At 68.7% G+C, this 56,101-nt stretch carries 54 protein-coding genes (2 of these 54 only partly in view); 25 read left to right on the top strand and 29 right to left on the bottom strand.

Annotated features, from left to right (window positions below; translation table 11 throughout):
- Positions 1-1,474 carry the 5' portion of a phosphomethylpyrimidine synthase ThiC gene (gene thiC / locus ACZ5NH_RS16730; protein WP_468775875.1) on the bottom strand. Its footprint begins 329 nt before the window's first position, so the window shows 1,474 of its 1,803 coding nt (coding positions 1-1,474); its start codon is at positions 1,472-1,474; the stop codon falls past the left edge of the window.
- A 241-nt stretch (positions 1,475-1,715) separates the two neighbouring features.
- On the opposite strand from thiC, the gene ACZ5NH_RS16725 reads away from it, so the two are divergent.
- Positions 1,716-3,221, top strand: a complete 1,506-nt coding sequence (locus ACZ5NH_RS16725; protein ID WP_468775873.1) for a YibE/F family protein — start codon at positions 1,716-1,718, stop codon at positions 3,219-3,221.
- A 130-nt stretch (positions 3,222-3,351) separates the two neighbouring features.
- Here the strand turns inward: ACZ5NH_RS16725 and ACZ5NH_RS16720 are convergent, their stop codons facing one another.
- The 4 genes from ACZ5NH_RS16720 to ACZ5NH_RS16705 form a co-directional block, all read right to left on the bottom strand.
- Positions 3,352-3,789: an SsgA family sporulation/cell division regulator gene (locus ACZ5NH_RS16720; RefSeq protein WP_388622680.1), complete on the bottom strand. Its 438-nt coding sequence runs from the start codon at positions 3,787-3,789 to the stop codon at positions 3,352-3,354.
- Between the two features lie 100 nt (positions 3,790-3,889).
- A complete protein-coding gene (locus ACZ5NH_RS16715) occupies positions 3,890-4,831 on the bottom strand; it encodes an IclR family transcriptional regulator (RefSeq protein ID WP_468775871.1) in 942 nt (313 codons plus the stop codon).
- A gap of 218 nt (positions 4,832-5,049) precedes the next feature.
- On the bottom strand, positions 5,050-5,262 hold the full coding sequence (locus ACZ5NH_RS16710; RefSeq protein ID WP_451004878.1) for a DUF5326 family protein: 213 nt from the start codon (positions 5,260-5,262) through the stop codon (positions 5,050-5,052).
- A gap of 165 nt (positions 5,263-5,427) precedes the next feature.
- Entirely contained in the window at positions 5,428-5,745 is a 318-nt protein-coding gene (locus tag ACZ5NH_RS16705) for a cupin domain-containing protein (RefSeq protein WP_388622686.1), read from the bottom strand.
- A gap of 57 nt (positions 5,746-5,802) precedes the next feature.
- On the opposite strand from ACZ5NH_RS16705, the gene ACZ5NH_RS16700 reads away from it, so the two are divergent.
- The 5 genes from ACZ5NH_RS16700 (at position 5,803) to ACZ5NH_RS16680 (ending at position 9,516) form a co-directional block, all read left to right on the top strand.
- Positions 5,803-6,180: a phage holin family protein gene (locus ACZ5NH_RS16700; RefSeq protein ID WP_468775869.1), complete on the top strand. Its 378-nt coding sequence runs from the start codon at positions 5,803-5,805 to the stop codon at positions 6,178-6,180.
- A 7-nt stretch (positions 6,181-6,187) separates the two neighbouring features.
- Positions 6,188-6,679, top strand: a complete 492-nt coding sequence (locus tag ACZ5NH_RS16695) for a low molecular weight protein-tyrosine-phosphatase (protein WP_468775867.1) — start codon at positions 6,188-6,190, stop codon at positions 6,677-6,679.
- Positions 6,676-7,824 (top strand): cystathionine gamma-lyase, encoded by a 1,149-nt coding sequence (locus ACZ5NH_RS16690; RefSeq protein WP_468775865.1) that lies wholly within the window; start codon positions 6,676-6,678, stop codon positions 7,822-7,824. The genes ACZ5NH_RS16695 and ACZ5NH_RS16690 overlap by 4 nt, the downstream gene beginning before the upstream one ends.
- A 215-nt stretch (positions 7,825-8,039) precedes the next feature.
- Positions 8,040-8,945 (top strand): LysR family transcriptional regulator, encoded by a 906-nt coding sequence (locus ACZ5NH_RS16685; RefSeq protein WP_450985987.1) that lies wholly within the window; start codon positions 8,040-8,042, stop codon positions 8,943-8,945.
- An 88-nt stretch (positions 8,946-9,033) separates the two neighbouring features.
- On the top strand, positions 9,034-9,516 hold the full coding sequence (locus ACZ5NH_RS16680; protein WP_388622699.1) for an NUDIX domain-containing protein: 483 nt from the start codon (positions 9,034-9,036) through the stop codon (positions 9,514-9,516).
- A gap of 5 nt (positions 9,517-9,521) precedes the next feature.
- Here the strand turns inward: ACZ5NH_RS16680 and ACZ5NH_RS16675 are convergent, their stop codons facing one another.
- Positions 9,522-10,781 carry a globin domain-containing protein gene (locus ACZ5NH_RS16675; RefSeq protein WP_468775862.1) on the bottom strand — a complete coding sequence of 420 codons (1,260 nt, stop codon included), beginning with the start codon at positions 10,779-10,781 and terminating at the stop codon, positions 9,522-9,524.
- A 326-nt stretch (positions 10,782-11,107) separates the two neighbouring features.
- Positions 11,108-11,740 (bottom strand): HAD family hydrolase, encoded by a 633-nt coding sequence (locus tag ACZ5NH_RS16670; protein ID WP_468775860.1) that lies wholly within the window; start codon positions 11,738-11,740, stop codon positions 11,108-11,110.
- Positions 11,741-11,891: 151 nt separating this feature from the next.
- On the opposite strand from ACZ5NH_RS16670, the gene ACZ5NH_RS16665 reads away from it, so the two are divergent.
- The gene (locus tag ACZ5NH_RS16665; protein ID WP_468775858.1) at positions 11,892-12,758 is read left to right on the top strand and encodes a GNAT family N-acetyltransferase; all 867 of its coding nucleotides are present in this window, start codon (positions 11,892-11,894) and stop codon (positions 12,756-12,758) included.
- A gap of 72 nt (positions 12,759-12,830) precedes the next feature.
- On the opposite strand, the gene ACZ5NH_RS16660 is transcribed toward ACZ5NH_RS16665, so the two are convergent.
- Together ACZ5NH_RS16660 and ACZ5NH_RS16655 are read right to left on the bottom strand one after the other, a co-directional pair.
- Positions 12,831-13,250: a GlcG/HbpS family heme-binding protein gene (locus tag ACZ5NH_RS16660; RefSeq protein WP_468362653.1), complete on the bottom strand. Its 420-nt coding sequence runs from the start codon at positions 13,248-13,250 to the stop codon at positions 12,831-12,833.
- A gap of 112 nt (positions 13,251-13,362) precedes the next feature.
- The gene (locus tag ACZ5NH_RS16655; RefSeq protein WP_468775855.1) at positions 13,363-14,571 is read right to left on the bottom strand and encodes an MFS transporter; all 1,209 of its coding nucleotides are present in this window, start codon (positions 14,569-14,571) and stop codon (positions 13,363-13,365) included.
- Positions 14,572-14,714: 143 nt separating this feature from the next.
- Here ACZ5NH_RS16655 and ACZ5NH_RS16650 point away from each other — a divergent pair, with 143 nt between their 5' ends.
- A complete protein-coding gene (locus tag ACZ5NH_RS16650; RefSeq protein WP_388622714.1) occupies positions 14,715-15,173 on the top strand; it encodes a MarR family winged helix-turn-helix transcriptional regulator in 459 nt (152 codons plus the stop codon).
- A 9-nt stretch (positions 15,174-15,182) separates the two neighbouring features.
- A complete protein-coding gene (locus ACZ5NH_RS16645) occupies positions 15,183-15,635 on the top strand; it encodes a GNAT family N-acetyltransferase (protein WP_468775853.1) in 453 nt (150 codons plus the stop codon).
- Between the two features lie 69 nt (positions 15,636-15,704).
- On the opposite strand, the gene ACZ5NH_RS16640 is transcribed toward ACZ5NH_RS16645, so the two are convergent.
- From ACZ5NH_RS16640 to ACZ5NH_RS16620, 5 genes are all read right to left on the bottom strand, one after another.
- Positions 15,705-17,090 (bottom strand): serine hydrolase domain-containing protein, encoded by a 1,386-nt coding sequence (locus ACZ5NH_RS16640; protein ID WP_468775851.1) that lies wholly within the window; start codon positions 17,088-17,090, stop codon positions 15,705-15,707.
- Positions 17,087-17,287, bottom strand: coding sequence for a hypothetical protein (locus tag ACZ5NH_RS16635; protein ID WP_468775849.1), 201 nt, complete (start codon positions 17,285-17,287; stop codon positions 17,087-17,089). Before ACZ5NH_RS16635 ends, ACZ5NH_RS16640 begins: the two co-directional genes overlap by 4 nt.
- 209 nt (positions 17,288-17,496) lie before the next feature.
- A complete protein-coding gene (locus ACZ5NH_RS16630; protein ID WP_468775847.1) occupies positions 17,497-18,642 on the bottom strand; it encodes an RNA polymerase sigma factor in 1,146 nt (381 codons plus the stop codon).
- An 8-nt stretch (positions 18,643-18,650) separates the two neighbouring features.
- Complete coding sequence (locus tag ACZ5NH_RS16625; RefSeq protein WP_468775845.1) at positions 18,651-19,058, bottom strand: YciI family protein; 408 nt, start codon at positions 19,056-19,058, stop codon at positions 18,651-18,653.
- A 174-nt stretch (positions 19,059-19,232) separates the two neighbouring features.
- Positions 19,233-19,943 (bottom strand): TetR/AcrR family transcriptional regulator, encoded by a 711-nt coding sequence (locus ACZ5NH_RS16620; RefSeq protein ID WP_468775843.1) that lies wholly within the window; start codon positions 19,941-19,943, stop codon positions 19,233-19,235.
- 71 nt (positions 19,944-20,014) lie between these two features.
- Here ACZ5NH_RS16620 and ACZ5NH_RS16615 point away from each other — a divergent pair, with 71 nt between their 5' ends.
- Positions 20,015-21,130 (top strand): FAD-dependent oxidoreductase, encoded by a 1,116-nt coding sequence (locus tag ACZ5NH_RS16615; RefSeq protein ID WP_468775841.1) that lies wholly within the window; start codon positions 20,015-20,017, stop codon positions 21,128-21,130.
- A 17-nt stretch (positions 21,131-21,147) separates the two neighbouring features.
- Here ACZ5NH_RS16615 and dnaB read toward each other — a convergent pair whose 3' ends face one another.
- The gene (gene dnaB / locus ACZ5NH_RS16610; protein WP_365582234.1) at positions 21,148-22,626 is read right to left on the bottom strand and encodes a replicative DNA helicase; all 1,479 of its coding nucleotides are present in this window, start codon (positions 22,624-22,626) and stop codon (positions 21,148-21,150) included.
- 481 nt (positions 22,627-23,107) lie between these two features.
- On the opposite strand from dnaB, the gene ACZ5NH_RS16605 reads away from it, so the two are divergent.
- The gene (locus ACZ5NH_RS16605) at positions 23,108-24,445 is read left to right on the top strand and encodes an MATE family efflux transporter (RefSeq protein ID WP_468775839.1); all 1,338 of its coding nucleotides are present in this window, start codon (positions 23,108-23,110) and stop codon (positions 24,443-24,445) included.
- A 164-nt stretch (positions 24,446-24,609) separates the two neighbouring features.
- Here ACZ5NH_RS16605 and rplI read toward each other — a convergent pair whose 3' ends face one another.
- The 4 genes from rplI to rpsF form a co-directional block, all read right to left on the bottom strand.
- Positions 24,610-25,056 carry a 50S ribosomal protein L9 gene (gene rplI, locus ACZ5NH_RS16600; RefSeq protein WP_189984877.1) on the bottom strand — a complete coding sequence of 149 codons (447 nt, stop codon included), beginning with the start codon at positions 25,054-25,056 and terminating at the stop codon, positions 24,610-24,612.
- A gap of 18 nt (positions 25,057-25,074) precedes the next feature.
- Positions 25,075-25,311: a 30S ribosomal protein S18 gene (gene rpsR / locus ACZ5NH_RS16595; RefSeq protein WP_003949403.1), complete on the bottom strand. Its 237-nt coding sequence runs from the start codon at positions 25,309-25,311 to the stop codon at positions 25,075-25,077.
- A 78-nt stretch (positions 25,312-25,389) separates the two neighbouring features.
- On the bottom strand, positions 25,390-25,974 hold the full coding sequence (locus tag ACZ5NH_RS16590; RefSeq protein ID WP_468775837.1) for a single-stranded DNA-binding protein: 585 nt from the start codon (positions 25,972-25,974) through the stop codon (positions 25,390-25,392).
- Between the two features lie 78 nt (positions 25,975-26,052).
- On the bottom strand, positions 26,053-26,343 hold the full coding sequence (gene rpsF, locus ACZ5NH_RS16585; RefSeq protein WP_351601015.1) for a 30S ribosomal protein S6: 291 nt from the start codon (positions 26,341-26,343) through the stop codon (positions 26,053-26,055).
- A 272-nt stretch (positions 26,344-26,615) separates the two neighbouring features.
- Here rpsF and ACZ5NH_RS16580 point away from each other — a divergent pair, with 272 nt between their 5' ends.
- The 3 genes from ACZ5NH_RS16580 to ACZ5NH_RS16570 all read left to right on the top strand — a co-directional run bounded on the left by ACZ5NH_RS16580 (position 26,616) and on the right by ACZ5NH_RS16570 (position 29,267).
- Positions 26,616-26,927 carry a hypothetical protein gene (locus ACZ5NH_RS16580; RefSeq protein WP_388622743.1) on the top strand — a complete coding sequence of 104 codons (312 nt, stop codon included), beginning with the start codon at positions 26,616-26,618 and terminating at the stop codon, positions 26,925-26,927.
- A gap of 103 nt (positions 26,928-27,030) precedes the next feature.
- A complete protein-coding gene (gene femX, locus ACZ5NH_RS16575) occupies positions 27,031-28,152 on the top strand; it encodes a peptidoglycan bridge formation glycyltransferase FemX (protein WP_388622746.1) in 1,122 nt (373 codons plus the stop codon).
- Positions 28,153-28,235: 83 nt separating this feature from the next.
- Positions 28,236-29,267, top strand: coding sequence for an alanine racemase (locus ACZ5NH_RS16570; protein ID WP_388622749.1), 1,032 nt, complete (start codon positions 28,236-28,238; stop codon positions 29,265-29,267).
- 81 nt (positions 29,268-29,348) lie between these two features.
- On the opposite strand, the gene ACZ5NH_RS16565 is transcribed toward ACZ5NH_RS16570, so the two are convergent.
- Both ACZ5NH_RS16565 and ACZ5NH_RS16560 read right to left on the bottom strand, forming a co-directional pair.
- Positions 29,349-30,893, bottom strand: a complete 1,545-nt coding sequence (locus tag ACZ5NH_RS16565; RefSeq protein ID WP_388622751.1) for a glycosyltransferase family 87 protein — start codon at positions 30,891-30,893, stop codon at positions 29,349-29,351.
- A 161-nt stretch (positions 30,894-31,054) separates the two neighbouring features.
- Complete coding sequence (locus tag ACZ5NH_RS16560; RefSeq protein WP_468775834.1) at positions 31,055-33,763, bottom strand: transglycosylase domain-containing protein; 2,709 nt, start codon at positions 33,761-33,763, stop codon at positions 31,055-31,057.
- Positions 33,764-34,158: 395 nt separating this feature from the next.
- Between ACZ5NH_RS16560 and ACZ5NH_RS16555 the strand changes: the two genes are divergently transcribed.
- From ACZ5NH_RS16555 to ACZ5NH_RS16540, 4 genes are all read left to right on the top strand, one after another.
- Positions 34,159-34,836: a PadR family transcriptional regulator gene (locus tag ACZ5NH_RS16555; RefSeq protein WP_468775832.1), complete on the top strand. Its 678-nt coding sequence runs from the start codon at positions 34,159-34,161 to the stop codon at positions 34,834-34,836.
- A gap of 43 nt (positions 34,837-34,879) precedes the next feature.
- On the top strand, positions 34,880-35,962 hold the full coding sequence (locus ACZ5NH_RS16550; RefSeq protein WP_388622759.1) for an inositol-3-phosphate synthase: 1,083 nt from the start codon (positions 34,880-34,882) through the stop codon (positions 35,960-35,962).
- Positions 35,963-36,111: 149 nt separating this feature from the next.
- Positions 36,112-37,374 carry an MFS transporter gene (locus ACZ5NH_RS16545; protein ID WP_468775830.1) on the top strand — a complete coding sequence of 421 codons (1,263 nt, stop codon included), beginning with the start codon at positions 36,112-36,114 and terminating at the stop codon, positions 37,372-37,374.
- A 316-nt stretch (positions 37,375-37,690) separates the two neighbouring features.
- Entirely contained in the window at positions 37,691-37,993 is a 303-nt protein-coding gene (locus tag ACZ5NH_RS16540) for an LppU/SCO3897 family protein (protein WP_468775828.1), read from the top strand.
- Between the two features lie 109 nt (positions 37,994-38,102).
- On the opposite strand, the gene ACZ5NH_RS16535 is transcribed toward ACZ5NH_RS16540, so the two are convergent.
- Positions 38,103-39,569: a CCA tRNA nucleotidyltransferase gene (locus ACZ5NH_RS16535; RefSeq protein ID WP_468775827.1), complete on the bottom strand. Its 1,467-nt coding sequence runs from the start codon at positions 39,567-39,569 to the stop codon at positions 38,103-38,105.
- 275 nt (positions 39,570-39,844) lie between these two features.
- Between ACZ5NH_RS16535 and ACZ5NH_RS16530 the strand changes: the two genes are divergently transcribed.
- The 7 genes from ACZ5NH_RS16530 to trxA all read left to right on the top strand — a co-directional run bounded on the left by ACZ5NH_RS16530 (position 39,845) and on the right by trxA (position 49,643).
- Positions 39,845-42,226 carry a DUF6049 family protein gene (locus ACZ5NH_RS16530; RefSeq protein ID WP_468775825.1) on the top strand — a complete coding sequence of 794 codons (2,382 nt, stop codon included), beginning with the start codon at positions 39,845-39,847 and terminating at the stop codon, positions 42,224-42,226.
- Between the two features lie 45 nt (positions 42,227-42,271).
- Positions 42,272-44,638 (top strand): murein biosynthesis integral membrane protein MurJ, encoded by a 2,367-nt coding sequence (gene murJ / locus ACZ5NH_RS16525; RefSeq protein WP_468775823.1) that lies wholly within the window; start codon positions 42,272-42,274, stop codon positions 44,636-44,638.
- A 118-nt stretch (positions 44,639-44,756) separates the two neighbouring features.
- The gene (locus ACZ5NH_RS16520) at positions 44,757-46,454 is read left to right on the top strand and encodes a protein kinase family protein (RefSeq protein ID WP_468775821.1); all 1,698 of its coding nucleotides are present in this window, start codon (positions 44,757-44,759) and stop codon (positions 46,452-46,454) included.
- A 22-nt stretch (positions 46,455-46,476) separates the two neighbouring features.
- Entirely contained in the window at positions 46,477-47,202 is a 726-nt protein-coding gene (gene sigM / locus ACZ5NH_RS16515; protein WP_468775819.1) for an RNA polymerase sigma factor SigM, read from the top strand.
- Complete coding sequence (locus ACZ5NH_RS16510; protein WP_468775817.1) at positions 47,199-48,125, top strand: hypothetical protein; 927 nt, start codon at positions 47,199-47,201, stop codon at positions 48,123-48,125. Before sigM ends, ACZ5NH_RS16510 begins: the two co-directional genes overlap by 4 nt.
- Before the next feature lie 164 nt (positions 48,126-48,289).
- On the top strand, positions 48,290-49,261 hold the full coding sequence (gene trxB / locus ACZ5NH_RS16505; protein WP_468775815.1) for a thioredoxin-disulfide reductase: 972 nt from the start codon (positions 48,290-48,292) through the stop codon (positions 49,259-49,261).
- 49 nt (positions 49,262-49,310) lie between these two features.
- On the top strand, positions 49,311-49,643 hold the full coding sequence (gene trxA, locus ACZ5NH_RS16500) for a thioredoxin (RefSeq protein WP_388622784.1): 333 nt from the start codon (positions 49,311-49,313) through the stop codon (positions 49,641-49,643).
- Positions 49,644-49,746: 103 nt separating this feature from the next.
- On the opposite strand, the gene ACZ5NH_RS16495 is transcribed toward trxA, so the two are convergent.
- The 7 genes from ACZ5NH_RS16495 to yidD form a co-directional block, all read right to left on the bottom strand.
- A complete protein-coding gene (locus tag ACZ5NH_RS16495) occupies positions 49,747-50,364 on the bottom strand; it encodes a GNAT family N-acetyltransferase (RefSeq protein ID WP_451554851.1) in 618 nt (205 codons plus the stop codon).
- Positions 50,365-50,685: 321 nt separating this feature from the next.
- On the bottom strand, positions 50,686-51,789 hold the full coding sequence (locus tag ACZ5NH_RS16490; protein WP_468775812.1) for a ParB/RepB/Spo0J family partition protein: 1,104 nt from the start codon (positions 51,787-51,789) through the stop codon (positions 50,686-50,688).
- Positions 51,786-52,859, bottom strand: coding sequence for a ParA family protein (locus tag ACZ5NH_RS16485; protein ID WP_468776192.1), 1,074 nt, complete (start codon positions 52,857-52,859; stop codon positions 51,786-51,788). The genes ACZ5NH_RS16490 and ACZ5NH_RS16485 overlap by 4 nt, the downstream gene beginning before the upstream one ends.
- A 365-nt stretch (positions 52,860-53,224) precedes the next feature.
- Positions 53,225-53,941: a 16S rRNA (guanine(527)-N(7))-methyltransferase RsmG gene (gene rsmG, locus ACZ5NH_RS16480; protein ID WP_388622792.1), complete on the bottom strand. Its 717-nt coding sequence runs from the start codon at positions 53,939-53,941 to the stop codon at positions 53,225-53,227.
- Between the two features lie 117 nt (positions 53,942-54,058).
- Complete coding sequence (locus ACZ5NH_RS16475) at positions 54,059-54,571, bottom strand: Jag family protein (protein WP_468775810.1); 513 nt, start codon at positions 54,569-54,571, stop codon at positions 54,059-54,061.
- Between the two features lie 15 nt (positions 54,572-54,586).
- The gene (gene yidC / locus ACZ5NH_RS16470; protein WP_388622798.1) at positions 54,587-55,861 is read right to left on the bottom strand and encodes a membrane protein insertase YidC; all 1,275 of its coding nucleotides are present in this window, start codon (positions 55,859-55,861) and stop codon (positions 54,587-54,589) included.
- 3 nt (positions 55,862-55,864) lie between these two features.
- Positions 55,865-56,101 carry the 3' portion of a membrane protein insertion efficiency factor YidD gene (gene yidD, locus ACZ5NH_RS16465; protein WP_468775807.1) on the bottom strand. The gene runs 129 nt beyond the window's last position, so the window shows 237 of its 366 coding nt (coding positions 130-366); the start codon falls outside the window, past its right edge — the gene reads right to left on this strand; the stop codon is at positions 55,865-55,867.

Raw genomic sequence — 56,101 nt, 5'->3', positions numbered from 1 at the left:
GCCCCTTGGCCAGGTCGGCCGCATGCGCGGCGATCTTGTAGGTGATGACGCCGGTCTTGACGTCGTCACGGTTGGGCAGGCCCAGGTGCTCCTTGGGCGTGACGTAGCAGAGCATCGCGGTGCCCCACCAGGCGATCATCGCGGCGCCGATGCCGGAGGTGATGTGGTCGTACGCCGGCGCGATGTCCGTGGTCAGCGGGCCGAGCGTATAGAACGGAGCTTCATCGCAGATCTCCTGCTGAAGGTCGATGTTCTCCTTGATCTTGTGCATCGGGACGTGCCCCGGGCCCTCGATCATCGTCTGTACGTTGAAACGCCTGGCGATCCGGTTGAGTTCCCCGAGCGTCCTCAACTCCGCGAACTGTGCCTCGTCGTTGGCGTCCGCGATCGACCCCGGCCGGAGGCCGTCGCCCAGCGAGTACGTGACGTCGTAGGCGGCGAGGATCTCGCAGAGTTCCTCGAAGTTCTCGTACAGGAACGACTCGTTGTGGTGCGCCAGGCACCACGCGGCCATGATCGATCCGCCGCGCGAGACGATTCCCGTCTTGCGGTTGGCGGTGAGCGGCACGTACGGCAGCCGGACGCCCGCGTGGACGGTCATGTAGTCCACGCCCTGCTCGGCCTGCTCGATGACCGTGTCCTTGTAGATCTCCCAGGTCAGTTCCTCGGCCTTGCCGTCGACCTTCTCCAGGGCCTGGTAGAGCGGCACCGTGCCGATGGGGACCGGGGAGTTGCGCAGCACCCACTCGCGCGTGGTGTGGATGTTGCGGCCGGTGGACAGGTCCATGACCGTGTCGGCGCCCCAGCGGGTCGCCCAGGTCATCTTCTCCACCTCCTCCTCGATGGAGGAGGTCACCGCCGAGTTGCCGATGTTGGCGTTGACCTTCACCAGGAACCGCTTGCCGATGATCATCGGCTCGATCTCCGGGTGGTTGACGTTGGCCGGCAGCACCGCCCGACCCGCCGCGATCTCCTCGCGGACCACCTCCGGGGAAACGTTCTCCCGGATGGCCACGTACTCCATCTCCGGGGTGATCTCACCCCGGCGGGCGTAGGCGAGCTGGGTCACGGCCTCGCCGCCGCGGCCCCGGCGCGGCTGGCGCGGCCGTCCGGGAAAGACCGCATCCAGGTTGCGCAGCCCCCCGCGCGGCGAGGTGTGCTTGATCCCGTCGTCCTCGGGACGGACGGGACGGCCCGCGTACTCCTCGGTGTCACCTCGGGCGATGATCCAGTTCTCCCGCAACGGCGGCAGGCCCCTGCGGACATCGGTGTCGACGAGCGGATCGGTGTACGGGCCCGATGTGTCGTACAGCGTGACCGACTGCCCGTTGGTGAGGTGCACCTGACGGACCGGCACGCGCAGGTCGGGGCGCGAACCCTCGATGTACGCCTTGTGCCATCCGGTGGACTTCCCGGCCTCCTGGGACTTCTCGTCCTGGACGGAGGCAGGCGTGCGTGCGTCCTTGTTGGTCATGAGACCTACTCCCTACGCCGGCATTACCCGGTAACAGGTTCGGCGGTCGACGCAGCGGTTTCCGTCTGGCGGCATTCCGTGCGGAACATCACTTGTTCCACGTGAAACATCGCGTGTACGGAGGTCAGCGCCCTCTCAGCCCGGTGCTCCGAGCTCCCGCGTGTGCAAAGGTGCCTCCACGCTAGCGTCATATGTGGCGCGGTGAACAGTGGGCCCCTGTCGTTGTTGCGATGATCGGGCGGTGACCAGGATGCAGCAGTACCCATATCGGCCGCCCGAGCCGCACCGCTCACCGGGCTCAGGGCAGGGTGACGACCACGCCCCCGAGCAAGAGGGCAGCCGGGACGACGGCCGTGGTCATGGCCACCGGCAGGCACACGGTCACGGCCACAGGCAGAGCCATGGGCACGACCGTGAGCACGACCACGGGCAGGACCATGGCCATGGGCACGGTCACAGCCACAGCCATGGGCCCGCCGCTCCGGTCTCCAAGCACCTGCGCAAGGTCATCGCCGCAATCCTGGTCCCCTTCACCGTGGCGGTCGTCGTCGGCCTGGTGGTGCTCTGGCCCGGGGGAGCCCCGCCCCATAAACGCAGCGGCGTCGGCTTCGACCGGGAGACCCAGCAGGCCACGGTCACCAAGGTCGTCGAGGTGAGCTGCAAGTCGGTGAACGCCGCCGGTGGCGCCCTCACCGGTGACGCCTCCACCGCCTCGGGTACCTCGGCGGATCAGGGGGCGAAGGGAAGCTGCAAGAAGGCGACCGTCCGTGTCGACACCGGTAAGGACCGGGGCCGTACGTTCATCGAGATCGTGCAGCCGGACCAGAGCCGGCAGCTGCACCAGGGCGAGCAGGTGGTGGCCGCCTACGAGCCCTCGGCGCCGAAGAACCTGCAGTACTCGGTGACCGATGTGAACCGGAAGTTCCCGATGACGCTGCTCGCGGGGATCTTCGCGCTCGCCGTCGTGGTGGTCGGCAGGCTGCGTGGCGTGATGGCACTCGTCGCACTGGCCGTGAGCTTCCTGGTGCTGACCCAGTTCATCCTGCCCGCGATCCTCCAGGGTTCGAACCCGCTGCTCGTGGCGGTCGTCGGGGCGAGCACCATCATGCTGCTCGCCCTGTACATGTGCCACGGCCTGTCGGCCCGCACCTCGGTGGCGGTGCTCGGCACCCTTGCCTCGCTGCTGCTGATCGGCTTCCTCGGCTCGCAGTTCATCGGCTGGGCCGAACTCACCGGCAACACGGACGACAGCACCGGCCTGATCCACGGTCTGTATCCGTCGATCGACATGAGCGGTCTGCTGCTGGCCGGTGTCATCATCGGCTCGCTCGGCGTCCTGGACGACGTGACCGTGACGCAGACGTCGGCCGTCTGGGAGCTACACGAGGCCAACCCGACGATGGGCTGGCGCGGGCTATACCGGGCCGGCATCCGGATCGGCCGCGACCACATCGCCTCCGTGGTCAACACCCTCGTCCTCGCCTACGCCGGTGCCGCGCTCCCGTTGCTGCTTCTGTTCTCGATCGCGCAGAGCAGCGTCGGGACCGTGGCCAACAGCGAGTTGGTGGCCGAGGAGATCGTGCGCACGTTGGTGGGCTCGATCGGTCTGGTCGCCTCGGTCCCGGTCACCACCGCGCTCGCCGCCCTCGTGGTCTCGGCCGACCGCCCCGGCCCGAACATCCCGGCACAGGCAGGGACACAGCCCCTCCCGGCACGCGGCGGCAGGGGACGCCGCCGGAAGCGGTAGGTCCGCCGGGCCGTCATGCGGGACCGGCGCGCTGGGGCGCGCGGGACCGCCCTCTCACCCCCACGCAGAAGCGTTCCTGCACGCCTCCGTGCGGCGCTGCGGAGCATCCGGCGCCCCGTGCCGTAACGCTTCAGCCGGCGCTCTGTTCCTCGGCCAGGATGCGGTCCAGGGCCTCTTCCAGATGCGCATCGAAGTCGGCCAGCGCGCCCTCCTGGCCGAGCGGCACGAGCTTGTCCGTGCGGTCGAGGAAGGCCACGAGCGGCGGCGCGGAGGAGCGGAACAGCGCCTGATCGCCACCGACCTGAAGCCTGATCAGTACCTCGCCCAGCACCTCGGGGTCGACGGGAGCGATGTGCACATCCCCTTCCCCGCACGGCCGGCCGACGCCGTCGATCAGCAGCTCGCGTCCGAACGCCCAGGTCACCGGGGCGTCACCGGGCAGATGGAAGGTGAGCCGCACGGCATAGGGATCACTGGTCTCGTAGCGCAACTCCACGGGGATGCGGAAGGAGAGCTCCTCCGACACGAGAAAGCTCATCATGACTTCTGCCTGTACGGACTCGCGCATCGTCTACCCCGTCATATGGACGTCGACTGGCCGGGATTGATCCCTGTAACCGTGGTCAAATCTTGCTGAACGTACACAGCAGATCACAAGGAGTAAGTTTTCACATACTGATAGAGAGAGTGAGCGTCCCCAGATGCCGCCCGATCTCCGTCTGCAGCCGGCGCGCCGCGGGCAGCAGCCGGTCGGCCTGGTGGACGGGCAGCGACATGGCCATCGTGGCCACGGTGGTGCCGACCGTGATCGGGACCGCCGCGCACACCGTCCCGAGCGCGTACTCCTGACGCTCCACGACCGGCTCCATGCGCGGCATCCGGGCCAGCCGCCGCAACAGGGCGTCGTTGTCGCGGACCGTGTACGGCGTGATGGACTGCACGGGGTAGCGCGCGAGATGGTCACGGCGGGCGTCCTCGTCCAGCTGGGAGAGCAGACACTGCCCGATGGCGTGCGCGTGGCCGGTCTCGCGGAAGTCGGCCCATTCCTCGACCGCCGGCGCCTCAGGGGAGTCGGAGACGCACATGACGTCGATATCGCCGTCCTGGTACATCGCGTAGTACACCGGCACACCGATGGAATCGCGCCAGTGCGCGAGCGTGTCCGCCACCGCGCTGCGACGTTTCTGCTGGGCTCCGCTGCTGCCCAGCCGTTCGGCCGCCTCGCCGAGGAAGAACAGCCCCTTCTCACGCCGGAGATAGCCCTCGTGCACCAGGGTGCGCAGCAGGTGGTACGTCGTCGGGAGGGCGAGGCCGGTCTCGCGGGCCAGTTGTTTGGCGGGGGCGCCGTACATATGCGCTGCTACGGACTCCAGCAGACGCATGGCGCGCTGGACGGATCCGATGAGCGTCGCGGCGGCCGGGGACCCGTGGGCGTCCCTGGGGTGCGGTGGGCCAGGGGCGCCGGCGGGGCGCGGTGGCCCGGAGACGTCGGTGGGGTGCGGTTGTTCGGGGACCGCGATGGAAGGCGGCCGCTGGGTGGGCGGGGCGCAGGAACGCGGTGGGTCGGGGGGTGCGTGCGGTACTGCCGGTGCGGTGTCAACCGTGGCCAAGGGTCACTCCGGGAGCGGGAGGGGCAGCCCGTGCCGGGGAGAGCACGGAGGGGTCTGCGCCGTCCGCGGGGCCGGACCCCGCGGGATCTCCGGACTCTAATCCTGCGCCGCCGCATACTGACGGCCGCACGGGGAAACTTCCCTCGCCCGAGGGAAGCCACGGGTTCACCTTGCCGGGAGCCGGTGATCCCGTTGCCGCACACCAGACCCCGGGCCGGTCACCAGTCGCCGCGCGACGAGGAGTTCGACATGAACTTGCGCACGACGTAGATGAGTCCGCCGACCAGGGCGACGAAGACCAGCGCCTTGAACAGCAGGCCGATCACGATCCCGACCACGGTCGCTATCAGGCTGCCGAAGACGACCAGGGCGATGACCGGCACCGCGACCCACTTCACCCACCACGGCAGTCCCGCGAAAATCTCTCGCATCGCCCTCGTCCTTTGCCTTCTCGTACGTCCGAGTGCTCGTACGCGCTTGTCACGTACGGCCTTGATGTTCTGCACTCGATGCTAGGGCCGACAAGGGGGTCCGCGGGGGCCTCGCGCCCCTTGTCCTCCCCTGACCCGTCCCCTAGGGAACCCCGGGGTCCGGTCTCACGCCTCGGGCGGAGAGAAGACGACGAGAACCCTGAGGTCCTCGCTGATGTGGTGGAACTTGTGCGCGACCCCGGCCGGCACGTACACCACGCTGCCCCGCGCCACCTCGGTCGTCTCCAGTCCCACCGTGATGGACGCCCGGCCGCTGACGACGAAGTACACCTCGTCCTGCTTGTGCGGCGTCTGCGGGTCGTGCTCACCTGCATTGAGGGCGTACAGGCCGACGGACATGTTCCGCTCCCGCAGGAACTGAAGGTAGGCCCCCTCGTTGGCGGCGCGCTCCGCCTCCAGTTCGTCCAGCCGGAATGCCTTCATCGCCGCTGTCGCCCTCGCCTCTGCTCTGTTCCGATCCGGTCTGCCACGATCAGACACATGAAGAATTTCGTAGTCAAGACGATCGCCAACGCGGGCGCCCTGGCGGTTGCCGTGTGGCTGTTGGACAAGATCACTCTGACGGGTGACAGCACGGCCAAGAAGGCCGGCACGCTGATCGTCGTCGCCCTGATCTTCGGCCTGGTGAACTGGCTGGTCAAGCCGCTCGTGAAGGTGCTCACCTTCCCGCTGTTCATCCTGACCCTGGGCCTGATCACCCTGGTCGTGAACGCGCTGATGCTGCTGCTGACCTCCTGGGTCTGCGGCAAGCTCGACCTGAGCTTCCACGTAGAGGGCTTCTGGACGGCCGTCATCGGCGGCCTGATCGTCTCCGTCGTCTCCTGGGCGCTGCACGTCGTCCTGCCCGACGAGGACTGAGCGCACCATGACCTACCGCGTCTGCTTCGTGTGCACCGGCAACATTTGCCGCTCCCCGATGGCCGAGTCCGTCTTCCGCGCGCGCGTGGCTCGGGCCGGCCTCGAGGACCGGGTGGCGGTCGACAGCGCCGGCACCGGCGGCTGGCACGAGGGCGAGCCCGCCGACCCGCGGACCGTCTCGATCCTCGAGGAGCACGCCTATGACAGCGATCACGTCGCGCGCCAGTTCCAGTCGTCGTGGTTCTCCCGCCTCGACCTGGTGATCGCCCTCGACGCCGGTCATCTCAAGGCCCTGCGCCGCCTCGCGCCGACGGAGGAGGACGCGCGCAAGGTCCGCCTGCTGCGTTCGTACGATCCCGCCGCCGGTGACGACCTGGACGTGCCGGATCCGTACTACGGACACCGCGACGGCTTCGAGGAGTGCCTTGAAATGGTGGAGGCGGCGAGCGTCGGTCTGCTCGCCGCCGTTCGCGAGCAGCTGGAAGGACGGGCCGCATGAGCGACACCCCCGAGGACCCGGGCCGTACCGGCGACGGCACGCGCGCGGTGCGCGCCGGACTGCCCGAACCGGTCAAGCACGAGCCGACCCTGCCCGGACCGGTGTTCGCGGCACATTTCCATCTGCCCGGTGAGGCGACGGGCCCGTATCTGTACGGCCGTGACGAGAACCCGACCTGGACGCTGCTGGAGCGGGCCATCGGCGAGCTGGAGGCGCCCGGGCGGGACGACATCGAGACGCTGGTCTTCGCCTCCGGCATGGCGGCGATCTCCTCCGTGCTGTTCTCCCAGCTGCGCGCCGGGGACGCGGTCGTGCTGCCCTCCGACGGCTATCAGGTGCTTCCGCTGGTCCGCGCCCAGCTGGAGGCGTACGGCGTCGAGGTGCGCACCGCCCCCACCGGCGGCGATGCCCAGTTGGAGGTGCTCGAGGGCGCCCGACTGCTGTGGATCGAGTCACCGTCGAACCCGGGGCTCGACGTGTGCGACATCCGCCGGCTGGCGGCGGCGGCCCATGCGCAGGGCACCCTGGTGGCCGTCGACAACACCCTCGCCACCCCGCTCGGGCAGCGCCCGCTGGAGCTGGGCGCCGACTTCTCCGTGGCCAGCGGCACCAAGCAGCTCACCGGCCACGGTGACGTGCTGCTGGGCTATGTCGTCGGCCACGATGCGGAGGCCATGGCCGCCGTACGGCGCTGGCGCAAGATCGTCGGCGCGATCTCCGGCCCCATGGAGGCCTGGCTCGCGCACCGGTCCATCGCCACGCTCCAGCTGCGCGTCGACCGGCAGAACGCCACCGCCCTCGCGGTCGCCGAGGCGCTGAAGCAGCGGCCCGAGGTGTCCGGTCTGCGCTATCCCGGACTGCCCGACGACCCCTCGCACAAGAACGCCGCGCAGCAGATGCGCCGCTACGGCTGCGTGGTCTCCTTCACGCTGCCCACGCGCGCGCGTGCCGAGCGTTTCCTCGATGCCCTGCGCCTGGTGGAGGACGCCACGAGCTTCGGCGGGGTGCGTTCCACGGCCGAGCGCCGTCGCCGCTGGGGCGGGGACGCGGTACCGGAAGGCTTCATCCGTATGTCCGTCGGCGCCGAGGACCCCGAGGACCTGATCGCCGACCTGCTGCGGGCCCTGGACGAGTCCGCCGAGTGAGCCGGTGGCCGTCCGGCCGACGGCTCACGACGGTCCGAGCCTCCCCCCTCGTGGCTCGGACCGTCTTCGGTTCCTGCGCGCGAAGAACCGCGCGAACAAGGCTAGTTGACTCTCCGTCAGTGTCCAATCACGCTAACGACAGAGACCTATCGACTTATTTATAGTTAGGGCCTGCCTAGGGGGCCACAGGAGGCAGGGATAGGGGAGGGCACACCATGGACCTGGCCTTGTTGCGCACCTTCGTCACTGTGCACCGGGCTGGTTCCTTCACTCGCGCCGCCGCTCTGCTCGGCCTCTCCCAGCCGGCCGTCACCTCGCAGATCCGCACGCTGGAACGGCAGCTCGGCAAGCCTCTCTTCCTCCGCCAGGCGCGCGGGGTGACCCCGACGACCATCGGCGACGAACTCGCACACAAGGCCGCTCCCCATCTCGATGCCCTGGTGGAGATAGCCGAGAGCGGCCTGGACGACGAGTCCTCACTCAGAACCCTGCACCTCGCCGGCCCGCCCGAGTTCACCGCCGAACGCGCCCTGCCGGCCCTGACGGAGCTGACCGGCGACGACGGCCAGGGATTCGCGCTCCGCGCCTCCTTCGGCACGGCGGAGGAAACACTGGAGGGGCTGGCCTCCGGACACCATGATCTGGCCATCAGTACGGCCCGTCCGCGCGGCGCCCTGCTGACCGCGACTCCGCTGTGCGACGAGGAACACGTACTGGTCGCCGCGCCTCGCTGGGTCGAGCGGATCGGTGCGGAGGCGCTGCGGCTGAAGGGGGCGCCCGCGCTGGAGGATCTCCCCGTCGTCGAGGTCCACGAGTCGCTGCCCTTCGTCTCACGCTACTGGGCCTCCGTCTTCGATTCCCGTCCGGCCGCCTCGGGCACGGTCATCGTCCCGGATCTACGCGCGGTGCTCGCATGCACCATCGCCGGTGCGGGGCTCGCCGTGCTTCCCCGCTATCTGTGTGCCGCGGCCCTCGACGACGGCACGATCGCGACGCTGCACGATCCCGCGGTGCCGCCGCTGCGCACGTATTTCCTGGTGGTGCGCACCGGCACCCTCGCCATGCCCCATATCGCGCGGGCCCACGAGTGGCTTCAGCGGGCGGCCACGACCTGGTGCTGAGGCCCTCCGGCACAGCACCCACGCGCTGCGATCGCATGGTGACTCTTTGCGATGTTTCACGTGGAACCAGCCGGGCCACATTTCTCCCATGACCGTCCGACCCGTGGTCAAGCGCACCGCCCGTGCCGTTCTCCTCGACGGTGACGACCTGATCCTGATCAAGCGCACCAAGCCTGGCGTCGATCCCTACTGGGTCACTCCCGGTGGCGGGGTCGAGCCCGGGGACCCGACCGTCGTGGATGCCCTGCACCGGGAGGTGTCAGAGGAACTCGGCGCCAAGATCACCGACGTGGTTCCGTGCTTCGTGGACACCGTCGAGCACATCGGTGAGGACGGCGGCGCGACCGGTGTGAAGGTGCAGCACTTCTTCGTCTGCCGGCTGGATTCCATGGACCCGGCGCTGCGGCACGGCCCCGAAGTGGACGAGCCGGCCGGCGAGTACGAGATCGTCCGCGTCCCGTTCACCCGCGTCGGCATCGCCTCCGTCCACCTGGTCCCGCTGTCGCTGCGCCACTATCTGGACGGCAACATCGAGGGGGTGCGCGCCATGCACGCTCCCGACCTCGGTTAGCGCGCTCAGTTCCCGACGACGAGCAGCTCCTCCACCGAGTCATGCCGTATGCGGCTCGATGGAACACCGATGTCCCGGAGCGTGTCGATGCTGCTGCGGACCATTCCGGGCGGGCCCGAGAGATAGGCGTCGTATTCGTTCCAGGGGCCATAGTCGCGCAGGGCATCGGGGAGCTGGATGTGGGCCCGCTGGTCGATGACCGCCCGGACCGACAGCCAGGGATGGCTCTGTTGGAGCCGCAGCATGGTGTCGATGTCGTAGAGGTCGTGGTCGGTGCGGGCGCCGTAGAACACCTCGACGGGCCGACGCTCTCCACGCTCGGCGACGTCCTCGACCAGAGCCTTGATGGGCGCTATGCCGGTGCCGCCGCCGAGACAGAGCAATCCGCTGTTGGTCGTATGGTCGACGGTCATGGAGCCGCTCGGCGGCCCGAGGCGTATGACGTCTCCGGGCCGGGCGCGGTGCACCAGCGCATTGGAGACCCAGCCGGCCGGTACGGCCTTCACGTGAAACGTCAGCAGACCGTCCGAGCGGGGCGCGGACGCGAATGAGTAGTGCCGCCACACCCGTGGCCACCAGGGCGTCTCCACGCTCGTGTACTGGCCTGCGAGGAAAGGATAGGGCTGGTCGGGGCGGACGGTGAGGACCGCGACGTCCGGGGTTCTGAGGTCGTGGGAGACGATCTGGGCGTACCACCAGGCCGGAGAACGCAGTTCGTCCGCCGCCGCGGCGTCGATCATGACCTGGGAGATCGTCGTGTACGCCCGCACCCAGGCCGCCTCGCCCTCCGGGCTCCAGACGGTGGCGGCGTACCTGCTCAACGCGCCGATCAGGCATTCCCCGACGGCCGGATAGTGCTCGGCGCGCGTCCCGTACTTGCGGTGTCCACGGCCCAGGCTCTGCAGGTAGTCGACGAGGACCGATGTGTTGTCCAGATGCTCGGCCGCGGTGAGCAACGCCTTCAGCAGGCGCTCCCGCTGGAGGTCCATCGCGGCCGGGAACAGCGCCCGCAGCTCGGGGTGGCGGACGAACAGCAGCGCATAGAAGTAAGAAGTGACCTTGTCGGCGATCGGTGCTATCTCGGCCATCGTGCGGCGTATGAGGATGGCGTCCGGGGACCCCTCCTGGACGGCCGGTGCCGACCGCTGAGCCGGAATGGGCTCGGGGCTGTCCGGCGGGGGTGCCGACGATGCCGTGAGCGGAGTGAACCAGCCGCCTCCGCCCGGCGTGCCGTTCTCCCCCGACGTGGTGGTCGGAGCGTCCATGGTGTGCCTCGCCTCGAACGTCTTGCGGTCGGTCTGCGCACCTCCTCCTCTTGGAGAAGGTGCATGCTTTCCCCCGGCGGGCGGCCAGCCGTAGCACCCCGCAGCGTTGCATCCCGATCGGCTGCCGCGGTCACATACCCGGAAACGCGGATCTCGCGCCCTTTGTCCCGTTAGGCTGCTTGCCCTTTGCTCTCGGCCCGCACGGGACCTGTGGATTCCATCCCGGACATGAACCGGAGTCGACCCTACCGGCCGTCGCCACACACACAAGTCCCCCCCTGCTTCCTCACGAATCGGGCAAGAGTACGAACCACGAAGTCCGACAACTACCGGGCAGGTCGAACCAATTCATAGGCATCCCACAGATCCCGCCCCGTGTAGGAGTGCGTTGCGAGTCCTGCCAGGTGGGCGTCCGCATTGACCGCCACGGAAACCGGTACGACAGCAAACAGGTCCTTGTCCGACATCGAGTCGCCGTACGCCACACAATCCGCCCGGGCCACGCCGAACTCCTCGCAGAGCCGATCTGCGATGGCCACCTTGGCCGCGGCACTGAGTACCCCGGACGGATCCACGGGCTCGGTGAACGGAACGGCCGGGAAGCGGGATCCATGCGCCGCATGAGCGCCCCAGCCAAGAAGGCGTTCGACGAAGAAGGACGGCGAGAGCGACACCACCGCGCAGTATTCGCCCGCGTCTCTGATTTCTGCCCAGACCTCACGGATGCGGTCCAGCCAGGGAGCCGCCTCGAATGCGGCGCTCACATGCACCTCGGTCAGACCGGACCACAGGTCGTATGCCTGTGCCGCATACTCCGGCGGACCGATCCGGCCCTCCGCGATCGCCCGGTCCAGCGCCACGGTCTCCGCTTCCAGCCCCAACTGGCGGGAAATCTCCACGGGAGCCGTACTGCCGTGCAGCAATGTGCCGTCAAGATCGAAGAGATGAAGTCTTGCCATGGCCCCCGAGGCTAACCGGCTGTCGATGTTTCACGTGAAACGCTTCCCGCTGTCCACAGGCTGTGCATTGGGCCGCGACATGACCAAAAGCACGTGTGCCCGCGTGGAAACGGGTGGACGTCGAGGGTGCCGGTCGGACAGCCTGACCTGCGTGTCGACTCCTTCCCTCGCCGCTCTGCCCATCCGTCGTCTGACGCTTCGTGATCTCACCGCCTGCGCCGACTTGTCCGAGGACCGGGGGTGGCCACGCGAGGAACACAAGTGGGGATTCCTGCTCACCGCCGGAAAGGGCTTCGGTATCGACGACCCAGAGGGTGGTCTCGTCGCCGCATGCGTCGTCACGGAGTACGGCCCGTGGGGGCGCCCGGATCTCGGGGCCGTCGGCATGGTCCTGGTGGCCGGACGCCATGCCCGTCAAGGAGTCGGGCGCCGCCTGATGCGCCATGTCGTGTCGACCATGGGGACCACTCCCCTCACCCTGCACGCCACACCCAACGGCCGCCCCTTGTACGAGGAACTGGGCTTCAAGGTCACGGGGCGGGCGGAGATGTTGAAAGGCCGTTTCACTCCCGGCGGGCCGGAATCGGGTGTGTTCACCCGTGCCGCCGCCGCTGAGGATCTGCCCGCGATCCTGCGTCTCGACGAGGAGGTGTTCGGCGCCGATCGCACTCCCCTGATCACCCGGCTGCCGGCCTTCGCCGACCAGTTGCGGGTGGCCGAGGAGGACGACCGGATCATCGGCTACGCAGCCGCGTGGCCCAACATGGACACCCATGTCGTCGGCCCCCTGGTGGCACGGGACGCGGAGACGGCCAAGGCCCTGATCAGTTCGCTGGCGGCCCATACGGACCGTCCCCTGCGCACCGATATCGATGTGCGCCATGAGGGCCTGCTGACCTGGGCGAAGGCGCGGGGGCTTGCCTCCGTGGCCTTCAACGCCGTGATGACGTACGGCATCCCGGATCTTCCGGGGGACTGGACCCGCCGGTTCGCACCGCTGACGGTGGCCGCGGGCTGAACCGTCGTACGACGAACGCCGGTGCCGCCGCGTCGTGCGGCGGTACCGGCGTTGTCCCTGTGGGGGCTTGGCTCAGGCGAGCGCCCGCACGGCCGCGGTGGCGAAGCCGTGGTCCTGCTCCGGCGCACCCCCGCCGACGCCGATCGCCCCGATCAGACGGCCGTCCCGGTGGACGGGTACTCCGCCCGCGATGAACAGCAGGGGCCGGTCCAGGGCCGTGGGCAGCGTGTGGAAGAGGCCGCCCGGCTGCACGGCGTCGACCAGGTCGGCGGTGGGGGTATTCAGCTGGAGTGCCGTGTAGGCCTTGCGGGTGCTGGTCTCGCCGGAGATCAACACGGCCCGGTCGTCCCGGCGGAAGGCGAGCAGATGGCCGCCCGCGTCCAGGACGGTGACGCTGACGGTGACCCCCGCCTCTTCGGCTGCGCGGCGGGCCGTGGCGACGAGCAGTTCGGCGTCCTCGATGGACAGCGGGGCGACGGCGGTGGTGCTCATGGAAACTTTCTCCTCGGGTGTAGCTCGGAGGGGGTGTTTGCCGTACCGGGGATGAGAGCCCCGGCACGGAGGTCTTGGGGATTCGGGTGCGGCACCCAGTGGTGCATGGAACTCAGTGGTGGACCGGCGTCTGCCGGCCGACGGACGTCCCGGCGGCGACCAGGGTGCTGCGGGCACCGTCGCGGCGCTCCAGCGCCGCCGACAGGACGGCGAGGACCAGGGCGGCCGCGGCGAGGGCGGCGCCGACCCAGTTCGGAGCCGTGTAGCCAAAGCCGGCGGCGATCACGATGCCGCCGAGCCAGGCGGACAGCGCGTTGCCCAGGTTGAAGGCGCCGATGTTCACGGCCGACGCCAGGGTCGGCGCACCGTGCGCCTGGTCGAGCACGCGCTTCTGCAGCGGCGGTACGGTCGCGAAGCCCAGGGCGCCGATCAGGGCGATGGTCACGGCTGCCGCGATCTTGTTGTGCGAGGTGAGTGTGAAGAGCGCCAGGACGAGGGCCAGGGCGCCCAGCGAGACGTACAGCATCGGCATCAGGGCGCGATCGGCGAACTTGCCGCCGATGAGGTTGCCGCCGACCATCCCGAGGCCGAACAGGACCAGCAGCCAGGTCACCGAGCCGTCGGCGAAGCCCGCGATGTGGGTCATCATCGGGGCGATGTAGGTGATGGCCGCGAAGACGCCGCCGAAGCCGAGGACAGTCATCGCCATGGCGAGCAGGACCTGGGCGTTCTTGAACGCGGCCAGCTCATGGCGCAGGTGCACACCCTCGGGCCGCGGCATCTCGGGCACCAGCCTGGCGATGCCGGCGAGGCCGACGACCCCGAGGGCGGCGACGATGCCGAACGTGACGCGCCAGCCGACGTGCTGGCCGATGAGCGTGCCCAGCGGGACGCCGATGACATTGGCGACGGTCAGGCCGGTGAACATCATGGCGATGGCGCCGGCCTTCTTGTGGGGCGCCACCAGCTCGGCCGCCACAACGGAGCCGATACCGAAGAAGGCACCGTGCGCGAGCGAGGCCACCACGCGTCCGATCAGCATGATCACAAAGGTGGGGGCGACGGCGGAGAGCAGGTTTCCGGCGATGAAGAGGCCCATCAGCAGCATCAGCATGCGCTTGCGCGAGACCTTGGTGCCGAGCACGGTCATCAGCGGGGCGCCGATGACCACGCCGAGCGCGTAGCCCGTCACGAGCAGGCCCGCCGTGGGGATGGAGACCCCGAAGTCACTCGCGACCTCGGGCAGCAAGCCCATGATCACGAATTCGGTCGTTCCGATTCCGAAGGCCCCGATCGCGAGGGCCAGGAGCGCGAGAGGCATGGAGGGGGTACACCTTCCAGACGATTGCATGTGCGCTTTGCGTGCCTCCACAATAGTTGCAGACGCGGGCTAAATGCAACCGCGCACTATTGCGGACTTGCTCTACCCTTGATGCAGCCGCTCCGGGACGGAGGAGAACACCCATGACAGCGACGGACCCCGCGCTCACTGCTCTCGCACAGGGCTGGTGCGCCCTCTCTGCCCTGCATGGAAGGATCGAGGGGCACATCGAGCGCGCCCTGCAGGCGAAGCACGACCTGAGCGTGCGCGAGTACTCGCTGCTCGATGTACTGAGCCGCCAGCACGACGGCGAAGGGGGCCATCTGCAGATGAAGCAGGTCGCCGACGCGGTCGTCCTCAGCCAGAGCGCCACCACACGCCTGGTGACCCGGCTTGAGGACCGCGGCCTGCTGGAGCGCTACCTGTGCCCCACCGACCGGCGCGGCATCTACACCAACGTCACCGATGCGGGTCTGCGACTGCTGGAAGAGGCCCGCCCCACCAATGACGCCGCCCTGCGCGAGGCTCTGGACGAGGCCGCCAGGAACCCCGAACTGGCCCCGCTGGTGCGGGTAGTGGAGACGCTGAACGTACCGGCATAGGGTGCGCGCATGGGAGATCTTGAAATACGGCATGCGACCGCAGCCGACCTTCCCGCGATCGTCGCGATGCTCGCCGACGATCCGCTCGGTGCCGAGCGCGAGTCCCCCGACGACATGACCCCGTACCGGGCCGCTCTGGGACGCCTGGAGACCGACCCGAACCAGCACCTCGTCGTCGCCGTTCGCGACGGCCGTGTGATCGGGACGCTCCAGCTCTCGATCATTCCGGGGCTCTCCCACAAGGGAGCCACCCGCGCGCTCATCGAGGCCGTCCGCATCCACACGGATGAGCGGGGCAGTGGGCTGGGCAGCCTATTGATCGAGTGGGCCATCGACACCGCCCGCAGGCTGGAGTGCCGGATGGTGCAGCTTACGTCCGACAAGACACGCACCGACGCCCATCGCTTCTACGAACGGCTCGGTTTCAGCGCCACGCACGAGGGCTTCAAACTGCCGCTCTGACAGTGCCGACGGGCCAGGGACACCACAGGGGTGTGTTTCACGTGAAACACACCCCTGTGCCGTGGAGGTCTAACCGATCCCCCGCCACCCCTCGGTGTCCACACCGCCGGGGACCGGCGTCTCCGGGTCGTACGGCTGCCGTGTGAACACGAACGAGCCGAGATCGAGATGGCTCAGGGATCCGTCTGTGCGTCGTACCGGCCGCAGCAGCTCTCCGGCGAAGTAGCCCTCCAGCCCCGTCCAGGTGCCGTCACCGTTGGAGCGGAAGCGGGAACGCCGACCGCTTCCGGTCAGCGGACCGAGCGCGAGAAGGCCGTCGGCATTCACCCGAAGACCGTAGCCATTGGTCCCCCAGTACCACTGTCCCGCCAGCTCCAGGACCGCCGGGTCGACCTCACGCAGCGGGCTCCAGGGCTCCGGGATCCGCGGCTCCGCCTCGGCCACGATTCGCACCAGGTCGGCGCCCACCGCTCCCAGCAGCGGTCCACTGGTGCAGTTGGCAAGCAGCACGGCGGCCACGTCGTCCTCGACGCTGAGGGTGAGGTTCGCCAGGAAGCCCGGCAGCGAACCGGAGTGGCCGACCAGGAGCCGGCCGTCACGGCGCTGAATCTGCAGACCGAGCCCGTACGCGGCCCCGTCCAGCACGTCCGCCGCCTCGGCCGGCGCCGCAGGCGTGCGCATCTCCCGCACCGACTCCGCGCTCAGCACCCGGTCGTCACCCGCGGCCAGAAACGCGGCGAACCGCGCCAGGTCCCCCGTGGTCGACCACAGCTGGCCGGCCGGTGCCATCCTGCCCAGGTCCTCCAGCGGCTCCGGCAGCATCGCGTCCGCCCATGGATGCACGGCCCATCCCCCGGCATGCGGAGCCTGCGGCTGCGTGCTCGTACGGTGCAGCCCGAGCGGCTCGAGGATCTCGCTGCGCAGCACCTCATCCCAGGGAGCGCCTCGCAGCTCCTCCACCAGTGCGCCGAGCACCGTATAGCCGGGGTTGGAGTAGTGGTGCCGTCGGCCGACGGGATGCAGCAGGGGCTGCTCGCCGAGCACATCGCTCAGCTCCGGGCGCAGCGTGCCCGGGGTCCGCTCCCACCAGGGCGCGGGCGACTCGGCCGCCAAGCCAGCGGTGTGCGCGAGCAGTTGGGCGATCGCCGCCTCGCCCGCACCGGTGCCGGGCAGATGCTTCTCCAGCGGGTCACCGAGGTCGAGCAGGCCCTCGTCGCGCAGTCGCATCACCAGGACGGCGGTGAAGGTCTTGGTGATGGACCCGATCCTGTACTGCACGGTCTCGTCCGGCCCGTGCCCGTCCACCGAGGTCCGCGCCCCGTGCCATACGGCCTGTCCGCCCCGCACCACGGCCGCGACCAACGAGGGCGCCCGCCCTTCGGCCTGGGCGACGGCGATCCGGTGCAGCAGGGCGCGGCGCGTTCCGGGGAGCAGCTCTTCCTGAGATGACGTCATGCGCCCAGTCCACCTGCTGTGACGGCGGACGTCGAGTTCATTTGCGCGGGCGGAAACCGTTCGATGTCGTGGGGCGGGATGGTCCATCGCATCACCGTCTCGTCCGCCTCGTCGGCTTCGAGCGTGACCGGATACACCTGGCCGCCATCGTGTTCACCGCGGTGCCTGATCGAGTGATCACCCAGGCCGCCTCCCATCGAGTGATCACCAGGCCGCCTCGCCAGGCGGTGAGCTCAGTGAAAGCGCCTCGGCCACCGGGAGGTCGAGCCATCCGTGCGGTCCGGCGCAGCCGTGCTGCGCGATCCGCTCGCCGCCGAACTGCGCGTGCGCGTCGTCCGCGTATCGGCCCCAGTAGGTGACGTCAGCGAGCCCGTCGGCCGGCAGCGACCGATCCGAGCGCGACCCGTCAGCGACGTCGGCGGGCGTTGAGCCGGGCGGCCTGGCGCGTCAGGTGGTCGCGCTCGGCGAGGTTGGGGGCCTTGTGGGCCGCCTCGGCGTACAGCCGTGCCGCCGTCGCCAGGTCGCCGTCGCGCTCATGGAGATACGCCGCCACCGCGGCGTGGCGCGGCAGTGAGGCGTCCAGCGCCGCGAGCGCCGCCAGGCCGGCGCGCGGTCCGTCGGCCTCCCCGACGGCGACCGCGCGGTTGAGCCGGACGACCGGGCTGTCGGTCAGGCGCGTGAGCTCGTCGTACCACTCGACGATCTGCACCCAGTCGGTCTCCTGGGCGGTGGGCGCGTCAGCGTGGAGTGCCGCGATGGCGGCCTGCGCCTGGAACTCGCCCAGCCGGTCACGGGCGAGGGCCGCCTGGAGGATCCCGATGCCTTCGGCGATCAACGCGGTGTCCCACCGGCCGCGGTCCTGCTCGGCGAGCGGCACCAGGCTGCCGTCGGACGCGGTCCGGGCCGCACGCCGGGCATGGTGGAGCAGCATCAGGGCGAGCAGCCCCGCCGCCTCGGGGTGGTCGACGGCGGCCGCGAGCTGCCGGGTGAGCCGGATGGCCTCGGCGGCGAGGTCGACATCGCCGGAGTAGCCCTCGTTGAAGACCAGGTAGAGGACACGCAGCACGGTGGCGACATCGCCGGGCTGATCGAATCGCACGTCGGAGACGGTGCGCTTGGCCCGGCTGATGCGTTGCGCCATGGTCGCCTCGGGCACCAGGTAGGCCTGGGCGATCTGGCGGGTGGTCAGCCCGCCGACGGCGCGCAGCGTGAGCGCGACGGCGGACGACGGCGTCAGCGACGGGTGGGCGCACAGAAAGTAGAGCTGGAGCGTGTCGTCCACCGCGGACGTGGGCCCGGGCGCCGGCTCCTCCTCGACGCGGTCCTCACGCCGGCGGCGGGCGGCGTCGGCGCGCATCGCGTCGAGGTAGCGGCGCCAGGCCACGGTGACCAGCCAGCCCTTCGCATCCCGCGGAGGGTCGGCCGGCCAGACGCGGAGCGCCTCGACGAGCGCGTCCTGCGCGGCGTCCTCGGCCGCCGCGAAGTCAGCTCCGCGGCGGACGAGGATGGCGAGCACGCTCGGCGTGAGGCTCCGGAGCAGGACCTCGTCCATCGATCGGGTCACTCCGTGATGGCGCAGTGCCCGGCCAGGAACGGGCGCACCTCGAGCCACTCATGGATCGGCTTCCCGCCCGCCCCAGGGGCGGCCGACAGTTCCCCGGCCAGCTCGACGGCGCGCTCGTAGCTGTCGACGTCGATCACCATCCAGCCGGCGATGAGGTCCTTGGTCTCGGCGAACGGGCCGTCGGTGACCGGCGGGCGCCCCTCACCGTCGTACCGGACGAAGGTCCCCTCGGGGGCGAGCGCCTGGCTGTCGACGAACTCACCGGTCTGCTCGAGGCGGACCGCGAAGTCGCGCATGTACTGCACGTGGGCCGAGATCTCCTCCGGCGTCCACTGCTCCATCGGCACGTCGTTGACCGAAGCCGGGGCGCCGCGGTAGTGCTTCAGCAGCAGGTACTTGGCCATTGTGGTTCTCCTCGGTACTCGTGCGACCCATTGTGGGCGCGTTCACCCCGGGGACGGAGCCGGAGGCGGGTTCTCGACATCGCCGTCCGATTTCTTTGGATCGCACGGGCCGGGCGGTGGCGGAACTGCCGCGGTACGGCCGTCCGGTTGCGGAGCGTCAGCGCCGACCTGGTGCTATGGGCGGTCCGGTCCTTCGGCCGCGCGTCGCATCGAGATGCGGGCTTCGATGCCGTCGAGCAGGAAGTCGAGGCCGATCCGGAAGGTGTGGTCGGCGTCCAGGTGGGCGGCATCGCGCACCACCGTGGCCAACGCGGGGAATCGGCCGGTGGCGAAGGTCCGCTCCAGATAGGGCCCGAGTGAGGCCTGCCAACGCTTCTCGTCCATCCCGGTGGCCCGCTCGGCACGCCGCTCGGCGATCTCCCGACGCAGCGCGCCGATCACGTACGCGTTGACCGCCGCGACCACCGGCATGATGGCGTCCACGTCGATGCCGGCCAGTGCGGCCACCACGGTCTCCCCACTGGCCAGCGCGTGCGGCCCAAGCTGGGGTCGGCCACCCAGTAGATCGGCGAGCCATTCGTGCTCGTGCGCGGCGTGCCGAGTGGCTTCGGCAAGAGACCGGAGCACCTCCCGCCAGCCGTCTCCGACCGGCCGGATCTCGGCGTAAGCGGCGTCGACCATCAGGTCGAGCAACTCCTCCTTGCTGGCTATGTAGCCGTACAGCCGCATCGGACGGACGTCCAGTGCGGTGGCGACCTTGCGCAGCGACACCGCGTCCAGGCCGTCCGCGTCGGCCAGCTGGATCGCCGCTCGCACGATCCGGTCCCGGCTCAACGGGGCCGGGACGGGTCGATTCGGTGGCTCCGGCCTCTCCCACACCAACATGCCGCTAACAATACATCGCATCGAACGATACAGTGTATCGATCAGTACGGCGTATCATGGGGGGAGCAATCATGACCATTGCCATCGTCGGAGCGGGCCTCGGCGGCCTGGCTCTCGCCCGTGTGCTGCACGTGAACGGCATGGATTCCGTCGTGTACGAACGTGAATCGTCACGCGGTGCGCGCGGTCAGGGCGGCATGCTCGACATCCACTCCGGCCAGCGGGCGCTGCGCGAGGCCGGTCTGATCGACCAGTTCCACGCGATTGCCCGCGGTGAAGGCCAGGACATGCGGCTTCTCGAGCCGGACGGCACCCTGCTGCTGCAGGAGGACACGCCCGAGGGCGCCCCGCTTGAGCGGCCCGAGGTGGACCGTGCCGATCTGCGCGACCTGCTGCTGGACTCTCTTCCTGAACACACGGTGCGCTGGGGGCACGCGTTCGAATCCGCCGACAACGGCGTGCTGCACTTCGCTGACGGCAGCAGTGCGACGTTTGACCTGCTGGTCGGCGCTGACGGCGCGAACTCCCGGGTTCGCCCGCTGCTCACCGACGCTCGACCAGAGCACATCGGCCAGAACGTCGTCGAGCTCTGCATTTCCGACATCGACCGCACCTACCCCGACCTCGCGGCGATGGTCGGGCGCGGCAACTACTGGGTGCTCGGCAACGGAAGATCCCTGGCGGCGCAGCGCAACGGCGACGGCCGCGTACGCATCGGCCTCAGCTTCTACAACACCGCCGAGGACTGGTTTGCCACCAGCGGGATCCCGTTCGACGACCCAGCCGCCGCCCGGGCGCGGCTGATCGAGGAGTTCACCGGCTGGGACCCACGGTTCACCGCACTGATCGCAGCCTGCGACGACTCGGTCGTGCCACGGCCGATCACTTCCCTCCCGGTCGGCCTGACCTGGCCGTCGACACCAGGCGTCACGCTGCTTGGCGATGCCGCGCACCTGATGCCGCCGGTAGGGGAGGGTGCCAACATGGCGCTGCTCGACGGCGCCCTGCTCGGCCTCGCGCTGGCCACGCACCCGAACGACTTTCCCGCCGCCGTCAATGAATACGAACGCGAGATGTTCGAACGCACCAGCGCTGCCGCCCGGATGTCCGCGGACATGCAGGAATTGCTGACGTCGCCGGACGCCGCCGAGAAGATGCTCGCATTCTTCCAACCTGACGGAATCTGAGCCGTACAAGCTTTGGATCAGGTCTGGGCCATGTCCACGAAGCGGGAGTAGTGGCCCTGGAAGGCCACCGTGATGGTGGCCGTGGGGCCGTTACGGTGCTTGGCCACGATCAGGTCGGCCTCGCCCGCGCGCGGGGACTCCTTCTCGTACGCGTCCTCGCGGTGCAGCAGGATGACCATGTCGGCGTCCTGCTCGATGGAGCCGGACTCACGCAGGTCGGAGACCATCGGCTTCTTGTCCGTGCGCTGCTCGGGACCACGGTTGAGCTGGGAGAGCGCGATGACCGGGATCTCCAGCTCCTTGGCGAGCAGCTTGAGGTTACGGGACATGTCCGAGACCTCCTGCTGACGGCTCTCGGCGCGCTTGGAGCCGCCGGACTGCATCAGCTGGAGGTAGTCGATGACGACCAGCTTCAGGTCGTTGCGCTGCTTCAGGCGCCGGCACTTGGCGCGGATCTCCATCATCGACAGGTTGGGGGAGTCGTCGATGTAGAGCGGTGCGGCCGAGACGTCCGGCATACGGCGGGCGAGCCGGGTCCAGTCCTCGTCGGTCATCGTGCCGGACCGCATGTGGTGCAGGGCGACCCGGGCCTCGGCGGACAGCAGACGCATCGCGATCTCGTTGCGGCCCATCTCGAGGGAGAAGATGACGCTCGGCAGGTTGTGCTTGATCGAGGCGGCTCGCGCGAAGTCCAGGGCGAGCGTCGACTTACCCATGGCGGGCCGGGCAGCGATGACGATCATCTGGCCCGGGTGCAGACCGTTCGTCAGCGAGTCGAAGTCGGTGAAGCCGGTCGGCACGCCGGTCATCTCGCCGCTGCGCGAGCCGATCGCCTCGATCTCGTCGAGGGCGCCCTCCATGATGTCGCCGAGCGGGAGATAGTCCTCACTGGTGCGCTGCTCGGTGACGGCGTAGATCTCGGCCTGGGCGCGGTTGACGATCTCGTCCACATCGCCGTCGGCCGCGTATCCCATCTGTGTGATGCGCGTGCCCGCTTCGACCAGGCGGCGCAGCACCGCCCGCTCATGGACGATCTCCGCGTAGTACTCGGCATTGGCCGCCGTCGGCACCGTCTGGACGAGGCTGTGCAGATACGCGGCGCCGCCGACCTTGTTGATCTCGCCGCGCTTGGTGAGTTCGGCGGCGATGGTGATCGGGTCGGCCGGCTCGCCCTTGGCGTAGACGTCCAGGATCGCCTGGTAGATCGTCTCGTGTGCGGGCTTGTAGAAGTCGTGGCCCTTGAGGATCTCGACGACGTCGGCGATGGCGTCCTTGGACAGCAGCATGCCGCCCAGCACCGACTGCTCGGCGTCCAGGTCCTGCGGCGGCACCCGCTCGAAGGAGGAACCCCCGCCGTCCCAGGAGGCGTTCTCCCGGCCCCGGTCGTGCTGTTCGTCACGACCCCGGCCGCCGTCACCGCGTCGACGGGAGGCCGGCAGACGATCACTGGGTCCGGCGTCGGCCCACGGATCGTCCAAGGGCTCGGAAATGCTCACCGAGCCACCTCCTCCCGTCCGCGCGGCGGACCTCGCCGTGTCCTCTTTTGTACGGCACGACACTGACAATTGAGAGGCCCGGCTCCGGTTACCACGCGTCGGATTCGTGACGGTTCTCGGACCGCGGAAGGGGAGCTTTCCGGGCCGGCGGAAGGAGCGGGCGCCGGACAACGGTAGGCCCGTCGGCACCGTCAGCCAATCTGGTTATCCACAGGCCATGTGGACGACGACCCGGATGCTGTGGAGAACTCAGCGAAACCTGTGCACGACCCGGTGGACAGCCCTGTGAACAAGCCCTCCCTCCCACGCACAAGATCGCCTTGACCTGCACCTTTACCGTCCACCGGCTGTGCAGAAGAAAAACTTCCCCAGTCGGGCCAAGTTCTCTTCGAACGGTGCGCGAAAGGACACACCCGGAGAGGAGAGGTAAGGGCCAGTCGCGCGTTGCATCTCTTACCTGTGGACGATTACATTAGCGCTCATGACACAGGCTCCCGCGATACCCCAGGCCACCCGACGACGGCACGACAGAGAGATCGTCGCGCTGGCCGTCCCGGCCTTCGGCGCACTCGTCGCCGAGCCTCTCTTCGTCATGGCGGACAGTGCCATCGTCGGCCACCTAGGGACCGCACAACTCGCCGGTCTCGGCGTCGCCTCGGCCCTGCTCACCACCGCGGTGAGCGTCTTCGTCTTTCTCGCCTACGCCACCACGGCCGCCGTGGCCCGGCGCGTCGGCGCCGGCGATCCGCAGGCCGCGATCCGCCAGGGCATGGACGGCATCTGGCTGGCGCTGCTGCTCGGCACCGCCGTCATCGCCGCCGTTCTTCCGCTGGCGCCCGGCATCGTGGACCTGTTCGGCGCCTCCTCGACCGCAGCCCCTTACGCCACGACGTATCTGCGTATCTCCTCGCTGGGCATCCCGGCGATGCTGATCGTCCTCGCCGCGACGGGAGTGCTCCGCGGGCTGCAGGACACCAGGACCCCGCTCTATGTCGCCGTCGCGGGCTTTGTCGCCAACGGTGCCCTCAATGCGGCACTCGTCTACGGCGCCGGGCTCGGCATCGCCGGTTCGGCGTGGGGCACGGTCATCGCCCAGTACGGCATGGCGGCCGTCTATCTGACCGTGGTCGTCCGCGGGGCCCGTCGGCACGGTGCTCCCCTGCGCCCGGACACCGCCGGAATCCGGGCCTCGGCTCAGGCAGGCGTTCCGCTCCTGGTCCGCACCCTGTCGCTCCGGGCGATCCTGGTGATCGCGACGGCGGTCGCGGCACATCTGGGCGACGCCGACATCGCCGCCCACCAGATCATCCTGTCCCTGTGGAGTCTGCTGGCCTTCGCCCTCGACGCGATAGCGATCGCGGGACAGGCCATCATCGGCCGCTATCTCGGTGCCAACGACGCCCAAGGAGCGCATGAGGCCTGCCGTCGCATGGTCCAGTGGGGCATCGCGACCGGAGTGGTCCTCGGTCTGCTCGTGGTGGCCACCCGTCCGCTGTTCCTGCCGCTGTTCACCAGTGACTCCGTGGTCAGGGATGCGGCGCTGCCCGCGCTGCTGATGGTGGCGCTCTCGCAACCCATCTGCGGGATGGTCTTCGTGCTGGACGGAGTCCTGATGGGGGCCGGCGACGGGCCCTACCTGGCCGGGGCCATGGTCGTCACCCTCGCGGTGTTCGCGCCGGTCGCCCTGCTCGTGCCCACCCTCGGCGGCGGTCTCACCGCGCTCTGGGCCGCGATGACCCTGATGATGACCATCCGGATGCTGACCCTCTGGCTGCGCACACGCTCGGGTCGCTGGATCGTCACCGGCGCCACCCGCTGAACGGATCGGCAGGCGTCACCGCTGAACGGATCGGCAGGGCCCCCTCGTCCCTGTTTCACGTGAAACATGCCGCGCCTGCGCGCAGCGCATCCCGGCACCGACGCGAAGAGGGGCCGCCCCGCAAGGGACGGCCCCTCTCTCAGCTGCTCAAGCCGAGCGCAGCGTTACGCCGCGACGACCTCGATGTTGACCTTGGCGGCAACCTCGGGGTGCAGACGCACGGACGTCTCGTGGGCGCCCAGGGTCTTGATCGGCGCGGACAGCTCGATGCGGCGCTTGTCGACCTCGGGGCCACCGGAAGCCTTGATCGCGGACGCGATGTCGGCCGGGGTGACGGAACCGAAGAGACGGCCGGCGTCGCCGGAGCGGACGGCCAGGCGGACCTTGACGCCCTCGAGCTGGGCCTTGACCTGGTTGGCCTGCTCGATGGTCTGGATCTCGTGGATCTTGCGAGCGCGACGGATCTGCTCGACGTCCTTCTCGCCACCCTTGGTCCAGCGGATAGCGAACTTCCGCGGGATCAGGTAGTTGCGAGCGTAACCGTCCTTGACGTCGACGACGTCGCCCGCGGCACCGAGGCCGGAGACCTCGTGGGTGAGGATGATCTTCATGAGTCGGTCACCCTTCCCTTAGCGCGCGGTGGACGTGTAGGGCAGCAGCGCCATCTCACGGCTGTTCTTGACGGCCGTGGCGACGTCACGCTGGTGCTGCGTGCAGTTGCCGGTCACGCGGCGGGCACGGATCTTGCCGCGGTCGGAAATGAACTTCCGCAGCATGTTCGTGTCCTTGTAGTCCACGTACGTGACCTTGTCCTTGCAGAAAGCGCAGACCTTTTTCTTCGGCTTGCGCACAGGCGGCTTCGCCATGGTGTTTCTCCTGTGTGATCAAGAAGTTTGGGTACGACCCGCCCTCGGCCGGACCGGTCCCTGAGGACCGGGAAGGACCTAGAAGGGGGGCTCGTCCGAGTAGCCGCCACCGCCGCCGGAGCCTCCGCCCCAGCCGCCGCCACCCTGCTGGCCGCCGGCGGGAGCGCCGGTCGCCCACGGGTCGTCGGCCGGAGCGCCGCCGCCCTGCTGGCCGCCACCGGGGCCTGAGCCCCAGCCGCCGCCACCCTGGCCGCCACCGCCACCGCCACCGAAACCACCCTGGCCTCCGCGACCGCCACCGGCGGTCTTGGTGACCTTGGCCGTGGCGTTGCGCAGGCTGGGGCCGACTTCCTCGACGTCCAGCTCGTAGACCGTGCGCTTGACGCCCTCACGGTCCTCGTAGGACCGCTGCTTCAGGCGGCCCTGCACGATGACGCGCATGCCTCGCTGGAGCGACTCGGCGACGTTCTCCGCCGCCTGACGCCAGACCGAGCAGGTCAGGAAGAGGCTCTCGCCGTCCTTCCACTCGTTCGTCTGGCGGTCGAAGGTGCGGGGAGTGGACGCGACGCGGAACTTCGCGACCGCCGCACCGGACGGGGTGAAGCGCAGCTCGGGGTCGTCGACAAGATTGCCGATGACCGTGATGACGGTCTCGCCTGCCATGGGGGAACCTCTCGGCGGGTTTGCTGCTGGCTGCTTGGTGCTGCTACTCGAATCCCGGGATCAGCTGAGCGCGAAGGCTCAGTGCATCTCGGGGCGGAGGACCTTGGTCCGGAGGACCGACTCGTTCAGGTTCATCTGGCGGTCGAGCTCCTTGACGACCGCAGGCTCGGCCTGCAGGTCGATGACCGAGTAGATGCCCTCGGGCTTCTTCTTGATCTCGTAGGCGAGACGACGACGGCCCCAGGTGTCGATCTTCTCTACCTTGCCGCCACCGTCACGGACGACGGACAGGAAGTTCTCGATCAGCGGGGAGACAGCACGCTCCTCGAGATCGGGGTCGAGGATGACCATCACCTCGTAGTGACGCATGTGGAACCCACCTCCTTTGGACTCAGCGGCCACGGTCGTTCCGTGGCAGGAGGGTCGTGATGCGTACGCAACGGTATCGGCCGCCACTGACAATCGGGGGCCTCTGAGGGATCCCGCAGTGTTACCTGGGCAGGCGTGGGCAGACACCGGTGCAGACGGTACAGACTACCCGCACACCCGCTTCCGGTTGAAATCCGGCCGTGAGGACCGTCACCCTGTACACGTCGGGTGTGTACGGCGCTACTGTGCGCCGCCTTCCGCAGGAGGTGCCCATGGCACAGGCTTTGCATCCCAACATCGCCGGTTCCCTCTTCGCCACGGACGGCAAGCGCCGTCCGCTCCAGGACGCACTGACGGGGGCCACGCTCGTCCTCGGCGTGCTGGCCTTCATCACGTCCTTCTTTCACGGCCTGCACCTGCTGTCCTCGTGGACGGGCCTGGTGGGGCTGGGCGTCGGCATCTACGGACAGTGGATCTCGGTGACCACGCGAGAGCGCTTCGGGCTGGTGGTCGGCATGGGCGCCGCGGGAGTCGGTTTCCTCATCAGCATGGCGAACGGCGGATTGTTCGGCGGCCTCTTCTAAGCCGTACGCCCAGTCGGGGCGCCCGGACGGCGCAGTAGGCTTCGGCGCGAGAGCCGGAGCCCCTGTACCCATGGGGACACACCAGCCCGAGGAGCGCCCCGACATGAGCCTGACCCTGAGGACCATCAGCCGCGAGCAACATCTGGCCTACATCCAGAGCCTGCCGGCGGCGAGCCACATGCAGGTCCCGGCCTGGGCCGATGTGAAGGCGGAGTGGCGCTCGGAGAACCTCGGCTGGTTCGACGACCGCACCGGCGAGCTGGTCGGTGTGGGCCTGGTCCTCTACCGCCAGCTGCCCAAGATCAAGCGCTACCTCGCCTATCTCCCCGAGGGCCCGGTCATCAACTGGTTCGCGCCGAATCTGGACGACTGGATCCAGCCGATGCTGGCGCACCTGAAGCAGCAGGGCGCCTTCTCCGTGAAGATGGGCCCGCCGGTGATCATCCGGCGCTGGAACGCCGAGACCATCAAGAAGGGCATCCAGGACCAGGACGTCAAGCGTCTGCGGGACCTGGAGGCCGACTTCATCGAGCCGCGCGCCTTCGAGGTGTCCGACAAGCTGCGCCGTATGGGCTGGCAGCAGGGCGAGGACGGCGGCGCCGGCTTCGGCGACGTGCAGCCGCGCTATGTCTTCCAGGTGCCGCTGGCGAACCGTTCCCTGGAAGAGGTCCACAAGAACCTCAACCAGCTGTGGCGGCGCAACATCAAGAAGGCCGAGAAGGCCGGCGTCGAGGTCGTCCAGGGCGGCTACCAGGACCTGGCCGAGTGGCAGCGGCTGTACGAGATCACCGCGGTGCGCGACCACTTCCGGCCGCGCCCGCTGTCGTACTTCCAGCGCATGTGGACGGCCCTCAACACCGAGGACCCGAACCGGATGCGGCTGTACTTCGCGCGGCACAACGGTGTGAACCTGTCCGCGGCGACGATGCTGATCGTCGGCGGACACGTCTGGTACTCCTACGGCGCCTCCGACAACATCGGCCGTGAGGTCCGGCCCTCGAACGCGATGCAGTGGCGAATGCTGCGCGACGCCTACGCGCTCGGCGCCACCGTCTACGACCTGCGCGGCATCTCCGACTCGCTGGACGAGACGGACCACCTCTTCGGTCTGATCCAGTTCAAGGTCGGCACCGGCGGTCAGGCCGCCGAGTACCTCGGCGAGTGGGACTTCCCGCTGAACAAGCTGCTCCACAAGGCGCTCGACATCTACATGTCGCGTCGCTGAGCCATGGGCGTTTGATTCCATAGGGTTCACAGCTCTCCCACCTCAGATACACCGCAGCCACGAGAAAGGTTCCGGGTCCGGCCATGGCGCTCACGCTCTACGTCGACACCGCGCGCTGGCGGGCGCACCACAAGCACGTGCAGGAGCAGTTCCCGGGAGTCGTCCCGGTCTGCAAGGGCAACGGCTACGGCTTCGGGCACGAACGGCTGGCGGAGGAGGCCACGCGGCTGGGCGCGGACCTGCTCGCCGTCGGCACGACCTACGAGGCCGCGCGCATCAAGGACTTCTTCGGCGGTGACCTGCTGGTGCTGACGCCGTACCGGCGCGGCGAGGAGCCCGTGCCGCTGCCCGACCGGGTGGTGCGCTCGGTGTCGTCCATCGACGGGGTGTACGGCCTTGTCGGCGCCCGTGTCGTCATCGAGGTGATGTCCTCGATGAAGCGGCACGGCATCAGCGAGCAGGATCTGCCGCAGTTGCACCAGGCCATAGAGAACGTCCGGCTGGAGGGCTTCGCCATCCATCTGCCGCTGGACCGCACCGACGGATCGGACGCCGTCGAGGAGGTCATCGGCTGGATGGACCGGCTGCGCGCGGCCCGGCTGCCGCTGCACACGATGTTCGTCAGCCACGTCAAGGCCGATGAACTAGTCCGGCTCCAGCAGCAGTTCCCGCAGACCCGGTTCCGCGCCCGCATCGGCACGCGGCTGTGGCTGGGGGACCACGAGGCCACCGAGTACCGCGGTGCCGTCCTGGACGTCACGCGCGTGTCCAAGGGCGACCGGTTCGGCTACCGGCAGCAGAAGGCGGCCTCCGACGGCTTCCTGGTGGTCGTGGCGGGCGGTACGTCGCACGGGGTGGGCCTGGAGGCCCCGAAGGCCCTGCACGGCGTCATGCCGCGCGCCAAGGGCGTCGCACGGGCCGGCCTCGCCACGGTCAACCGGAACCTTTCTCCGTTCGTCTGGGGCGGCAAGCAGCGCTGGTTCGCCGAGCCGCCGCACATGCAGGTGTCGATCCTGTTCGTCCCCTCGGACGCCCCGGAGCCGAAGGTCGGCGACGAGCTGGTGGCCCATCTGCGGCACACCACCACGCAGTTCGACCGGCTCGTGGACCACTGATCCCGGGCCGGGACAGCGACGAGGCCGTACACGCACCCCGCGTGTACGGCCTTCTCCATGGCCTTCCGGCAGTGCGTTCGCTCAGAGCGAACGGTCCTCGAGGGACGGCGACTCGGGCCTGCCCCAGTCCACCTGTGGCCCCTCGAAGTGGGCGGCGTGCCGCGGCGGATGGGCTGCCGCGCCGAGGACGAAGACGTCCTGCGCGCCGTCGAGCACCCCGCCCGAGGGGTCGTCGTCGCCCGACCGGCGCACCACGTCCCGCTCCGGCATGAGGATGTCCCGTACGACGACGGCGCACAGGTAGAGCGTGCCCACCAGGTGCAGCACGATCGACCAGTGATAGCCCTGCATCGGCAGCCCCTTGTGGGCGTCGCCGCTGGTCGTGTAGGCGAGGTACATCCAGATGCCGAGGAAGTACGCCACCTCGCACGCCTGCCAGATCAGGAGGTCCCGCCACTTGGGCCGGGCCAGCACCGCCAGCGGGACCAGCCACAGGACGTACTGCGGGGAGTAGACCTTGTTGGTGAGGATGAAGGCCGCCACCATCAGGAGGGCCAGCTGGGCGAAGCGCGGCCGGCGCGGTGCGGTGAAGGTCAGCGCGGCGATGCCGAGGAAGCACAGCACCACCAGAACCATGGCAGCGGCGTTCACGAAGCCGGTGCTGGGCGGGTTGGTGGAGTTCTGCGCCCAGATCAGCCAGAACGAGCCGAAGTCGATGCCCCGTTCCTGGCTGAACGTGTAGAACTTCGACCAGCCCTGAAAGGCGAAGAGCATCACCGGCGCGTTCACCACGAGCCAGGCGATGGCCGCACCGCCCACGGCCTGGGCGTACTCCCGCCACTTGCCGGCCCGCCAGCACAGCACGAGCAGCGGGCCCAGCAGGAACACGGGGTAGAGCTTCGCGGCCGTGGCGAGGCCCAGCAGGACACCGAAGGCGACGGGACGGCTCCGGGACCACATCAGCATCGCGGCGGCCGTGAGCGCCACCGCCAGCAGGTCCCAGTTGATGGTCGCGGTGAGCACGAAGGCGGGCGCCAGAGCGACCAGCAGGCCGTCCCAGGGGCGCCGCCGGTGGGTGCGGGCCACACAGACGGCGATGACGGCCGCGCACACCATCAGCATCCCGGCGTTGACGAACCAGTACCACTGCTCCTGCTGCTGGATGCTGCCGCTGTGCGGGGTCAGCCAGGACGCCACCTCCATGAACACACCGGTGAGCACCGGGTATTCGAGGTAGCCCATGCCGCCGGAGATGTCGTCCGGGAGTCTGTCGAAGTACGGCACGAGATGGTCGGCGAACCCGCGCCCCTGGTAGAGGTGCGGAATATCCGAGTAGCAGGCCTTCGTGTACTGGCTGCTCGCGCCGAAGAACCAGGCGGTGTGGTAGCAGGGCGCCTTCTGGACCAGACCGAGGGCGAACATGCCGATCGCCACGAGCACGACGACCCGGACAGGGGTCCACCAGGAGGTCCCGAGGAGGGCGCGCTGCCCCAGGGGACCGCCGATCAGCTCGCTGCCGGCCCGGGCGATCTCGTCCTCATTGGTCGGCCGCACCGGTTCTGCCGTGGCGGGCAGCACGGGCTCGGGCTCGTGCCTGCTCGCGGGCGTCATCTCTGCACTGGGCATGGGGCACATCCTGCCGTACCCGTCCGAGAGCGGCGCGAAGCACAGCGAACTCTGCTCCAACGGCACCGGAAGACCAGACGCTCCCAGCGTACGCACAACGCAAGAGGCCGGTGTTCGCCGCGCGAAAGGCGCCGAACACCGGCCTGCAGCGTGGTCGGCCGTCAGCCTCCCTGTCCGCCCAAGAAGCCTCCGTTGCCGTTGCCCCGGGTGTTGCCTCCGGTCCCGGTCGTGTCGGTAACGGTCGGCGTCGGCGTCGTGCCTCCGTCGGTGCCGCCGGTGTTCGTGCCTCCGCCGTTGTCACAGTTCCAGCCCCAGCCGTTGCACGACTGGCTCGGCGAGGGCGAAGGAGTGACGGACGACTGGCTGGGCGACGGGCTGGGCGACGGGCTCGGCGACGGGCTCTGGGTCGCCGACGGGGACGGCGTCGGGCTCGGCTCGGCGTTGATCACCGTACCGATGGGCTGCGGCGTCGGGAAGTCCTTCACCGGCTGGCCCTTCAGCGCCTCGGCCATGTAGTCGTGCCAGATCTCGGCCGGGAACGAAGCACCGTGGATCTTCTCCTGGCCACCCGTTCCGTACATCTCCAGGAAGGTCCGCGCTTTGTTGTTCGCGTTGTCGTCCAGGCGGAACATGGTGATCGAGGTGGACAGCTGCGGGGTGTAGCCCACGAACCAGGCGGACTTGTTGCCGTCCGTCGTACCGGTCTTACCGGCCACCTCACGACCCGGAAGCTGGGCGTTGGTACCCGTTCCCTTGTCGACCACGGACTTCAGGACGTCGGTGACGTTGTCCGCCACCAGCGGGGTGAAGGCTTCCTTGGGCGCTGCCTCGTGCTTGAAGACCTGCCCGTCCTTGTTCTCGACCTTTTCCACCGAGTACGGGTCGTTCTGCTGGCCGCTCGCGGCGAAGGTGGCGTAGGCGCCGGCCATGCGGATCGCGCTCGGGTCGGACGTACCGATCGAGAACGACGGGTAGTTGGCGCTGGCGAGACTGCCCTTGAGGAGACCCGCGTCCAGTGCCGTCTGCTCGACCTTGTCCAGGCCGACGTCCATGCCGAGCTGGACGTATGCGGAGTTGACCGAGAGCTGCATGGCCTCACGCAGGTCGATCTTGTAGCTGGGCGGATTGACGGACTCGTTGCCGTCGTTGGTCTGGAGCCACTCCTTGCCGTCCTTGTCCGTCCAGACCCTCCCGTTGTATTCCTTGATCTTGAGCTTGTTCTTTCCGCTGTACAGGCTCTTGGGGGAGACCTGGGTGCGCTCGTCCTGAGCCTGCTCGGGGCCCAGTTGCGGGTTCCGCACGCCCCACTTCATGGCCGCCGCCAGCACGAACGGCTTGAAGGTCGAACCCACCTGGGCGCCGGTCGCGTCGGCGTTGTCGGTGAAGTGCTTGGTCGCGTCCTCACCGCCGTAGATGGCCTTGATGGCACCCGACGACGGGTCCACCGAGGCGCCGCCGAACTGGACGTGGGTGTCGGTCTTCGGTCGCAGCTTGGGCTTGATGTTCGCCTTCTGGACGTTCGTGACCGCGGCCTCCAGCGCCTTGACCTTCTTCTTGTCGAAGGTCGTGTAGATCCGGTAGCCGCCCTGCTGGAGCTTGTCCGCGGTGATCCCGGTCTTGTCGCTGTTGTTGACCAGGTAGGACTTGGCGAGGTCTACCAGATAGCCGATCTGGCCCCCCAGCTGGCCGTTCGACCGGGGGTTCTGAATCTTGGGGAGGGTCGTGTACTTGGCGCGCTCCGCAGGGCTCAGGTGGCCGTACTTGACCATCTTGTCCAAGGTGTCCTGCATCTGTGCCAGGGCCCGCCTGCTGTTGGCCTCCGGAGTCGCAGAGGGGTCGAGGGAGGTCGCGCCCGCCGGGTCGTAGTACGTCGCGCCCTTCACCATCGCCGCGAGGAAGGCGCACTCGCCCGGGTTCAGCTCCGTCCCGTCCTTGTTGAAGTACGCACGGGACGCGGCCTGGAGCCCGTAGGCCCCGCGGCCGAAGTACGTCGTGTTGAGATACCCCTCCATGATCTTTTGCTTGGGGACCTTGGCTCCCACCTTGATCGCGACGAAGATCTCCTTGAACTTCCGGGACAACGTCTGTGCCTGGTCGTTCAGCATCGCGTTCTTGACGTACTGCTGGGTGATGGTCGAGCCACCCTGTGTCTGACCGCCGCGGGCCATGTTCAGGAGGGCACGCGCGATACCGTTGGGGTCGATACCGCTGTCGGTCTCGAAGGTCTTGTTCTCCTGCGAGATGACGGCGTAGCGCATCTCTTTGGGAATGCTGGCGTAGCTCATGTTCTGGCGGTTGATCTCACCGCCGGTCGCGACCATCACCGAGCCGTCGGACCAGTAGAAGACGTTGTTCTGCGCCTTGGCGACCGCGGCCTCATTGGGAACGCTCACCATCGAGTACGCGATGCCCGCCACCGCCACCAGGCTGCCGACGAAGCCGATGAACAGCCCGGAGACGAGCTTCCAGGAGGGCACCCAGCGGCGCCAGCCGTACTTTCCGGCGCGGGGATAGTCGATCAGCCGCTTCCTGCCGGGAGCGGTCGATGCACGCCCTCTGCCACGCCCGGGACCGGTCGGGCCGCCGGGGCCGCCGCGCTGGCCACCCGGGCCCGCGTTCTCGGCGCCTCTGCGGCGGCTGCCTCTCTGCGCCGCCCGGCGGGCCTCGGCACGGCCGCCGTAGGAACGCTCCTCACCTCCCTGACCACCTGAACGCGACCCATAGGAACTGGGCCCATAGGAGTCGGCTGGAGACTCGGTGGCGCCTCGCGGTGCCGCACGGCGACCGGAGGACGAGCCGGACTGGCCGCGTCGGGCCGCGGCACGTCCGCCTCCCTGCGGCTGCGGCGGTTTGCGACGGTGCTCGCTCATCGAACGACTACTCCTCGGGCAGGCGCACCCGTGCGCGCCTGAAACGGCGGCTGGTTTCCGGTCCCCCCGAAGTACGGATGTGGTCGGTTCTGTATTCACCCGTACTGCACCGGGGACGAGGACGTTCCCCCGGCGTCACTTGGTTCCCGGTGCTGTGCATGCCGCACAGACTACGCACCGCCAAAACCCACCGAGCCCTGAAGTTCACCCCAAAACAGGAAACATGCATCGTATGAATCGGTGATGTGATCCCGTTCACCACCGTCCCTCTTGTCGCCCGCGGAAGGCCGTTCTATCGTCATGATGTATCGAGTCGATACATCAGCGCGAGATAAAGACGCTGAGAGGCACTGCGAGACCCGCGTGAGCGATCAGCGGACCGAGAGGAGGCGACGATGAGCCGACGTTCCGGCATCCTCGAGTTCGCCGTGCTCGGCCTGCTGCGCGAGTCCCCGATGCACGGCTATGAGCTGCGCAAACGACTCAACACGTCCCTGGGTGTGTTCCGCGCGTTCAGTTACGGAACCCTCTATCCCTGCCTCAAGACGCTGGTCGCCAACGGCTGGTTGATCGAGGAGCCGGGCAGCACCCACGAGGACGCCGCTCCGCTCGCCGGACGCCGAGCGAAGATCGTGTACCGATTGACGGCAGAAGGTAAGGAACACTTCGAGCAGCTGCTCTCGCAGACCGGCCCCGACGCGTACGAGGACGAGCATTTCGCCGCACGCTTCGCCTTCTTCGGGCAGACGTCGCGCGATGTGCGCATGCGCGTACTGGAGGGCCGGCGCAGCCGCCTGGAGGAGCGCCTGGAGAAGATGCGCGCCTCCCTGGCGCGCACGCGGGAGCGCCTCGACGACTACACACTCGAGCTCCAGCGCCACGGGATGGAGTCCGTGGAGCGCGAAGTGCGCTGGCTGAACGAGCTCATCGAGAGCGAGCGGGCCGGGCGGGACCTGAACGGTTCCGCGTCCGGGGAGTCCGCTCAGCAGGACACCACCACTGGATCGACGGGCGGCCTGCCCCGTCCCGGGGACACCCCCCGGACGGATACGCCCGGAGACACCGCCACGTGAGTCCCACACAGGGACTCACTCGTACACACAGGGAGCAACCGGAATGGGTTCGGTTCGCGTAGCCGTCGTCGGCGTGGGCAACTGCGCGGCGTCGCTGGTGCAGGGAGTCGAGTACTACAAGGACGCCGACCCGGCGTCCAAGGTCCCCGGCCTGATGCACGTGCAGTTCGGTGACTACCACGTGCGCGACATCGAGTTCGTCGCCGCTTTCGACGTCGACGCCAAGAAGGTCGGCCTCGACCTCGCGGACGCGATCGGCGCCTCCGAGAACAACACCATCAAGATCTGCGACGTGCCCAGCACCGGTGTCACCGTGCAGCGCGGCCACACCCTCGACGGTCTCGGCAAGTACTACCGCCAGACCATCGAGGAGTCGGACGCCGAGCCGGTCGACGTCGTCCAGGTCCTGAAGGACAAGCAGGTCGACGTCCTGGTCTGCTACCTGCCGGTCGGCTCCGAGGACGCGGCGAAGTTCTACGCCCAGTGCGCCATCGACGCCAAGGTCGCCTTCGTCAACGCCCTCCCGGTCTTCATCGCCGGCACCAAGGAGTGGGCGGACAAGTTCACCGAGGCCGGTGTGCCGATCGTCGGTGACGACATCAAGTCCCAGGTCGGCGCCACCATCACGCACCGCGTCATGGCGAAGCTGTTCGAGGACCGCGGTGTCATCCTGGACCGCACGATGCAGCTGAACGTCGGCGGTAACATGGACTTCAAGAACATGCTCGAGCGCGAGCGCCTGGAGTCCAAGAAGATCTCCAAGACGCAGGCCGTCACCTCCCAGATCCCCGACCGGGACCTCGGCGAGAAGAACGTCCACATCGGCCCGTCCGACTACGTGGCCTGGCTGGACGACCGCAAGTGGGCCTACGTCCGCCTCGAGGGCCGTGCCTTCGGTGACGTCCCGCTGAACCTGGAGTACAAGCTCGAGGTCTGGGACTCCCCGAACTCCGCGGGTGTCATCATCGACGCCCTGCGCGCCGCGAAGATCGCCAAGGACCGCGGCATCGGCGGCCCGATCCTGTCGGCGTCCTCCTACTTCATGAAGTCCCCGCCGGTCCAGTACTTCGACGACGAGGCCCGCGAGAACGTCGAGAAGTTCATCCGCGGCGACGTCGAGCGCTAGCTCGACCAGGCGCGGTGGGCCGGCTCGACCAGGTACGGCGCGCCGCGTCGCCCGAGGCGATCGCTCGCCCGAGAACGCTCCTGCCAGGGCGGTGAAGGTCCCCGGGTTCCCTGACCCGGGGACCTTCCGCATGTGTGAGGCTGTGCCCCATGCCCGTCGTCCGTGACCTGCGCGTCCTGTTGCGCCTGCGGTACTTCCGACGCCTGCTCTCCATCCGCCTCCTGTCCCAGGGCGCCGACGGCGTCTACCAGGTCGCGCTCGCCGCATACGTCGTCTTCTCCCCGGAGAAGCAGACCTCGGCCACCGCCGTCGCCTCGGCGATGGCGGTCCTGCTGCTCCCCTATTCACTGGTCGGCCCGTTCGCGGGGGTCCTGCTGGACCGCTGGCGCCGCCGACAGGTCTTCGTCCACGGCAATCTGCTGCGCGCCCTGCTGGCCGCTGTCACCGCCGTGCTGATGGTCAGCCAGGCCCCGGACTGGCTCTTCTACGTCTCGGCGCTGTGTGTCACGGCCGTCAACCGCTTCATCCTCGCCGGCCTGTCCGCGTCTCTGCCCCGGGTGGTGGACGCCGAGCGTCTGGTGCTCGCCAACTCCTTGTCCCCGACGGCCGGAACACTCGCCGCGACCGCGGGCGGCGGTCTCGCCTTCGCCGTACGGCTCGTGGCGTCCGACTCCGACGCGGCGGTGGTACTCGTCGGCGCCTTCCTCTATCTGTGCGCCGGTCTGACATCCCTGACCATGCCCCCCACGCTCCTCGGTCCCGACCGGCAGCCGACACGGCCGCACATGGCCACCGCCCTCACCGAGACGGCGCGCGAGCTCAGGGCGGCCGTGCGTCATCTGGCCGCGCCGCGACGCAGGGAAGCCGCATGGGCGCTGACCTCGATGACGCTGATGCGCTTCTGTTACGGCGCGCTCCTCGTTCTGCTGCTGATGCTGTGCCGGTACGCCCTCTCCAAGAGCCCCGAGGGCGGGCTCCGGCTGCTCGGGCTCGCGCTGGCCCTGTCGGGTGCGGGATTCTTCGCGGCGGCCGCGGTGACGCCGTGGGCGGCAGGACGACTCGGGCCCGGGCGCTGGATCGTGGTGTGCTCCGGCGCCGCCGCCGTGCTGGAGCCGGCTCTCGGCCTCCCGTTCGCCATCGGACCCCTCCTGGTCGCGGCCTTCGTCCTGGGGCTGATCACCCAGGGCGCGAAGATCTCCACGGACACGATCGTCCAGGCCGCCGTCGACGACGGCTTCCGCGGCCGGATCTTCTCCGTGTACGACGTCCTGTTCAACGTGGCCTTCGTCGGAGCGGCCGGAGTGGCGGCCCTGATGCTGCCCCCGGATGGACGCTCGGCAACGCTGGTCATCACAGTCGCCGTCATCTACGGGGCAGTTGCTAGGGCTATGGCCCGCTTTGAACACCGGTGAGTGTCACGTCAAAGCCACAGAGTCCCCCTCGGTCACAGAAGTGTCAGTGGAGCCCGGTAACTTACGTGCGTCTTACGCGCCGCTTATGTGCGCTGCTCACCAACTCTCCTAGGGGGACACCCAAGTGACGACTCCGCCGCCCCAGGGCCAGAACCCATTCGCACAGGGCCAGCAGGCGTACGGCCAGCCCCAGGCTCCGTACCCTCCACAGGGCGGCTACCCGCAGCAGCCGGGCCAGCCTGGCTTCCCCCCGCAGGGGGCGGCACCGTACGCGCCGGTGCCGCCTCAGCGGCCGAAGCGCAACGTCAAACTGTACGTGCGTATAGCCATCATCGCCGTCGGCCTTATCGCGGCGGCCGGCGGCTACCTCAACAGCCACAACGACGACACCCAGAAGCTGGCTGTCGGCGACTGCCTGACGAACAAGGGGACCGACAGCGACCCGAAGATCGAGCAGCTGGACTGCAGCGACTCGAAGGCGGACTACAAGGTGCTCAAGAAGGACGGCAGCACCAGTCTTGCTCAGCTCGCCTGCCAGTCGGTCCAGGGGACGACCGCTGCCATCGAGTGGAAAGAAGGCGGCGACTCGTTCGTCCTCTGCCTGGGAGACAACAAGTAGCGCGTGAACGTGCGAAGGGGCGATGTTTCACGTGAAACATCGCCCCTTCGTTGCGCTCGACCTGGCCGGTGTTTCACGTGAAACATTGCCGACCCCGGCCCAGCAGAGATCAGTTCTGCTCGGCCCACCAGTCCTTGAGAGCCGCCACCGCCGCGTCGTACTCCATCGGACCGTTCTCCAGACGCAGCTCCAGCATGTGCTTGTACGCCTTGCCGACGACAGGACCCGGGCCGACCCCCAGGATCTCCATGATCTGGTTGCCGTCGAGGTCCGGGCGGATCGCGTCCAGCTCCTCCTGCTCCTGCAGCTGGGCGATGCGCTCCTCCAGGCCGTCGTAGGCCCGGGACAGCGCGGCCGCCTTGCGCTTGTTGCGGGTGGTGCAGTCCGACCGGGTCAGCTTGTGCAGGCGGTCAAGCAGCGGGCCCGCGTCACGGACATAGCGGCGCACCGCCGAGTCCGTCCACTCCCCGGTGCCGTAGCCGTGGAAGCGCAGGTGAAGTTCGACCAGCCGTGAGACGTCCTTCACCAGCTCGTTGGAGTACTTCAAGGCCGTCATGCGCTTCTTGGTCATCTTGGCGCCGACCACCTCGTGGTGGTGGAACGAGACCCGACCGTCCTTCTCGAAGCGGCGCGTGCGCGGCTTGCCGATGTCGTGCAGCAGCGCGGCCAGCCGCAGCGTGAGGTCGGGACCCTCCTGCTCCAGCGCGATCGCCTGCTCCAGGACGATCAGCGTGTGGTCGTAGACATCCTTGTGCCGGTGGTGCTCGTCCCGCTCCAGGCGTAGCGCCGTCAGCTCGGGCAGCACATGATCGGCGAGCCCGGTCTCGACGAGCAGGCCCAGGCCCTTGCGCGGGTGCGCGGACAGGATCAGCTTGTTCAGCTCGTCCCGGACCCGCTCGGCCGACACGATCTCGATACGGCCGGCCATGTCCGTCATCGCGGTCACGACCTCGGGGGCGACCGCGAAGTCCAGCTGGGCGGCGAACCGGGCGGCACGCATCATCCGCAGCGGATCGTCCGAGAAGGACTCCTCGGGCGTGCCCGGCGTCCGCAGCACGCGCGCCGCGAGATCCTCCAGGCCTCCGTACGGGTCGATGAACTCCTTCTCCGGCAGCGCGACGGCCATCGCGTTGACCGTGAAGTCCCGGCGGACCAGATCCTCCTCGATGGAGTCGCCATACGACACCTCGGGCTTGCGTGAGGTGCGGTCGTAGGCCTCCGACCGGTAAGTGGTGATCTCGATCTGAAACTGCCAGTCCGTGTCCCCGACACGGGCGGCTTTCTGCGCGCCGACGGTGCCGAAGGCGATGCCGACATCCCAGACGGCGTCCGCCCAGGGACGGACGATCTTCAGTACGTCCTCGGGGCGGGCGTCGGTCGTGAAGTCCAGGTCGTTGCCGAGCCGGCCGAGCAGCGCGTCGCGGACCGATCCGCCGACCAGGGCGAGGGAGAACCCGGCCTCCTGGAATCGGCGGGCGAGATCGTCGGCGACGGGGGCCACCCGCAGCAGCTCGGCGACCGCGCGCTGCTGCGCCTGGCTCAGGGCAGAGGGAGTGTCTTCGTTGGGGTTCGGCACAACAGAACAGGGTACGTGCCCCGGCGACCAGGGGCGCCTCCATTTGGCCGAGGTGCGGCCGGCCGGCAGGCACCGCGGACAGCTCCCTGCATACCGTCGCAAGCCCTGCTCTCACGGCGTACGGAAGCTCTCCGCTCGATACTGGATATAGAGGACGGGACGCCGCTGTTCTTCGATCTTGTGACGTAGACCGCGGCACTTCCCCTCAGCGCGCATCGTTACCATGCGTGGACGCACATTCCGACGACCACTGACGACGAGGGACGGGCGAGCGCGTGGCCGAGGCGGCTGAATTCCAGAGGACCAGTGCCTCATCTGCCTGCCGGTGGCTGCGACGCACCGGCGCGCTGCTCGCTGGTGCGCCGCTGCTGGCCGGGCTGCTCCAGCTGCCCGCGGCGGCGCCCGCCCAGGCCGCCTCCTCGGGCAGGGTGTCCGTCTCCCTGGACTCGCTGACCCCCAGCGCCCCCACGGACGGGGACACGGTGACCGTGACGGGCACCGTGACCAACAACGGCAAGCAGAGCGTCACCGGCGCCCATGTGGGCCTGCACGTGGGCCCCATGCTGGACACCCGCTCGGGGATCGACTCCGTCGCCCAGCACTCCGACGACCTGACGGGCGGAACCGGCTCCGAGGTCGGCGGCAAGTACGTGGAGAAGTTCGCCAAGCTGTCCCCGGGCGTCGCGGAGCAGTTCAGCATCTCCGTCCCCGTGGACAAGCTCGACCTCGGCAACGACGGCGTCTACGAGTTCGATGTCACCCTCTCCGGCCAGACCGCCGCCCAGCCCTGGGACCAGGTGCTCGGCATCCAGCGCACGTTCCTGCCATGGCAGCCGTCCGAGGCCGACACCAAGACCAAGACGGCGTACCTGTGGCCGCTGATCTCCACGGTCCACATGACGGCCAAGACCGGCGCCGGCGAGCTCCAGACGCCGGTGTTCCGCAACGACAACCTGGCCAAGGAACTCGCGCCGGGCGGCCGGCTGGCCCAGATGGTGGACCTGGGCAAGGACCTGGACGTCACCTGGGTGATCGACCCCGACCTGCTGGCCTCGGTGGACGCGATGGCGACCGGCAACTACCGACTGCCGGGCAGCGGGGGCACCACCACACCCGGCCCGAAGGAGCACCAGGCGCTCGCCAAGCAGTGGCTGGCGAACCTGCAGGACGCGGTGGCGGGCAAGGAGGTCGTCGCGCTGCCCTTCGCCGACCCGGACCTGGCGTCCCTGGCTCACAACGGCACCAGCGTCACCGGCTCCCTCAGCCACCTCAAGGACGCCACCGACGTGGCCGCGACCACTGTCAAGACCGTGCTCCACGTCACACCGACCACCGACTTCGCCTGGCCGGTGGAGGGCGCCGTGGATCCGGCGATCATGAAGGTCGCGACCTCCGCCGGGGCCGACCACGTGATCGCCCGCAGCGACAGCCTCCAGGAGACCACCGGGCTGCCGTACACGCCCTCGGCCGCCCGACCGGTCGGCGGAGGCATCACAGCGGTGGTCTCCGACGCCCGGCTGTCCACGGCCTTCGAGGGCGATCTGACGAAGGCGGATTCGGCCACGCTCGCCGTGCAGGAGTTCCTGGCGCAGAGCCTCGAGGTGAACGCGCAGACGGACAAGCAGCGCAGCCTCGTGATCGCCCCGCAGCGCATGCCCACCGCGAGCCAGGCCCAGGCGATGGCGGCGGCGCTGAAGGCGCTCGAGGGCGGGAACTGGTCTCAGGCCCAGGACCTCACCGCAGCGGCCAAGGACAAGCCGGACCCGAACGCCACCACCCACATCCCTTCGGCATCCGCCTACCCCTCCTCGCTGCGCTCGCAGGAACTACCGCGGACGGCCTTCGAGCAGATCGCGCGCACCCAGGACAAGCTCGACAGCTTCCAGGTGATCCTCTCCGACCAGTCCCGCGTCGTCACCCCGTTCGGGCGGGCCATAAACCGTGAGATGTCCACGTCGTGGAACGGCGGCAGCTGGCACGCGCAGAACTACCGAGACGGTGTGGAAGGCTGGCTCGACGAGCTGGCCGACCAGGTCAAGCTGATCGACAAGTCGGAGACCAAGCTCTCCGGACGCAGCGCCACCATCCCGGTGACCGTCCAGAACAACCTCGTCCAGCCGGTCGGCCATCTGATTCTGCGCCTCACCTCGACCATGCCGACCCGTCTGAAGATCGGCGGCAAGGCCTACTCCGAGCAGCCGGTGGAGATCTCCGGCGGGCACAGCCAGTCCGTGAAGTTCACCACGTCGGCCAACGCCAACGGCCGGGTCACGGTGATCGCCCAGCTGTACACCGAGGACGGCCAGAAGTACGGCGACGCCGTCAGCTTCGATGTGAAGGTCACCGAGATCACGCCCACGGTGATGCTGGTCATCGGCGGCGGTGTGCTTCTCCTCGTCCTCGCCGGATTCCGGATGTACACCCAGCGCAAACGCGCATCCGCCCGCCAGGCGGAGGAGGACGGCCCCGACGCGGAAGAGCAGGACGCCGACGAGCCCGGGAACCCCGAGGCCCCCGCGGACCGTCTCCCGGAGGACCCGGAGGATTCGGTCTCTCGGGCCGGGGCAGACGACCGGAAGCACCCGAGTGACCCTGCGCCGGACACCGCACCGGAAAGCCCCGACCCGTCCGGGACGGGTGAGAGAGTGGACCGTTGAGCGATGTCGTGGCCGGTGGGCCAGGGACGATGAGGTGGGGTAAGCATGAACGCGCCGTACGACGGTGATCGCGGCCAGGGCGCGGCCGGCTCGGGCTACCCCGAGACACCGCCGGAGCCCGGCCAGGTACCGCCGCAGCCGGCGGCCGACATGTACCTCCAGGACGCCTACGACCAGGATCCCTACCGGGGACACGACCTCGCCGCCCAGGATCCCGTCGCCGAGGCGCTCTACGACCGCGCCGCGCACCCGCCGCCCGCTCAGGACGGCTACGGACAGCAGCCGCTCTACGGTCAGCCCGCCCAGTCTCCGCACGCACCCGACCCGCGGGTGTGGGCGCAGACGCCGGCGCCCGAGCCCGAGGGTGCCACCCCGCACCTGCCGTACGGCGACGACCCGCGCACCACCCAGTACGTGGGCGTCGACGACCTGGTCACGCACTCCGGCGAGGAGTACCACGAGCCGGACGCCTTCGCGCATCTGTTCAAGGACCAGCAGCACAGCGGTGGGCACGCACCCATGGATCCGCCCGGCTACGCGCAGCCGGCCGCCGCTCAGGGCACCGGGTACGGCCCCGCCGGCCAGTACCCTCCGGCACCCGGCCAGGGACCCCAGCAGGGCAACCTGTACGCCGAGGCGTCCTACCAGGCTGTCCCGGGGAACCCGGCGCAGCCGCCGGTGCCCGCCCCGGCCGCGGCGCCGGAGCCCGCCGGCCCGTACCGGGACGCGGAACCCGAGCCGGCGACGGCTCCCGCTCCCTCCGCCGCGCCCGCGAAGAAGGGCGGCAAGGCCGCCGGGCTGCTGAAGTCCAGTGCCGTGATGGCGGCGGGCACGATGGTCTCCCGCCTCACCGGTTTCATCCGCTCGGCGCTGATCGTCTCGGCGCTCGGCCTCAACTTCCTCGGCGACTCCTTCCAGGTCGCCTACCAGCTGCCGACGATGATCTACATCCTCACCGTCGGCGGTGGTCTCAACTCCGTCTTCGTGCCGCAACTGGTGCGGGCGATGAAGGAGGACGACGACGGCGGCGAGGCCTTCGCCAACCGTCTGCTGACCCTGGTGATGGTGGCTCTGGCCGCGCTGACCGGTCTCGCGATGTTCGCGGCACCGCTGCTGGTGCGCATGCTGTCCAACTCGGTCGCCTCCAACCCCGCGGCCAACGACGTGGCGGTCACCTTCACCCGCTACTTCCTGCCCTCGATCTTCTTCATGGGCATCCATGTGGTGATGGGTCAGATCCTCAACGCCCGCGGGAAGTTCGGCGCGATGATGTGGACGCCGGTCCTGAACAACATCGTCATCATCGTGACGCTCGGCATGTTCATCTGGGTCTACGGCACCGCCGCCAATTCCCACATGACCGTCACGAACATCCCGCCGGAGGGCCAGCGGCTGCTCGGCATCGGTGTGCTGCTCGGTCTGGTCGTCCAAGCCCTGGCGATGATCCCGTACCTGCGCGAGACGGGCTTCCGGATCCGGCTCCGGTTCGACTGGCGCGGCCACGGCCTGGGCAAGGCGGCGATGCTCGCCAAGTGGACGGTCCTGTTCGTCCTCGCCAACCAGGCCGGCGCCATGATCGTCACCCAGCTGTCCACGGCGGCCGGCAAGGACTCCGGCGTCGCGGGCACCGGGTTCGCCGCCTACGCCAACGCCCAGCTGATCTGGGGCCTGCCGCAGGCCATCATCACGGTGTCCCTCATGGCCGCCCTGCTGCCGCGCATCTCGCGCTCGGCCGCCGAGGGCGACGGCGGCGCGGTCCGCGACGACATCTCCCAGGGCCTGCGGACCACCGCGGTCGCCATCGTGCCGATCGCCTTCGGCTTCCTCGCGCTCGGCATCCCGATGTGCACGCTGATCTTCGGCTCCTCGGGCACCAGCTCGGCCACCAACATGGGCTACATGCTGATGTCCTTCGGCCTAGGCCTGATCCCGTACTCGGTGCAGTACGTCGTCCTGCGCGCCTTCTACGCGTACGAGGACACTCGCACGCCCTTCTACAACACCGTCATCGTCGCCGTCGTCAACGCGGGCGCCTCGGCGCTGTGCTACTTCCTGCTGCCCGCCCGCTGGGCGGTCGCCGGCATGGCGGCCGCGTACGGCCTGGCCTACGCGATCGGTGTGGGTGTCGCCTGGCGGCGGCTGCGCAAGCGGCTCGGTGGTGACCTGGACGGTGCCCGGGTGATGCGGACGTACGCGCGCCTGTGCATCGCCTCGGTGCCGGCGGCCCTGCTCAGCGGCGCGGTCTGCTACGGCATCGGGCGCACCCTCGGCCAGGGCGTCATCGGCTCCTTCGCCGCGCTGCTCGTCGGCGGGGCCGTTCTGCTCGGCATCTTCTTCGTCGCCGCCCGGCGGATGCGGATCGAGGAACTCAACTCGCTCGTGGGCATGGTCCGCGGGCGTCTGGGCCGCTGAGGCGGGGGTAGGCGCACAACCATCGTCCGCCGCTGTGTGTCGTGCATAGCGGCGGACTGTGGGCACAATTGGTTTCGGCGTCGGACAGCGCGCAACGGATGGGGAGGCAGGGACGACGGTGGCGGAACGGAGCACGGCTGCCGTCGACGTGGCAGACAACAGTGGCGAGCAGCCGCTGACCGCCAAGGCGGACCAGTCCACGGCCGACGGGGTGGCCAAGAACCCGGAGCGGGACACGGACAGCGACGAGGCACAGAGGAGCGGCAACGAGGGTTCCGGAAAGAAGGCCTCGCCTCCCGAACTGCACAGCGGTCACAAGCTCGCCAGACGCTACCGGCTGGAGGAGTGCGTCACCCGTCTGGACGGATTCAGCAGCTGGCGTGCGGTCGACGAAAAGCTCCGTCGTGCCGTCGGCGTCCACATCCTGCCCGCGCAGCACGTACGGGCCCGTTCCGTCCTTGCCGCCGCCCGTTCCTCCGCGCTGCTCGGCGACCCCCGTTTCGTGCAGGTCCTCGACGCCGTCGAGGAGAACGACCTCGTGTACGTCGTGCACGAGTGGCTGCCCGACGCCACCGAGCTGACCACGCTGGTCGCGACCGGCCCGCTGGAGCCGCACGACGCCTACCAGATGGTCAGTCAGGTCGCCTCCGCCATGGCCGCAGCGCACCGCGAAGGCCTCGCCCATCTCCGGCTCAATCCCAACGCCGTCCTGCGCGCCTCGACCGGCCAGTGGCGCATCCGGGGCCTCGCCGTGAACGCCGCGCTGCGCGGCATCAGCTCCGACACCCCGCAACGCACCGACACCGAAGCGATCGGCGCCCTGCTGTACGCGGCGCTGACCCAGCGCTGGCCGTACGAGAGCGACGCGTACGGCCTGTCCGGGCTGCCCAAGGGCGTCGGCCTCATCGCTCCGGACCAGGTGCGGGCCGGTGTTCACCGGGGCCTGTCCGAACTGGCCATGCGCGCACTCGCCAACGACGGGGCCACCGCCTCCCGTCACGAGGCCCCGTGCACCACGCCGGAAGAGCTGGTGAAGGCGATCGGCGAGATGCCGCGCATCCGCCCGCCGGAGCCGGCCTTCACGGCCCCGCCGGAGTACCAGCGCACGACCTACCAGCAGGGCACGTACGGCCGTCCCGCGCCGCGCCCCGGCGCCACCCAGCCGATCGCCACCCCACCGCCCCCGCTGCAGAGCCGTACCGGCAAAGTTCTGAAGTGGACGGTGTCCGCCCTCCTCATCGCCGCCCTCGGTCTGGGCAGCTGGCAGTTGGCGGACGCACTGATGGACAAGAGCGGCAAGTCCGAAGACACCAACAAGAGCCAGACGACGGACGACGGGGACAAGGGGTCCAAGACTTCGGCTTCCGGCAAGCCCATCGCCATCCAGAAGGCGCGTGACTTCGACCCGTTCAGCGCAGACCACTCCGAGAAGCCCGAAGACGTGGGAAAGGTCTACGACAACAGTCCTTCCACCTACTGGCAGACGGACTTCTACCTCAGCCCCAAGTTCGGAAACCTGAAACCAGGCGTCGGGGTCATCCTCGACCTGGGCCAGGTCCAACAGGTCGGAAAGGCAACCGTCACCTTCCTGGGGGAGACCTCGGTCGAGCTTCGTGCCGCGAGTGCTGACGCCGGATCGGAACCGACATCGTTCGACGCCTACAGCAAGGCTGCCAGCGGCTCGGGCACGACGGTGACACTCAAGCCCGACAAGCCCCTCAAGACCCGGTACCTCCTGGTGTGGCTGACTGAGCTGCCCTCGGACGGGGCGGGCCACTGGCGGGGCAGAGTGGCAGACGTCAAGGTGACCAGCTGAGGTCTCCACTCGGGAGGGGCAGATGGCGGAGGGCGCCGGATACGACCGGGTGAGCGACAAGGATCTCCTCGCCCGTCATGTGGAAGGCGATCCCGATGCCTTCGGTGAGATCGTGCGGCGGCATCGGGATCGGCTGTGGGCGGTCGCACTGCGGACGCTGGGGGACCGTGAGGAGGCCGCCGATGCGGTCCAGGACGCCCTGGTGTCGGCCTACCGGGCTGCGCATACCTTTCGGGGGCAGTCGGCGGTCACGACCTGGCTGCACCGGATCACGGTGAACGCCTGCCTGGACCGCGCCCGCAAGGCAGCCTCGCGGAAGACCGCGCCGGTCGACGACACCGAGCGGCTCGAGCAGCTCCTGGAGCCGCACGAGTCGGCCTCGGCTCCGGCCGAGAGGAACGACGTCCAGCGCCAACTCCTCGAAGCGCTCGGCACCCTGCCGCACGAGCAGAGGGCCGCGCTGGTCCTCGTGGACATGCAGGGCTATCCCGTGGCTGAGGCCGCACGGATCCTGGACGTGCCGACGGGCACGGTGAAAAGCCGGTGCGCCCGGGGCAGAGCCCGGCTGCTGCCTCTGCTCACTCATCTACGGCCCGAAGGTTCCGGAAGCGGAAAAGAACCCGGCGGGGGACGGAACCGGGTGGAGGGGACATCCGTCCCACCGGCAACGGGGGCTCCGAACGGAAGCCCCGAGGACGCGGGACCGAGCGATTCAGCCGTAGTGAAGGGCGGAGGTGGGCGAGCGTGAGTTCCACGACAGACACGGCCGGGCACCCGGACGTCGCGGAGATCTCCGACCTCACCGAAGGCCTGCTGGCTCCGGATCGCAGCGCGGACATACGGCGTCATCTGGAGACGTGTGAGCTGTGTGCGGACGTCCATACCTCGCTGGAGGAGATCCGGGGGCTGCTGGGATCCGTATCAGAAGCGGAGCGAATGCCGGCCGACGTGGCCGAGCGTATTGATGCCGCACTCGCCGCTGAGGCACTGCTCAGCCTCTCCATCCCGGAACCGCTGAGCGCCCAGGTCTCCGTGGAGACCGATCCGGGGCATGGGGACGACAACGGTCATGTTTCACGTGAAACATCGCTCCCTTCGGATCGGCCCGCCGGCCGTCCTCAGGCTGCGACCGGTCCGGGACGCAAGGGGCGTCAGCGGGGCTGGCGCCGGCGGCGTGTGGTCCTGGGGACCGTCCTGACCGCGGCCGTCCTGGGGGTGGGGTCACTGGTGCTGCAGTCGCTCGGCGATCACTCCTCCGACACCACGGCCCATGGAAAGCCGACGCCTTCCGTCGGTCCCTTCTCCGGCGCGAGTGTCCAGAGCCAGGTGAAGGATCTGCTCACCAACAAGAAGAACTCCCCCCTCGGCCAGCGACCTCGATCGGGCCTAGAGTCCGAGCACAACACCCCTCACTCGACCGAGAGCGCTAACACCTTGATCCAGACCGATGTCGCAGTTCCCGACTGCGTCCGGGCCGCGCTCCACCGAGGCGACGACGTCCTGGGCGCCAAGACAGGAACGTACGACGGGAAGTCCGCCTATCTGGTCGTGGTGCCCGACGCCGCCGACAGCGCACGCGTCACGGTCTACATCGTCGACGCGGCCTGCATCCGGCAACAACCCGGCTCCACCGGCACGCTTCTTCTGAAGCAGTCCCTCGCCCGCCCCTGAGTCTGCTCGACATTCTGCTCGACCGCTCCTTCCGTGGCTCGACGCACGCGTGTGCCCCGGCACACCGGGAATGCGCGCCCCGTAGGATCCGTTGGGTGGGGTGAGAGTCCTGAAAGGGTCTCCCACCGGTCGACTGACACAGACCAGAGACGAGGAATCAAGCCGTGAGCGACGTCCGTAACGTGATCATCATCGGCTCCGGGCCCGCAGGCTACACGGCGGCGCTCTACACCGCGCGCGCGTCGCTGAAGCCCCTGGTGTTCGAGGGAGCCGTCACCGCCGGTGGCGCGCTGATGAACACCACCGAGGTCGAGAACTTCCCGGGCTTCCGCGACGGCATCATGGGCCCCGAGCTCATGGACAATATGCGGGCGCAGGCCGAGCGCTTCGGCGCCGAGCTCATTCCGGACGACATCGTCTCCGTCGACCTGAGTGGTGAGATCAAGACCGTCACCGACACCGCCGGCACCGTTCACCAGGCGAAGGCCGTCATCGTCGCCACGGGCTCCCAGCACCGCAAGCTGGGCCTGCCCAACGAGGACGCGCTGTCCGGTCGCGGTGTCTCCTGGTGTGCGACCTGCGACGGCTTCTTCTTCAAGGACCAGGACATCGCCGTGATCGGCGGCGGTGACACCGCGATGGAGGAGGCCACCTTCCTCTCGCGGTTCGCCAAGTCCGTGACGATCGTCCACCGCCGGGACACGCTGCGTGCCTCCAAGGCGATGCAGGAGCGTGCCTTTGGCGACCCGAAGATCAAGTTCGTGTGGGACAGCGAGGTCGCCGAGATCCAGGGCGAGCAGAAGCTCTCCGGTCTGAAGCTGCGCAACGTCAAGACCGGCGAACTGTCGGAGCTGCCCGCGACCGGTCTGTTCATCGCGATCGGCCACGACCCGCGCACCGAGCTGTTCAAGGGCCAGCTGGACCTGGACGAGGAGGGCTATCTGAAGGTCGCCTCCCCGTCCACCCGCACCAATGTGACCGGCGTCTTCGCCGCCGGTGACGTGGTCGACCACACCTACCGCCAGGCGATCACCGCGGCCGGCACCGGCTGCTCCGCCGCTCTGGACGCCGAGCGCTTCCTCTCCGCCCTGGCGGACGAGGACAAGGCCGAGCCCGAGAAGTCCGCCGCCGTCTGACCTTCCCCTTCCCCCCGCCCCACCGCACGATCGAGTTAAGGAGCCCGCCGTGGCCGGCAGCCTGAAGAATGTGACCGACGATTCCTTCGAGCAGGACGTCCTCAAGAGCGACAAGCCCGTCCTGGTGGACTTCTGGGCCGCCTGGTGCGGTCCGTGCCGCCAGATCGCTCCGTCCCTGGAGGCGATCGCTGCCGAGTACGGCGAGAAGATCGAGGTCGTCAAGCTGAACATCGACGAGAATCCGGGCACGGCCGCCAAGTACGGCGTCATGTCCATCCCCACCCTGAACGTCTACCAGGGTGGCGAGGTCGCCAAGACCATCGTCGGTGCCAAGCCGAAGGCCGCGATCGTTCGCGACCTCGAGGAGTTCATCGCCGAGTAAGGCGGAGAACCGTGCTGTCCGCGCGGCGGCGCATGTTTCACGTGAAACACGAATGGGCCAACCCTTCCGGGTTGGCCCATTCGCTTATGTCACCGTGCTGACGCTACAGCGGCCTCAGCGCCGGCTCCTTCTGAACCGCTCCGAGAAGCCGGTCGAGCGCCATCTCCACGTCTTCCTTCCAGGAGAGGGTCGACCGCAGCTCCAACCGCAGTCGGGGATGCGTGGGATGCTGCCGGACCGTTTTGAAGCCGACGGCCAGAAGATGATCCGCCGGCAGCAGGCAGGCGGGTTCCTTCCAGCGAGCGTCGCCGAAGGCTTCGATGGCCTTGAAGCCTCGGCGCAGCAGATCCTTAGCGACCGTCTGCACGAGCACTCGGCCCAGCCCCTGTCCCTGATAGCCGGGCATGATGAACGCCGTCATCAGCTGCACGGCATCCGGTGAGACGGGACTCGTGGGAAAGGCCGTCGAGCGCGGTACATAGGCCGGAGGGGCATAGAGAACGAAACCCACCGGTACATCATCGACGTACACCACCCGGCCGCACGATCCCCAGTCCAGCAGGACTGCCGAGATCCAGGCTTCCTTCTCCAGTGCCGACGTCCCCGCCCTTACCGCCGCTTCGCCGCTGACGGGGTCCAGCTCCCAGAAGACACACGACCGACAGCGTTGGGGAAGGTCCTGAAGGTTGTCCAGCGTGAGCGGCACGAGCCGACGCCCCATGAAGGCTGTTCCTCGCTTCCTTCGCCCGCCGCATCACGCGCAGCTGTCAGAGCGCTCCGCTCCCTGAGCAGGCTGCCGACGAATCCGCCGACTGCTCCAAGGCTCAGGCCCGCGCTCACCAGTCCGGTGCGGCTCATCGATCGCATGGCCCCGTCTCCCCACTCAGAGATGCAGATGCTGTCCGGTGGATGCGCCATACCCGTTCGCATCGTATCCGCGATGCGATTCGCTCGATACCGCCTCAAAGCAAAGAGCGAGCCGTGTTCCGGCATACACCGGACACGGCCCGCTCTGTGCATGGCCGAGTGGGTCGGGCCAGGATCAGTCCTCCTGGTCGTCCGTCGCGTCCTGCAGCTCCTGATTCAGCACCGGACCCTCACCAGGAGCGAGCGTGCTCAGGATCCGCTGCAGATCGTCCACCGAGGCGAACTCAACGGTGATCTTGCCCTTCTTCTGGCCGAGGTCGACCTTCACCCGTGTCTCGAAGCGGTCCGACAGGCGGGTCGCCAGCTCGTTCAGGGCCGGGGACAGCCGGGAGCCGGCGCGCGGCCCCTTGGGACGCTGAGGCTTCTGGGGCCGCGAACCCATGAGGGTCACGATCTCCTCGACGGCTCGTACCGACAGCCCCTCGGCCACGATGCGGTGAGCCAGCCGGTCCTGCTCCTCGGAGTCCTCGATGGACAACAGTGCCCGGGCATGCCCGGCGGAGAGGACACCGGCAGCCACCCGCTTCTGGACGGCCGGCGAGAGCTTCAGCAGACGCAGCGTATTGGAGACCTGGGGCCGGGAGCGCCCGATCCGGTCGGCAAGCTGGTCGTGCGTGCAGTTGAAGTCCTTCAGCAGCTGGTCGTAGGCAGCCGCCTCCTCCAGCGGGTTCAGCTGTGCACGGTGGAGGTTCTCCAGCAGCGCGTCCAGGAGGAGCTTCTCGTCCTCCGTGGCCCGGACGATCGCCGGGATGGCCTCCAGACCGGCCTCGCGGCAGGCCCGCCAGCGGCGCTCGCCCATGATCAGCTCATAGCGGGCGGGACCCAGCTGCCGTACGACGACCGGCTGGAGGAGCCCGACCTCCTTGATGGAGGTGACCAGCTCCTGGAGCGCGTCCTCGTCGAAGACATCGCGCGGCTGGCGTGGGTTGGGCGAGATGGCGTCGAGGGGGATTTCGGCGAAGTGCGCGCCCATGGGAGCAGTCGGCGTCTCCATGACGGGGCTTGCCGGAGGCTCCTCGGTTTCATGTGAAACAGGCGGCAGTGTGGCCACCTTCGCCGCGGCAACCCCGCGGTCGTTCGTCAGCGCCGGGACGGCTGCGGGGGAGGCGGAGGCCCCTCCTCCTCCTCCCAGCGCGGCCGGAGCCGGCGTCTTCTCCGTCGGGGCAGCGGGGATCAGTGCGCCGAGACCACGCCCCAGCCCCCTCCGTCGCTCACTCACTGGATCCCCTCCACCATGCTCGGATCGTTCTGGGCGCCGATGTGGGCCTGGCTCGCGTCATAGCTGATGCCGCTGCCCTTCAGCGCGATTTCTCGGGCCGCCTCAAGATACGAGAGAGCACCGCTCGATCCAGGATCGTAAGTCAGCACTGTCTGCCCGTAACTCGGCGCCTCGGAGATACGGACCGAGCGGGGAATGCTTGTCCGCAGTACCTCGTCGCCGAAGTGGGTGCGCACCTCTTCCGCGACCTGGGAGGCGAGACGCGTCCGGCCGTCGTACATGGTGAGCAGGATGGTCGACACATGCAGCGTGGGGTTGAGGTGCCCCCGCACCAGGTCGACGTTGCGCAGCAGCTGGCCCAGACCCTCCAGTGCGTAGTACTCGCACTGGATCGGGATGAGGACCTCCTGCCCCGCCACCAGCGCGTTGACCGTCAACAGGCCGAGCGAGGGCGGGCAGTCGATGAGGATGTAGTCCAGCGGCTGTTCATAGGCCTGGATCGCCCGCTGCAGTCGGCTCTCACGGGCCACCAGGGACACCAACTCGATCTCCGCACCGGCGAGATCGATGGTGGCGGGAGCACAGAAGAGTCCCTCGACATCGGGGACCGGCTGGACGACCTCGGCGAGAGGCTTGCTCTCCACCAACACGTCGTAGATGGAGGGAACTTCTGCGTGGTGGTCGATTCCGAGGGCGGTGGACGCGTTGCCCTGCGGGTCGAGGTCAATCACCAGGACCCGGCCGCCGTGCAGAGCCAGCGAAGCAGCAAGATTGACGGTGGTCGTCGTCTTACCCACGCCGCCCTTCTGGTTGGCGACCACGATGACTCTGGTCTGCTCGGGCCGTGGCAGGCCTTCGCCGGCGCGGCCCAGAGCCTCTACCGCCAGTTGGGCCGCACGACCGATCGGAGTGTCGTCCATCGGAGGCGGTGTTTCACGTGAAACATCCACCCCCATCGACTCGGTACGGGGACCGGGGACCGGATCGGTCATCGGTCCCGCGATGTTGGCGTCGGACCGCAAGGATTCACTCTCCTCGACTTCAGGCTCGCAATGAACAGAGCCTCCCATGTCTTCGGGGTCGTGAACCAGTGAGGCCTGGTGTTCTGTGGAGAAATCCACCTCTGTGGACAACTCCATGCCCCTGGAGAGGGACGAAGTGCCCTGTGGCAAGGGTGGAGAGCCCTGGGACAGCGACGGGGTTCCCCGGGAGACGGAATCCTCCCCCAGGGAACCGAGGGGCTTGCGGTCGCGCGGTTCGGCCGCAGCGCGGCCACGACTGATGATCCCGTGCAGAAGTGAGCGACGTTTCACGTGAAACACGATGCACAGCGACGGCGATCGGACCTTCGCGACACTCCGGCCTGCGTAGGTTTGGCAGCTTGTGTGGAGTACGTCTCACCGTCAGGACGGATCAGAGACGCGCCTGCTCCTGCTCAACGTCGACGGCGGGCCCGACCAGTCCGGGCCGCCTTGGCACGCTTGGCCGCGAACCGCACGCCGCCCGGGCTCTCCCCGACCTCGACCCGCACCACCGTGGACATCGGGTCCACGATGCCCTCACCCACATGCAGGATCGACGTCTCCACCGCACCGAGCTTGCTGAGTGCCGTCGCCGCGGCCTTCAGCTCCTCCTCGGCGGTGTCTCCCTTCAGCGCGAGCATCTCGCCGTAGGGACGCAGTAGCGGGATGCCCCAGGCGGCCAGGCGGTCCAGTGGGGCCACGGCTCGGGCCGTCACCACATGGACCGGCGGCAGCTTGCCCAGGACCTCCTCGGCACGGCCTCGCACCACCGTGACGTGATCCAGGCCAAGCAGCTCGACGACCTCGGTGAGGAAGGTGGTGCGCCGCAGCAATGGCTCCAGAAGAGTGATGTTCAGGTCGTCCCTGACCAGGGCCAGCGGGATACCGGGCAAGCCGGCACCGGAGCCGACATCGCAGACCGTCACTCCCTCGGGGACGGCCTCGGAGAGCACCGCACAGTTCAGCAGGTGCCGCTCCCACAGGCGGGGCACTTCCCGCGGGCCGATCAGGCCACGCTGCACGCCCGCCTCGGCGAGCAGCTCCGCGTAGCGAACCGCATCGGCGAAGCGATCACCAAACACTTCCCGCGCCTGCTCGGGCGCGGGGGGAAGCTCCGCTGCCTCCGTCACGGGGACCGTCCTTCCGTACAGCGCCGGCGCTTCGCGCACCGGCCACCAGAACTACCAGGCTGACAAACTTCGGCCCCGTCTGCTCAACAGACGGGGCCGGTGAAACGTGGGGGCCGATCAGGCGGGCAGCACGACGACGAACCGCTGCGGTTCCTCGCCCTCGGACTCGCTGCTCAGTCCCGCGGCCTTGACCGCGTCGTGCACGACCTTGCGCTCGAACGGGGTCATCGGATTGAGCTTGACGGGCTCGCCGGTGTTCTTCGCCTCGGCGGCGGCCTTGGCACCGATCTCGGACAGCTCGGCCCGCTTCTTGGCCCGGTAACCCGCGATGTCCAGCATGAGCCGGCTGCGGTCGCCGGTCTCCCGGTGCACGGCCAGGCGCGTCAGCTCCTGCAGTGCCTCCAGCACCTCGCCGTCCCGGCCGACCAGCTTCTGCAGGTCCCGGCCGCCGGTGTCGCTGATGATCGACACGGAGGCGCGGTCGGCCTCGACGTCCATGTCGATGTCGCCGTCGAGGTCGGCGATGTCCAGCAGACCCTCCAGGTAGTCCGCCGCGATCTCACCCTCCTGTTCCAGGCGGGTCAGGGCGTCTGCACCCTCGGCAGCGGCAGAGGTGGTGCCTTCCGTCACGGGATGGGCTCCTTCTTACTTCTTGGACGGGGACTTGGGCCGCTGCGGGCCACCCTTGCGCTGGCCGGACTGGGCCTTGCTGCGGGTGCCGGAGCCGGGCTTCGGGGCCTGCTGGGCAGCGGTGGGCTTGGCGTCCTGCGGCTCGTCGGACTTCTCCAGCGAGGTGGACCCGCCCGTCTGCTTGGGCCCGCCGGACTGACGCTGTGACTTGGACTGGCGCTTGGGCTGCTGGCGCCGGGGCGCGGTGCCGGCCTCCGAGGTGGTCTCCACACCGTCCGCGGTCTGCGCCGTGTCCTGGGCCACGCTCTTCACCACGGTGCCGTCGGACTGGGCGGCGAGACCGGCCTTGTTCACGGCGTTGATGAACTTGCGCTCGAACTCGTTGCGGTCCCGGCCCTTCGCGACGATCGCCTTGACGATGGCCTTCTCGCTGCGCCGGCGGACCTTGCCGTGCTGGGTGACGTGCTTGGTCAGGCGCTCCAGGTAGGCGGCCTGGGCCTTGGAACCCGGGGTCGGGTTGTTGTGGATGACGTACATCTGCTGGCCCATGGTCCACACGTTGGTGGTCAGCCAGTAGACGAGGACACCGACCGGGAAGTTGATACCGAAGACGGCGAACATGACCGGGAAGACGTACATCAGCATCTTCTGCTGCTGCATGAACGGCGTCTTCACCGTCGTGTCGACGTTCTTCGTCATCAGCTGGCGCTGCGTGTAGAACTGCGAGAACGACATCAGGATGATCATGACCGCGGTCACGACCCGGACGTCGGTCAGCGTGGCGCCCAGCGCCGCGACCTTGTCCGAGCTGTCCATGAACTTCGCGGCCAGCGGGGCGCCGAAGATGTGCGCCTTACGGGCGCTGGCGAGCAGCGGCTCGTTGATGACGCCGATCGGCTTGGCCGTCGCGATGCCGTTGAGCACGTGGTACAGGGCGAAGAAGAACGGGGACTGCGCCAGGATGGGAAGGCACGAGGAGAGCGGGTTGGTACCCGACTCCTTGTACAGCTTCATCATCTCTTCGGACTGACGCTGCTTGTCGTTCTTGTAGCGCTCCTGGATTTTCTTCATCTCTGGCTGGAGCGTCTGCATGGCCCGGGTCGCCTTGATCTGCTTCACGAAGAGCGGGACCAGGCAGATGCGGATCAGGATCACCAGGGACACGATGGACAGGCCCCAGGCCCACCCGGTGTCAGCACCGAAGATCGCGCCGTACACCTTGTGGAACTGGACGATGACCCATGAAACGGGTGTCGTGATGAAGCTGAAGAGGCTGGCAATCGTGTCCACTAATCATGCTCCTTGGGCATGGGACGAGGTCTCTGCGGCCGGGCTCGAAGGAGGACCGGAAAGAGGCTTCGCTTCGGTGGCCGGTTCGGCGGCGGAGGGCCCGCCCTTGCGTGCGCGCCAAGCGTTGCGCAGCATTTCGTGCCACCGCGGTCGCTTGCGCGGCGGGACGTAGTCCACACCGCCCAGCGACCACGGATTGCACCGGAGGATGCGCCAGGCGGTGAGTGCCGTTCCCTTGAT

It is taken from the genome of Streptomyces sp. NPDC031426 (assembly GCF_055581585.1).
This window is presented reverse-complemented; position numbering and strand designations above follow the sequence as displayed.

Bases quoted from the DNA above. Each gene is read 5' to 3' on its own strand.
- ACZ5NH_RS16720 (WP_388622680.1), bottom strand. From the start codon at position 3,789: ATGCGCGAGTCCGTACAGGCAGAAGTCATGATGAGCTTTCTCGTGTCG.
- ACZ5NH_RS16710 (WP_451004878.1), bottom strand. From the start codon at position 5,262: ATGCGAGAGATTTTCGCGGGACTGCCGTGGTGGGTGAAGTGGGTCGCG.
- ACZ5NH_RS16705 (WP_388622686.1), bottom strand. From the start codon at position 5,745: ATGAAGGCATTCCGGCTGGACGAACTGGAGGCGGAGCGCGCCGCCAAC.
- ACZ5NH_RS16700 (WP_468775869.1), top strand. From the start codon at position 5,803: ATGAAGAATTTCGTAGTCAAGACGATCGCCAACGCGGGCGCCCTGGCG.
- ACZ5NH_RS16695 (WP_468775867.1), top strand. From the start codon at position 6,188: ATGACCTACCGCGTCTGCTTCGTGTGCACCGGCAACATTTGCCGCTCC.
- ACZ5NH_RS16690 (WP_468775865.1), top strand. From the start codon at position 6,676: ATGAGCGACACCCCCGAGGACCCGGGCCGTACCGGCGACGGCACGCGC.
- ACZ5NH_RS16685 (WP_450985987.1), top strand. From the start codon at position 8,040: ATGGACCTGGCCTTGTTGCGCACCTTCGTCACTGTGCACCGGGCTGGT.
- ACZ5NH_RS16680 (WP_388622699.1), top strand. From the start codon at position 9,034: ATGACCGTCCGACCCGTGGTCAAGCGCACCGCCCGTGCCGTTCTCCTC.
- ACZ5NH_RS16675 (WP_468775862.1), bottom strand. From the start codon at position 10,781: ATGGACGCTCCGACCACCACGTCGGGGGAGAACGGCACGCCGGGCGGA.
- ACZ5NH_RS16670 (WP_468775860.1), bottom strand. From the start codon at position 11,740: ATGGCAAGACTTCATCTCTTCGATCTTGACGGCACATTGCTGCACGGC.
- ACZ5NH_RS16660 (WP_468362653.1), bottom strand. From the start codon at position 13,250: ATGAGCACCACCGCCGTCGCCCCGCTGTCCATCGAGGACGCCGAACTG.
- ACZ5NH_RS16655 (WP_468775855.1), bottom strand. From the start codon at position 14,571: ATGCCTCTCGCGCTCCTGGCCCTCGCGATCGGGGCCTTCGGAATCGGA.
- ACZ5NH_RS16650 (WP_388622714.1), top strand. From the start codon at position 14,715: ATGACAGCGACGGACCCCGCGCTCACTGCTCTCGCACAGGGCTGGTGC.
- ACZ5NH_RS16645 (WP_468775853.1), top strand. From the start codon at position 15,183: ATGGGAGATCTTGAAATACGGCATGCGACCGCAGCCGACCTTCCCGCG.
- ACZ5NH_RS16640 (WP_468775851.1), bottom strand. From the start codon at position 17,090: ATGACGTCATCTCAGGAAGAGCTGCTCCCCGGAACGCGCCGCGCCCTG.
- ACZ5NH_RS16635 (WP_468775849.1), bottom strand. From the start codon at position 17,287: ATGGGAGGCGGCCTGGGTGATCACTCGATCAGGCACCGCGGTGAACAC.
- ACZ5NH_RS16630 (WP_468775847.1), bottom strand. From the start codon at position 18,642: ATGGACGAGGTCCTGCTCCGGAGCCTCACGCCGAGCGTGCTCGCCATC.
- ACZ5NH_RS16625 (WP_468775845.1), bottom strand. From the start codon at position 19,058: ATGGCCAAGTACCTGCTGCTGAAGCACTACCGCGGCGCCCCGGCTTCG.
- ACZ5NH_RS16620 (WP_468775843.1), bottom strand. From the start codon at position 19,943: ATGTTGGTGTGGGAGAGGCCGGAGCCACCGAATCGACCCGTCCCGGCC.
- ACZ5NH_RS16615 (WP_468775841.1), top strand. From the start codon at position 20,015: ATGACCATTGCCATCGTCGGAGCGGGCCTCGGCGGCCTGGCTCTCGCC.
- ACZ5NH_RS16605 (WP_468775839.1), top strand. From the start codon at position 23,108: ATGACACAGGCTCCCGCGATACCCCAGGCCACCCGACGACGGCACGAC.
- rplI (WP_189984877.1), bottom strand. From the start codon at position 25,056: ATGAAGATCATCCTCACCCACGAGGTCTCCGGCCTCGGTGCCGCGGGC.
- rpsR (WP_003949403.1), bottom strand. From the start codon at position 25,311: ATGGCGAAGCCGCCTGTGCGCAAGCCGAAGAAAAAGGTCTGCGCTTTC.
- ACZ5NH_RS16590 (WP_468775837.1), bottom strand. From the start codon at position 25,974: ATGGCAGGCGAGACCGTCATCACGGTCATCGGCAATCTTGTCGACGAC.
- rpsF (WP_351601015.1), bottom strand. From the start codon at position 26,343: ATGCGTCACTACGAGGTGATGGTCATCCTCGACCCCGATCTCGAGGAG.
- ACZ5NH_RS16580 (WP_388622743.1), top strand. From the start codon at position 26,616: ATGGCACAGGCTTTGCATCCCAACATCGCCGGTTCCCTCTTCGCCACG.
- femX (WP_388622746.1), top strand. From the start codon at position 27,031: ATGAGCCTGACCCTGAGGACCATCAGCCGCGAGCAACATCTGGCCTAC.
- ACZ5NH_RS16570 (WP_388622749.1), top strand. From the start codon at position 28,236: ATGGCGCTCACGCTCTACGTCGACACCGCGCGCTGGCGGGCGCACCAC.
- ACZ5NH_RS16565 (WP_388622751.1), bottom strand. From the start codon at position 30,893: ATGCCCAGTGCAGAGATGACGCCCGCGAGCAGGCACGAGCCCGAGCCC.
- ACZ5NH_RS16560 (WP_468775834.1), bottom strand. From the start codon at position 33,763: ATGAGCGAGCACCGTCGCAAACCGCCGCAGCCGCAGGGAGGCGGACGT.
- ACZ5NH_RS16555 (WP_468775832.1), top strand. From the start codon at position 34,159: ATGAGCCGACGTTCCGGCATCCTCGAGTTCGCCGTGCTCGGCCTGCTG.
- ACZ5NH_RS16550 (WP_388622759.1), top strand. From the start codon at position 34,880: ATGGGTTCGGTTCGCGTAGCCGTCGTCGGCGTGGGCAACTGCGCGGCG.
- ACZ5NH_RS16545 (WP_468775830.1), top strand. From the start codon at position 36,112: ATGCCCGTCGTCCGTGACCTGCGCGTCCTGTTGCGCCTGCGGTACTTC.
- murJ (WP_468775823.1), top strand. From the start codon at position 42,272: ATGAACGCGCCGTACGACGGTGATCGCGGCCAGGGCGCGGCCGGCTCG.
- sigM (WP_468775819.1), top strand. From the start codon at position 46,477: ATGGCGGAGGGCGCCGGATACGACCGGGTGAGCGACAAGGATCTCCTC.
- ACZ5NH_RS16495 (WP_451554851.1), bottom strand. From the start codon at position 50,364: ATGGGGCGTCGGCTCGTGCCGCTCACGCTGGACAACCTTCAGGACCTT.
- ACZ5NH_RS16485 (WP_468776192.1), bottom strand. From the start codon at position 52,859: ATGGGAGGCTCTGTTCATTGCGAGCCTGAAGTCGAGGAGAGTGAATCC.